This is a genomic window from Oceanobacillus halophilus (assembly GCF_003628505.1).
Lineage (GTDB): Bacteria > Bacillota > Bacilli > Bacillales > Amphibacillaceae > Oceanobacillus > Oceanobacillus halophilus.
Genome location: NZ_RBZP01000024.1, coordinates 1 through 52,832, shown reverse-complemented (window position 1 = coordinate 52,832; position 52,832 = coordinate 1). Strand labels below are relative to the sequence as shown.

The following is a 52,832-nucleotide window of genomic DNA, read 5'->3' as shown; positions in this document are numbered from 1 at the left end:
AATCACCCACTACTTTCATCATTATTACTTTGATTATAAAACAGAACAGCTAACAAATCATTTTTGTTGGCTGTTCTGAGGGACTTTTTCAGTGGCCTTAACCTGTCCCTCTGTCCCTGTGTTATAAGAAAAAAGGTAATGTAATACTAAAAGACATTATATTAAAAGACATTTTTCAAACAAGTAAATCTATTAAGTCTAATTAATTGACAATCTATTATAGAAAGCGTTACCATTTAGTTGTAATTAAATATTTTTGTAACTGAAATTATAACAAAGAGGGAGAATACTACATGGGAAGACTATCAGGTAAAGTAGCGATTGTAACAGGTGGAGGATCAGGAATAGGAGCTGAGACAGCTAAATTATTCGCGGAGGAAGACGCAAAAGTAATATTAGCTGACTTAAGAGAAGAAGGGGTTAAACAAGTTAAGGCAGAAATTGAAGCAAACAATGGTGTTGCAGAATATGTTGTTGGAAATATTTCAAACGAAGAAGACAGCAAGAAAATAACCGATGCTGCTGTGGAAGCTTTCGGTAAATTGGATATTTTAATTAATAATGCGGGTTATGCTGGTTCAAGTGATCCAGCTGATCAATATAATTCGGATGAATTTGACAAAATTTATAAAGTAAATGCTTATGGAACGTTCTATATGGTGAAAAGTGCCGTTACTCATATGAAAGAAAATGGAGGCGGAAGCATTGTAAATGTATCTTCCAATAGTACCGTAATGCCTTCTGATTATCCAGGATATGCGAGTTCAAAAGGGGCAGTTAAAACCATGTCCTATACCTTTGCAGGAATATTAGCACCGGACCGAATTCGTGTAAATACACTAATTCCAGGTACAACGAAAACTCCGATGGTACAAGCTATTATGGACGACCCTGCGTTAATGAAGAAATACGGAGATACCGTGCCACTAGGAAGCTTAATGGAACCAAAAGATTTAGCTTATGGTGCTTTATACTTAGCATCTGATGAGGCGAAAATGGTAACAGGTACAGAGTTAGTTATAGATGGTGGGTTATCTTTATAAAATTTTTAGAAAGAATGGGGATGATTCTGCTCTTTTGATAGGCCTATTAATAAGAGTGAATCGAGGTTCCTAGTAGTCCAAAGGAAAAAGCAAGCTAAAATTATCGTGAAAACATCAAGTAATTAATTTCTGGGAGGAATTAACATGGCAAATTTATCTGGTAAAGTTGCAATTGTAACCGGTGGAGCTTCAGGAATTGGTTTAGCAATGGTTCAACGATTATTAAAAGCAGATGTAAAAGTAGCTGTTGCTGACTTAAATGAAGAAAAACTAAAAGAGCTAGAAGAAACCAATAAAGGTAATTTAATTGGCTGTGTGACTAACGTAACAAAAGAAGCCGATATTGAAGCATTAGTGAAAAAAACGGTTGAAACTTTTGGTGGACTTGATTACGCATTCAACGTAGCAGGTGCTTCTAAAGCTGGTTCCATTGTCGATCAAAGTGAAGAAGACTGGAATTTTACTGTAGATTTATGCTTAAAAGGTGTCTTTTTATCCGTTAAACATGAGGCTAAATATATGAAGGAACATGGTGGGGGAGCAATTGTTAATGTAGCTTCCTTAAATGCTCATGTACCAATGTTCTATGGTGCTGCATATTCATCTGCAAAAGCTGGAGTTGAAATGTTAACAAAGAATGCAGCACTAGAACTAGCACAACATAATATCCGAGTAAATGCTATTCTACCCGGATTGGTTTCAACCCCACTAACAAGTGATTTAACAAATGTGGAAGCAATAAATGATGCATATATGGAACGTATTCCAATGAATCGCGCTGGAGATCCAGATGAAATGGCAGGACCGGCACTATTCTTGGTAAGTGATGATGCATCCTATGTAAACGGTGCAAGTCTAATTGTGGACGGTGCTTGGGCTGTAAGTGGTTATCCAGATTTAAGTAAATTTATGTAAGAGTGAAGTGGACCAAGAGTTATACAGCTTGGTCCTTTACAATCTGCAGAAAGTGTATATTCTTTAGCAATAGTGTTATTCTGGCAAAGATTCAACCACAGAAACCAAACCAACTAATAAAAATAGATAAATTCTCACCTTTAACTACCTCTTCTTTATTTTTCCAACTAACAAAAGAAGTTATTCATGCTCATTCGATATATATTCTTATTCAAGAAAACTGCCCTTAAGTTCAATAAATAAAGGGCTTAATCCTTCTTGAGGGTAAGCCCCCAATAGTTGAAGTGAGAACTTTCACAAACCTGAAGGATTAAAAAGAGGCTGGGACAAAAGTATTTTCTCAAAGGAAAACCCGAACATGATTGATTGGTGGTGGGTGCATAAATACCGCTCCGGAAATATACTTCGCGCACCTTAGGGGAGCTGGTGAGCCTCCTTCGTGCTGAAAAGCGTGTGCGCCTGCGTCTTCCAGTAATGCTTCGAAGCGGGCTTTCTCGGCGCAAGGGACAAGGGGGGGGTATTCAAGTAGTTCCCTCACTACGCAGTCTCACCGATGATCTACTTCCCGCAGGACAAGGAACACTTCGGCAGGGTTACATCGCACGCAGAAAAAAGTGGTTTTCTTTTTTCAAGGAGTCTACGTATATTTCCTCCGCTATGTAGCACATTGTTCGTTTTCTGAATTAAACACTTTAGTTATGTCCCAGCCTGTTTTACATAAAATCATTTATTAAAACAATCTCACCTTGTTTATACATTATTCCAGACCTCATCAAAGGGATATTTATTATACAAAACGCCCCCCATGAAGAACAGAAACAGTTTAGTCAACTCTTTCAATTATGTTGAACATATTAATAAATTCAATTTCAGTGGTTTCCTAAAAAATTAGCGGCTGCAGCCGGGGAATTGAACAGCAAAATTCAAAAGGATATCCCCATGAGTTGTAGCTTAACTAATTTGAATTTCCTTTATTAAACTCTACTGCCGTAAGTTGAACAAGCTCGTTCTGTTTCTCTCTATATATTTTTAACATAAAAACCCAGAATGCCTTCCCATTAATGTTAATCAAGGTATTAATAAAGTATAAACACCGTCATAACAATAAAAACAGGAGTACGAAACGCTATGCAATTTGTACTCCTATTTAATGTGTTATTTATTGTTTTCTCTCCTAGTAGAACCCGTTATTACCTTAGGTACTTCTTCTTTTATCACTTGATATAATCATCAATTATTCAAAAAGTTCACATTTAAGCGTTCTTTTTATATATTTTTTTATATAATTCATTGACTCATTTTTTATCTAGGGGTATGATTTAACCATTGCAACATTGTGAATGAAAACACAAATGATAAAGCCTCCCTATTTTAAATCTTTTTTAAGACTCACGTGAGGAGGGAAATGCATGAATATTCAGCGTTTTATTGACGCACGCAAAGCACAAGGGCTTTCTCAAAACGAACTTGCAGAGGGTATTTGCACGCAAGCTACACTTAGTCGGTTTGAAAATAATGGTCAAGTACCCAATTTAAAGATATTAATCAAATTATGTAATCGGATTAATTTACCATTAAGTGAACTCTTTCCAAAAGTTGGCGTGAAATACTCGGAAATAGTTGAAAAAATGAATAAGGCTGAATTTTTTCTTATTACAAGTAAATATGAAAAAGCTAATAGCTTAATAGACAGTATTGATATTTCACAAATTGAGGATACTCAACTCGTTTTACGTTACCACTACTTAAATGGATTTATTATGATTTTTCAACAACAACCTATTATGGACATCCTCTTCACATTTGATCGAGTATTGCTTGAAGAAGAAACGATGGATGCCTTGATTTTTAGATTGCTCGCATACACAGGCATAGGCATGGTCTACTCTCGTGAAGGTGATTTAGAAAAAGCTGAATTTTATTTCAACAGAATTCTTGAGAAAATTTATAATTATCCAGCCAAAAATATGGAGGATACATGGCGTGTGCTTAACATTGTGTTTCAGTGTGGGGTATTTTATGCAAAGATGGAAGAGCTGGAGATTAGCGATGCGTTATTACATTATGCTGTAACAATTTGTTCAGATAATCACGTGACATATTACCTTGCTCGCGCAGCAATCCAACTGGCGAAAAATGCAATTGTTAATAATAAACCAACAGATATAATTCTAGAACTTATCTATGATGCGCGTGCTTATTCAAAAGTCAATCGTAATGATATCGCATTAGCTGAATTACGAGATCTTGAAGCCTCTGTATTAGAAAATAATAGCTAACAGCTAATATTTTACCGTAGTTAGGAAGATTTTTATGGATAGAAAAGAAACAAAGTTACACATGATGGGGACAATCATTGATTTAATGGTTGATAGTAAAAGTAGTACGAGCCTAATCGAACAATTAACTAACGATTTAGCTATCTATGAAAAACGCTTTAATGCTAATGACCCACAATCAGAATTAATGGCTATACACCATCAAGCGGGGGTGGCACCTGTTCCTGTTGATGATGCACTTTACGAGCTGATAGCCATAGGTAAAGCACACAGTTTAGAACATCCAAGTTATTTAAATATCGCCTTAGGACCACTAATCAAAGCGTGGCATATTGGTTTTGATGATGCTAAAAAGCCGTCAGATAAAGTCATCACTGAAACATTAAAGTTAACTCAACCACATCTAATAGAACTGTGCACCTCAGATCAAAGTGTATTTCTTCCTAAAAAGGGGATGGAGATTGATTTAGGTGCATTAGCAAAAGGGTATATCGCTGATCGAATCATATCAACCTGTAGAAATCATGCGGTAAAAACAGCATATATTAACCTTGGAGGGAACTTCTTGTCATATGGGCCGTCAGCTAATCGCTCATCTGGTTATTACCGTATTGGTATCCAAGATCCTATTAAACCAAGGGGACACTATGTACTGGCGGTCGATACCTTTAATCAATCAGTTGTTACTTCAGGTATTTATGAACGACAACTTAAACAGAGTGATAAGACCTATCATCATATTTTCGATCCAAAAACAGGCTATCCAGTCGAAACAGATATCGTCAGTCTTACGATTATTTCAAAAACATCCCTTGAAGGGGAAATATGGACGACCCGCCTATTTGGTTTGACGTCCAAAGATGCATTATCTTTTGTGAATAACTTAACAAATATTGAATCCATTATAATCACAAAAGATCAACAGGTGCATATTTCAGAAGGACTAAGAGACCGTATCGTACCTTTAAATCGGTCGATCTCATAACACTTATCATACATACAAAGGAGACATAAGAAATGAAACATTTTATTGGTTTAGTTGGAACAAATTCAGATCACTCGACTAATCGACAATTACTGCAGTTTATACAATCTCACTTTAGAGAACACGCAACCATTGAATTAATGGAAATTAAGAGTTTACCAGTTTTTAATAAACCTGAAGATAGTTCTGTTCCCACCGATGTAAAAGAGATGGCAGAAAAAATCGAACAAGCTGATGGAGTTATCATAAGCACTCCAGAATACGATCACGCCGTACCTGCATCATTAATGAATGCTCTTAATTGGTTATCTTATGGCATTTATCCGTTCGTTGATAAACCCGTGATGATTACAGGTGCTTCTTATGGAACATTAGGATCTTCACGTGCTCAAGCACATTTGCGTCAAATTCTTGATGCGCCAGAACTTAAAGCACGTATCATGCCAAGCTCTGAGTTTCTTTTAGCTCATTCCTTACAAGCTTTTAACGAAGATAACCAATTAGTAGATCCGGAGCAAATCGAAAAGTTAGAAGGGTTGTTTGCTGATTTCGTTATATTTGTGGACCTTGTCACTCAATTAGTTCATGCCCATGGCAGCAATAAAAAGGCTGCTGAAAACTTCTCTTGGGACAATTTATAATTACAGAATAGGAGCGGATACAGATGAAATTTGTTGGAATCGTCGGTTCAAATGCCGAATTATCATATAATCGTAAACTACTTCAATTTATTAAAACCCAGTATCAAGATTTATTTGAGTTAGATGTTGTAGAAATTAAAGATATCCCGATGTTTAATCAAAGTGATGATCAAACAAATACTGCACCTATTCAACAACTCAATCAAAAGATATTAGCTGCTGATGGGGTTATTATCGCAACACCTGAACACAATCATACAATCTCAGCGGGATTGAAAAGTGTTCTAGAATGGCTATCTTTTAAAATACATCCTTTAGAGAATAAGCCTGTCATGATTGTTGGCGCCTCTTATTACGATCAAGGTTCATCACGAGCACAACTTCATTTGCGCCAAATCTTAGATGCTCCTGGCGTTAATGCAATTGTCATGCCAGGTAATGAGTTCTTATTAGGTAAAGTAAAAGAGAAATTTGATGAAAACGACCAATTAACAGATACTAATACAGTGAAATTCTTACAAGGGGTTCTTGAGAAATTTGTGGACTTCGTTCGTTTAGTTAATCGTTTGGAAGCGCGTAAAGAAGAACCGTTACCAAAAGAAGATTTGTATGTTACGGATACGATTGAAACAACTATTGAATGTGTTGATATGGCTGCTGAGGACTGGGTTGAACAAGCTGCGGCTAAAGTAAATGCAGTGGAAGGAGATACTTATGTCAAACTTAACCGAGGGATCCTTACCGTCGATCAAATTAACACATTCTTAGCATCTATGCCAATGGAACTGACTTATGCTGATGACAACAATCAATTCTTATATTACAACTACACGAAAGAAGCTGAAGATATGTTGGCTGATCGCGTACCAGGACAAGTTGGAAATCCACTTGCCTTATGTCACCCTGAACGTTCGCTTACCAGCGTTGAATGGGTAATCCAGCAACTTCGCTCTGGTCGTCAAGATGTCGTTCGTGTACACGTACCTACACACGGACCAGATAAATTTGTCGTTCACAACTATCAAGCAATGCACGACGACGAAGGTAACTACAAAGGCATTAATGAATACATTCTCGACTTCAAGCCTATCGTTGATTGGTACTTGCAACAAACAGGGCTCAGGTTAGAAGGCGAAATCGATGCTGGTTCTGGTGCATCTCAACAAGACCATGGTGTAGATGCCGGTTCTGGCGCATCCGCAAAAGCATAGCTTACTTAAGAAGACAGACGATATAATTACTATTCGCCTGTCTTTTTTATGTCTACTTCTTACCGAATTCCATCCTATTCAGCCACACATTAAGTAGTAATACATATATCAAATAGATTCCTAAGTAAGACCCAGTTGCTAAGAAGAGAGGATTTAAGAATAGACCATGAATAGTGGTCATGAAAACCGTCTTATTTCTAATGATTTCATAGATTTCTAACGCTGCAATGTTTCCGAAAATGAGTGTCGATACCAAAGCAAGTAGTGTAAAAAACAAGTGAATTATTCGCCATTTGCGCTGGAAAGCGACCATCAATAGTGGGAGAACAAGACTGCTTATGATTAATAGAATCTTTATCATACTTCACCTCTATACTATTCTAGTCCGATTGATAGAGAAATAAACGAAGATAGATTGAAATATAAAAATAAAGAGGCAGTCCTCCACTTCACTAAAGTGAACGCGCAAGGAACTGCCCCCTTATTCCCTCAAAACGTAAAGAAGTAATCTTTGAGTCTATCAAAATTAAATAAAATAATTAAAAGTACACCCCAAAATACAAGTGTAGTGATATATTGCTTTGGGTCTTTCATGTACTTCCACTCCAAAAAGGATTGGAATCCAAGAAGTAGGGATGAAAAGATAATCAGATACCATTTCAATCTGGATAGTTCAAAAAATGGAAGTGAACATAGAAAGAGTACCATGAAAAACCTTTGTCCCCAAAGATCAGCTTTTTTGCCTGGTGTTTCTGCTATTTTTTGAACGTTTACACCTAATAATTTATTCATGATAAACGTAACGAACCATAATATTCCGATAAAACCAAGGATGACAATTGAAAATCCAAAGAAATAGGATATAAGAATAATTACCACTCCAATTCGACCTTAATAGCTTGTGTAAATCTCATCGTATAAATAATAGGCTAAATTAGCAACCATTAAATTAGAGCTTAATCAATGTAAAAGAGTCATTAAACAACGCTAGCAGATTATTTTAGTAATATTTAATTAACCTATTAATAATGAATTTTGAAAAAAATGTTGATTATTTATTGTTTCTAATGTAAAATTAATCCAACCAATTACATATGATTATTATTCTTATCCAGAGAGGTGGAGGGACTGGCCCTACGAAGCCTCGGCAACAGCTTTTTTAAAAGTAATGTGCCAATTCCAGAAGCGTCATGCTTAAAGATAAGAAGAGTATTTGAACTTTGTTTCTAAACCTCTTCTTACTTAAAGAAGAGGTTATTTTGTTGGTTAAATAAACGAACAACTAGAGGAGAAAGGAAGACTTCGATGTATGCTATGGATCTTAGGGGAAAGGCTGCGATTGTAACAGGTGGAGCGAACGGCATTGGGAAAGCTATTGTCGATGCATTACTGGATTGCGGGGCACAGGTTACTGTCGTGGATATGGCTCCGGTAACGGAAGAATCAACAGAAAACATGCTATATGTACAAGCGGATGTTTCTAACTCGGAACAGGTTGAGGCCATGGTAGAAAGGACCGTCAATCATTTTGGCAGGGTTGATATTCTCGTCAATAATGCAGGTATCTCAACCATGGATTATTTTGTTGATATAAAGGAAGCGGATTGGGATAAGACAATGGACGTCAATGCTAAAGGCGTTTACCTGTGTACACAAGCAGTTGCGAAAGTATTACAAGCCCAAGGAGAAGGTGGCAAGATTATTAATCTAGCTTCTCAAGCCGGGAAAAATGGCTATCGCCTAATGGGAAGTTATGTGGCTTCCAAACACGCTGTTTTAGGGATGACAAAAGTGGCAGCCATCGAATTAGCAAAGGATCAGATCAATGTCAATGCCGTTTGCCCTGGAATCGTAGAAACGACGATGAAACATACGGAAAGGGAAATTGGCGGAAGATTACGCGGGCTTGAAGCGGAAGACATTAGGCAGGAGGATAATCATCAAATTCCATTGGGTAGAACAGCCGTGCCACAAGATATCGCCCATGTTGTTATCTTCTTGGCTTCAACCTACTCGGATTACATGACAGGTCAAGGAATCAATGTAACTGGCGGGATGACAATGAACTAATACATGGATTAATTATTTTTCGAAGGGAAGAAGTTCGTATGAATGAACAAAAAGGAAACTTGATAGCACTATTTCCACTAATTGTTTTTGTTTTACTATTTGTTGGAACAGGAATTATTACCGGAGATTTCTCCAATATGCCATTAAACGTAGCGATTATTATCGCCTCTGCAATCGCACTCGCCATGAACAGAAAGGAAAAGTTAACAAACAAAGTCGAGACTTTTGCCAAAGGTGCTGGCCATCCGAACATCATGTTACTCGTGGTGATTTTTATTCTAGCAGGAGCATTTGCTGAAACTGCAAGAGGCATGGGTGCCGTGGATGCAACCGTGAATTTGGGATTATCGTTCATTCCAAGTAATCTATTAATGGTAGGATTATTTATTGTTGGTTGCTTCATTTCCGTATCGATGGGTACGTCGATGGGGACGGTTGCGGCACTTGCACCAATCGGAATCGGTATTGCGGAACAAACTGGCATTCCGATGGCTTTAGCAATGGGAACTGTCATTGGTGGAGCGATGTTTGGTGATAACCTTTCTGTCATTTCAGATACAACGATTTCAGCCGTTCGCACCCAAGGGACAAAAATGAGTGATAAATTTAAAACCAACTTTCTCATCGTCCTACCTGGTGCAATTGTTACTGCGATCCTTCTATGGGTTATTACGAGTGGAACGAAGGTAGATACACTTGGCGATTTTTCCTATGATATCATCAAAGTAATTCCTTATATCGCTGTTTTAATCGCAGCAATAGCTGGGGTCAATGTAATGATTGTCCTTCTTGGAGGAACCATTTTTGCTGGTATTATTGGTTTAGTCGATGGGTCCTACACTTTATCTGGATTTATCCAGGCTGTTTCACAAGGCATCATCAATATGGAAGATTTAGCAGTTGTCGCCCTCTTAATTGGTGGGATGATTGGAATCATCCAACATAATGGTGGGATTCAGTGGTTGCTAAACTTTGTTACGAGTAGGATTAAAACCAAAAAAGGTGCCGAATTTGGAATTGCAGGCTTAGTCAGTGCAACCGATATTGCTACGGCAAATAATACGATATCCATTGTGGCAACCGGACCATTAGCGAAAAATATTGCCGATGAATACAATATTGATCCAAGAAAATCAGCAAGTATTCTCGATATCTTTGCAGGGTGTTTCCAAGGGCTTGTCCCTTATGGCGGACAGATGCTAGTAGTATCGGGATTAGCAGCTATTTCGCCAATCAGTATTCTGCCGTATTCCTTTTACCCGATTGCACTTGGGATCTGTGGCACGATTGCCATATTAGCTGGATTCCCACGATTTAAAGATACGAATGACAAACAATCAAAAGAAAAGATAGCTTAATCATTATTATAAAAAATGACACAGGAGTGGATAATTATGACGAAAAAAATGAATGTAGAAAGCTTTAATTTGGATCACACAAAAGTGAGTGCACCTTATGTCCGCTTAGCTGGTGTAACAAAAGGAGAAAAAGGAGACGTCATTAACAAATATGACCTCCGTTTTAAACAACCGAATCAGGCGCATATGGAAATGCCTGCCCTGCATTCTTTAGAGCATTTGATGGCTGAATTAATTCGTAATCACCATAGTAGTGTAGTGGATTTAAGTCCAATGGGTTGTCAAACTGGATACTATGTAACGGTTCTTAATGAAGAGGATGACCATGCTGTATTCGATGCCATTGAGGCGACATTAAAAGATGTACTAGAAGCGAAAGAGGTCCCAGCATGTAATGAAGTTCAGTGTGGTTGGGCAGCTAGTCATAGTTTAGAAGGTGCCAAAGAGCTTACAAGAGAAATGCTTGCCAAACGTGATGAATGGAAAGATGTTTTTGTAGTAGAGGCATAATGGGTTTCAAACTTTCAGAGATACGTTGAATAGATTTAGACCCTGATTTTGTTGTGATTTTAGCATGGTGGGGGCTATTTTTCTGGTCCATTAATAGAAGTCAGTATGAGGAATTAGTCTATGAAAATCAATTTGGTAGTTTAAAACTTCTTTCTTTTGTAGATAAATAATAATAATAATAAATATCTAGATTAGGAAGAGGTATGGCATGAAAAAAACTATTAAATTATTACTTGCGATTATAGAGGTATTTGTAGATGGAAAACGGGTAGCGAGAGAATTAAATAAAAGAGTTGGTTAAGAAGCAGGAGAAAAGGTCAGTCCTCACTTTACTAAAGGGATAGAGAAGTAGGGGACTGACATATATCAACCACTTATTTAATAACTATATAATCCCTCTCCATGGAAGCCCATGTGTCATTTATCATCAAGTGAAGACTTTCCCATTCTTCCTTTAGTTTTCCATCTACATAAGCATTTCTTAGGTTAGGTTTTTCATAGAGAGACCATTTCATTTGGGAAATAGAATATTTGGCAAAAGCCAGCCATTCCTTATAATTGATTGCTAAAGGATTTTGTGTGAAGTAAACTTTTCCACCGTTTACGGCTGAACTTATCGTATGAGAAATAAACAGCATGGTTTGGAGTTTCGGTTTTTTCCTACGAATCCCATTAATCGGAATCGATTCTTTTAGACGATGTCCTTCTTTTAATCTCTTTATACAATACGACACCCTAACAATAACCTCGATTAGCATCGTAGGAATAGACATGGAACAGAAATGTTTAAAATCATATCCTTCTGCATACATTCCCCTTGCCACTTCTGCGATAGATAGTTTTTCTTCACCAATGGATCCGAATTGTAGCATATTAAATAACGTCATCATGGGTGCAGGTAGGCCCATGGAGGTGTTCACATCAGACTTCATATGTCCAAAGACTTGGCCAATTGCCTGGAATATGGTCATGCCTTCAGGTGCATCTCCAACTAGTTGAGAAATGATTTTTCCATTCTTGTCTATTGCAGTAAATCTTCCGTTCAGAATATCGAAGACTCCAAAAATAAACCCAAGTATTGGGTCATGGCCCAATGAATGATAGCGATGAAACCAACTGCTTAAACCATCCACATATTCATTTAAGTGATAGTTGGTGGAAGCATCATAGGGGACTTTAAACTGCCTTTCCAATTGCTTTATTTTATCTGCAGGAATTGCCTCATCGAATTTTTCCCTCATGTAATTCGAAAGTGGACCTGCACTTATGCCATTTTTGGTTTTTTCAGGAAATCCAACTAAAAAAATATCTACAGCTGCAGCTAAAATCCCTGCAGCAACACAGATGGAGTAATCGACTGCATCTAATCGGTGAATATGATTAAAGTCATCTCTTAAGTGTTTTAAGTATCGTTCATTGGATACTAACTCTTCTTCTGTAAACAGTGATCGTAAATCTACATCTTCTTGAGATATACTGGCATCTTTACGTACATCTTCCCATGATGGGATTTGTATCGTTTTCTTTTGTTTTTGGATGCTTTTATCATGTCCGATCTTATGACCCAGTCCTAGACCCTTTAGAAGTGCTTCACTTGAAGCAATGCTTTCATTCATTGTTGTATGATCTGCATCAAGTGAAGGGATGCTTTTTAGAAGATCATCATGATGTTTTAAGACCTTGTTTATTTCTTTTTCAGGCTCTGAGTATTTAAATTTCCCCATCTACTCTACTCCTAAATCTGCTTTTAATTCCCTAATCGCTTGCTGTAATAAGATATTTAACCCATTCAGATGGTCCGCTCTTTCTTTCGTTGTATTTACTTCTTCCTTTAATGCTTTAATAATCGCATCATGCTTTCTTAGCGCTTCCTGATATAGCCGTTCTTTTTCTTGTTTCAGTTTTTTCTTTCTTCGTTTCGCGTTCCATGCTACGCCACCACCTGCAAGAATCGCTACCGGAGCTGCAAGTACAAATACTCCCGCTGCCATTCCGCCGCCAACGATACCACCAGCTGTGGCTAATCCTGAAGTAATTCCGACTGCACTAAGTCCAGCAGTTCCCAACCCATAAAGAGCGGCAAAAGAACCAGCACCACCTAAACCAGCGCCTAATGCTCCGGATATGACGTCCCCTAAAGGACTATTTATACTTGTTCTTGTTTTATCATGTAAAGCTACCCCTGCCTCGTTTACTACATTAACAATTGGTTGAAGCGAATCCATTGATTTAAAATTCATAGGTTGGTTCTCCTTTTTATGGATTAAAAAGTTAAAAGATTAATTGCGTAATTTTATTATAGCAGAGTGGTTCGTTAATCTTACTGAATTTTGAATTTTATATGTGAAGAATACTGAGGTGTGCCAATAAATTAAATTGGGGAAGAAGGATTAGTCCGTCACTTTTCAAGAGTAATAGAGAAGCGGGGGCTGATCCTGTTTTTTTATTCATTTTCTGCGGACTGACTGTGTAAATATTTATAAATCATTATATGACCTGACCTTAAATTACTAAAAATTAGTCAGGTCCTTTGTGAATAAAACTAATAAACTATATAATAAGGATATAGATAGGACGTAAAAAAGGAGAATGGAACCATGAAGAAAGACACAGCTTGGGAAGGCTTAAATGTTAAGGGACCATCAACAATAGTTACAAGTGAAAATTTAAATCATTCCGATAATCGTATAACGGAGAAAGAAAGTAAGTTTGAAACTACTTTACAAGTATTGCAATCGTCTTCAAAGGAATCAGTTGTAAATGCACGGTCATTTGGAGAACTTCGTAGATACATGCATGTTGAAAGAGACATCCAAAAAGAATTGGGAAAAATTTTAACCCAACTAAAAGGTAGTGGAAATCCTAGTCTGATTCTTTTATGTGGGAGTGTCGGTGATGGGAAAAGTCATTTACTTGCCTATATGAAAGACAATCATGCAGATCTCATGCAGAATGTTTTTGTCCATAATGACTCGACGGAATCCTATGATCCAGATAAAAACTCATTAGATACACTGGAGAAAGTATTAGATCCATTTGATGATGGGAATCATCCTGAACAGCATGTGGTGATTGCTATCAATCTAGGAGTCTTACATAATTTTTATAGTTCTCAACGAAAGGCAGGGAAATTTCAAGCTTTATGTGATTTTATCGATCAATCTGGAGTGTTTAAAAAAGGACAACAGGGAACTAAACAGGATCAAGCTTTTTACATGCTTAATTTTGCCGATTCTCAACCATATGTCTTAACAGAGGAAGGCCCGAAATCGCCCTTTTTCTTAAAATTAATGGATAAGGTTACGATTCAGGATACGAATAACCCTTTTTATCGTAGTTGGTTAAAAGATGATGAGAACGGGATAAAGACTACTGCTCATTATAATTATTTTTTATTACAGCAAAAAGAAGTAAAGGAATCCATTGTACAATCACTCATTGAGGTCATGATTAAGAAGAAAGTATTTATTTCTACCCGTACATTTTACAATTTTTTGTACGAAATTATTGTTCCAGTTCAAAATCCATTAGTGAAAGATGATTCTTCTATAAAAGTTAATGACATGTTACCAAATCTAATGTATGGATATCCGGATCGTTCGCCATTACTTGCTGCACTAAATGAGATTGATCCATTGAAACGTCGATTAGAATCGACAGATCAATTGGTGGGGAATTTTCTCTTAAAAACAGAACCACTTAATTATGTCATCGAGGAACTTGGTGAGCGCGTGTCTATTGGTGCTTGGAATCAAGTGAATGTCATGCACAAGCAGAATCGACAAATGGAGTATTCCAGGTTACTAGTTCGTCAGCATGCTTTGTTATTTCGAAAAGATTATGATAAGCCCTATCGTGAGTTTGTTCAGTTCCTGTACTCCTTTTATCATGGAGATGAGGATGAGATTGGTAGACTATTTGAGTTGATTGAAACGGCAGTCTATGCTTGGAAAGGGTCTCCAAAAGATAGGTATGTATTTGTGGATTCTCCTAATAAGACCTTCCGATTAGCGGTGGAAATCAATATGGAACCACAGATAGACGAGCTGGTTTTTGGTTCGGCCGAAGGAAAAGAGGAAGTGGAACAATTTACACCATCTCTAAGAATGGGATTTAGTCAAAAGGGTCAAACCTTTTTATTTGAGTTGGATTACAAATTATATGCTCTATTGAAGCAGATTAGTGAAGGGTACAGACCAAACCGGCAAGACATTCAAGATGCACTCCAGTTTTCGGAGTTTCATGATCGAATCGTCAAATCTGCTGACAAGAAAACAAACGTACTTCTCGTTCATCGCCAAGATGGGACGATGTTAGAAGTGAAGAAGCCTCGTTTTTCTAAATCGAAGTATGAAGTTGGAAAGGTGAAGTAACATGGAATATCTATTAGATAGAGAGAAGATTGATAAGTTTATAAATAAAAATGGAAAATATACGTTTAAAAGACGTTCCATCACGTATGTTCTTCCATTGCCAACAAGGGAACCAGAACGGGCGAAATTTGAGAGAGGCTTTTCGGCGATTACTGGTGGAGTGATCCGTAAAGTAAATGAAAAAGATGTCCATGTATCAACGAGTGACGACATCATCGATGATATTATTGCAGATGGGAAATTTCAGGATGATGAAAGTAAAACACTTTTCACTCATTTCCTAAAAGACCAAGTGAAGGAGTTAACAGAAGGAAAAGTGACCACGTTAACACAGTTGGGGCGTATTCCATTAACGGATAATGTGAATGAACGAAAAGGGGAAATTGATTTAATTCGTTTCTTCTTTGATACGTTTATCCGTGACAATATCGATCGCTTACAGACAATTTTACAGAACCATGATGATTCGGATTTGATTACAGAAATCCTTGATTTATCTACAAGCGATACTGCCAATCAGAAGAACAGTATGACTTATTATCGCTGTCTCTTTCCACAACTTAGGGAACAATTCATGCGAGATTTAGAGAATTTAGCCAAAAACCCTAGTTTTCTTGCCGGGCATCTATCCTTGCTAATGGTTCATTATACGTTTGTAGCCATGTCCCAACTGATTTTACAGACGAATAAACTAACAGGATTTAATCGAGAAGAGCTTCAGCCTGTCTATTATCTTTTGGAATGGGAGAAGGCAGCCAAATGGCGTGATAGTTATCGGTATGGAAATAAAATGTTATTAGGTGAAATGGAAGGATTCTTTGCTCATGAACATGCGTTAAACATTTTAGGTATGAATACCTTTTCGACGGATCGCAATCAATTTTATCATGACTTGAAAGAAAAACTATCAGAAGCAGGACCTGAAGCCGAAAGACAATTCATTAAATCCATATATGCATGGCTTTCTGAAGTATACCACGTAAAAACCAATATCGTTGTAGAAGCATATAAAGTGGATAAAACATTGGAGATGGCATTCAGCGATTTTATTGAAGCCATAAAAAAAGGCATATCCAACGAAGTAAACTCTCGTTACCCCAAAGCCTTCGAAGCTATTATATCGAAGTTCTTCCGAAAACATGGTGGACCACTCGGTACCATTCTTTCCTTATCACAGGAACAACTATTAATGTTAGTAGCTGTTTCCATTACAGAGGATAGAATAGAATTGAAACAATTGTGGAAAGAACTAGAAAGGCGTGGAGTTTGGTTGGATCATCATTCGAAGGAAGAGGTCGTCAAGGTTTTAGATAAATTAAATTATATGGAAAAGAAAAGTGATAGTGGGGATGCTCAATATGTTAAAAACGTTTTATGAATATGTTAGTGACCAGATGATTTCCTTTTTCCAAAAAGAAGCATCTAGGAACAAAACCGATCGGTACTTTTTATACTTACCAACAGAATCAATTATTTCCAATTTATTCGAAGCATTAGAAAAGCAAGCGAATAGTGTACCATTTAATTATCGACATGATAAAGGCTTGAAATCCTATGAGACTATTGCCTTAGAATTCGGAGATACCAAATATGTGATTGCAACTACCAATAATGATACTAATATCGATTTTCTTGTAACCTTACGAAATGAGATGAGTGAACAAACAGGAATATGGCAAAAAACTTCGCTTATTTTACTTTGTAATACGTTAAATGATTCAATTCGTGGTGGTAGTCGAGACTTAACGGGGGAAGGTTTACCATTACATGTAAGCCAAATAGCAGGGAATTTAGAGGAACTATTACAAAATAGTAAGCTAAATCCGATTGAAAAAAAGATTGCTAGTCATTATTTGAAGGAAATGGAAGCCAGTCATCATTTAGAAAACTCTTCTTTCTTGGATTTTGAAGATGTCCTTTCATTGGTTAATAAAGGAAACTTAGAAAAGGAAGACTATCGATCCTTACAGTATTTTTATGACTCTGGACTGGAAGACCTTGTTAAACAACAGGAATTAGAAGCAGAGGATTCGAAACGCTGGAGGACAATTGAAAATCAAATTGATAAGCGTTTGACTGAAAATAGTAACCAATTTGAGGAAGTTGAGCGCCTACGTTCCTTAGGAAATCCGAAAGAGAAGTTAGAAGAAACCTTTGATAAGGGAAGTTCAAAACTGAATAACGATGAATGGTTTACAGTAGATTTCTCCGATATTGAGGAGTGGAAGCAAGCTGCTAAAGCAAAGCGTGCGATTGAATTTAAGTCGGAAAATATAAAAGCGAAAGTGGAAATAGATGGGGAAACAAAGACGTTAGAATTATGGAGCCGACCGAAATCGAACACTGCAGCAGGACAACGGAACTGGAGTATTCTTGTTTTTTATCCCGATTATCAAGAAGGTCAAAAACTAGAAATCACCTTTCCCTTCGATCGTAATACCAAGAAAGAGTTCTTAAATTCAACCAGTAAAAAAATTGCAAGGTCTAGTGGATATTCGATCATTGCAGAGTTAGAACTTAATAGCGAGGGATCCAGCTTTGGCCGTGTTGTCTATAATCATGAAAACACAACCAGTGGAAAGTATTCGTTTAATTTTGCGGTAATAGCATCGGAACCCTCCTTTTTTGAAGCTTACCGAAAATCCTTTAAAGTCGTGGCAACCTCTAAAAAGAAACGGTCCTTACATTTAACATTGGAGAATCAAAGTCTTGTTTTAGGAGATGGTTCGGAGGAGGTTGACTTAATAGAGCAGGGTCAATCGATTGTTACAGATACGGGAGTAACCATTCAATTTAGTCCCGGGCTATTAGATGAAAATGAAAAAAGCATTCGATTCACGATTATCAGACCGACCTTTGAAATACCGATTGAAGTAGCGGATGAGGTTTTGAAGACAATACCGATAAACAGTATGAAAATATGGGAGAAAAAACGAGCGATTCAAAGCTCCTTCCTGATTGATCAGGAAGCAAAACGTGTCGAAATTGATAACCTTCCGTATGTAACCTATGAAGAGGAACGGAAATTTCTCTTAATGGAATTTGCATGGCTGAAACAACGTGTAAGAAAGGCTTCCATTAAACTTCGTGAGTTGGTTCCAGAAGAAATCCCATTACCACCACAAGTTGCAGAGGCGTATGAAGCCTTTTTAGAAGAAATAGAGCAAACGGGAACGATTCCGTCCTTAATTTATTATTCGAATGCGCTTCGTGAAAAAGCTACAGCTTATGTAGAAGCATACATTGAGGCGATTGAGAACATTCGTGATCAGCAAATTATGACGAATGAAGAAAGAGGGTTATTTCATCTTGGTTGCGTAAGAGATGGGAAAGTTATTTATATGACACCTTTTTCGCCGTTAAATGTCGCGTATCAATTACAAATTAATGAAGAGAGCCAAGGTGAAGAAATAGATTCCAATATCCTTAATAAACTGAATGCTGTTTATACGTTGCCATACCTTGTCACTGATGCCGGGGAGTTGTTTAAACCCACAACTGATGTTGCCAATCAACTACCGGAATGGCATGCCTTTCTGCCAAGTGAAGAAGTAACCGTAGGAGAAACCAATACCTACTTAGCACAGGTAATGGAGGAAAAACTAGACCAATTTAGTGATCATTATGATTACTTGTTCGCTTTAGATCCTAAAGCTTCCATTTTATTAAATGTGATTAATATTCCAAATGATAGAGAAGTCTTACGTGGGATAGTTAACTGGTTAAAGAAACAAATAAACCAAAATAATAGTTTAACAAGATTACGGCCAATTGAAGTTATAGCCTATAGACAAGACATAGATGGTTTTAGTGCACTCGATGCCTTGAACGATGGAAGTAATGTCACAGAGATTGAGGACCAGTTAGGAATTAGCTTTGCCATGAATGATTATTTGGCAGAGGATGTATTACGTACCATTCAACAAGTATTACGCTATTCCAAACGCCATATTACCGAACCTGTTCAATACAGTCATATCACATTCTATAAGATGAAAACAGAGGAGGAAGTAGTTAAACAGTTAGTTAAGGACGCCCCAAGTAGCTTAAATTTAAAAGGAATGTTTACCACTGTTACATCATCCAAAACGGAGAATGGTGGTTATCGAGTAGGATTTGGGGTAGGCGAGAGCAACGTGAAGCGTTCTTTATTAGGTGAATTTGCTGTGAAAATGAATGAACTTGCAGCTAATATGACCGATAGAGGACAAAATCCTTATACAAAAAATGTTGCCTTTGCTGTGCATATTAGTGGGGAAGATGAAGAATACTTGTCTGAGTTGTATAGTCATTCTCATTGGTTAACCTTTATTGATCCGGTAGTGGATTTAAAATATTTTCAGGAGTCATCGGAGAACCTCGTGATTGTGCATTACAGTGACCAACATTCATCTTCCAATCACTATGATGCGATTACTGTAACAGATAAATCCAATCAGTATTTCAATGTCATTAATGACTTCTTGCAATCACAACAAGTCTTCGTATCTAACGAACATATCAACGATGTTATTCGCTTATTTAATACCTTCAATGGTGAATGGCTGTTACGTGCCGTTCAAGCTCGTTCCCATGATAAGCGAGAAAAAATGAGTGTTGTTTCTGCAATTAAACAAGCTCTCATTCATTTTGACCAACCAGATATACTATGGGTTCCGATTTCGATGGAAGAGATTGTACGAGTAGCCGGCGGAGTTAGATTAAGTAAGAAGGATGGTATTTTCTCTGGTAAAATGATAGGAAAGCGCGGAAATGTAAGTGATGATTTATTGATGATGGGCCTAGAACAAACGAATAATGGCCTACAAATTCATATGTATCCGGTAGAAGTAAAAATCGGTATAAACGGTTCAGGTGTAATTGAAAAAGGACTTAGTCAGGTAAGAGAATTAAAAAATCGGTTAAATGAGCAGTTAATACATGAGAATACCTTTGATGCTCGTTTTCTACGTAATTTCTTTACTAGATTATTCATTAATAATGCTTCAAAGATGACGGATAATCAAGTTTGGCCAGAAAAAGATTACCAGCTTTCTCCACGGGTTATTGATCAGTTACTAAATGACGAATTCGAGATTGTGGATTCCTTGAAGGCAGAGCATGGTTATGGTCTGGTGATTTCCTTTAAAAAAGGAGCACAATTGAAAGTGAAAGATCGTCGAAAAGGAGTCATCGTGATAGAATTACCCGAACAAAGTGGGTATGATTCCTTAGCAAAACCGATGCATGAGTTAGTAACCAATTATGAGGAACAACCCGAACGGATTTATGTTACCACATCTGGTACCGAAGAACATCATGAAGAAGTAGCTGCTGAACCGGCAAAAGGTTCTTTGAAAAGCAAAGGGAGAGGGGCCAAGGAAGATTCTACGAAGGTAGAGGATTCGGAAGCAGATAATGGATGGAACCAAGAAGAGGAACAAGAGTCCGAACAAAGTAGGGAAACAGAAATAATAAATTCTGAGGATACAGTCGAGTTAGAGAAAAGGGACGAGAAGCCTACACGTCCATTAATTGGATATGAAAAGGACGAACGCATTTATTGGGAATTCGACCATAGCCATTTATCTAATCGACATCTTCTAATCGGTGGAAGGTCTGGACAGGGAAAAACATATTTTATCCAATCCCTTTTAAGAGATCTCTCACGAACGAATCAATCTGCTGTTGTAGTGGATTATTCTAGTAGTTATACTCGAACCCAATTAGATTCCGAGTTTCTAGATTCAATGGGGGACAAATTGAGAGAGAGAATTGTTTATCATGAAGGCTTTCCTTTGAACCCGTTTCTCCGTCGTGCAAAAGAGGTAGCGGGTGTTGTTAGCAAAGAAAAACCAACCGAGGTCGCTCGACGAGTAGTAGATGTCTTTGGCTCTGTCTATCGATCGTTCGGTTCCCAGCAAAAAAGTGCGCTATATAAAGCAGTTAAGCAGGGAATTGAAATGTATGACGATAAAATGAAAATGGAACATCTATTAGAGATACTAGAAGAATTAGACGGATTTGCGAACTCTGTTATTAGTTCGATTACAAGTAGGATCATGCAATTTGTTGATATCGATCCATTCGACTATGAATCTAATAATCAATGGGAAGAATATTTTGCACCAGGAGGAAATATTACGGTAATCCAACTTGCTGGATATGACCAGGATGAATTAAAACGACTCATGGCAGAATTTATCTTATGGGATCTGTGGTACTTTACACAAAACGGTTCCAAAGATAAGCCAATTCCTGTTATCTTAGACGAAGCACAGAATCTCGACTTTACGGATGGATCCCCTGCTGCTAAGATATTACGAGAAGGTAGAAAATTCGGTTGGTCTGCATGGTTTGCCACACAATCCTTTAATAATTTTACCAAGGATGAGCTTTCTATTTTAGATAATGCCGGTACAAAAGTGTACTTTAATCCAGCAGAAAGTGAAGTCCGGGTATTAGCCAGCCGTATTGGAAATGCAACTCCAGATGAACTTAGAATGCTAAGGAAAGGGCAGTGTCTGGTTCTAGGTCAGTTTGCTAGAGAAGACCAATCCATGGGAAATCCTTCGTATCATATAGTGAATGTACCGCCTATGAATAATAGGTGAATGGTGGAGAGATTACCTTATATGGGATGTGTGTCTGAGTATCTATGACAAAGGGGCACCCCCAATGGTAGCGGGTACGATTATCTTTAAATACTGCGCTAGAAAGAACGGGAGATCTCCCGTTCTTTTTTATGTTGTTGCTGTACTGGAAACAACGGTTTATTTGATACATTATATACTGTGAGGTGAGAAAATGGATCAAGTACATAGAGAAATATAATTGAGATTATCCATAAGATCAGTAATAGTCATACGTAAGAGGGAAGTTTTGTATATTGCAAAAAAGGGTCAGTCTCCCACTTTACTAGAGTGATAGAAAAGGAAGGGACTGAGAATTGTTCTGTTCTTGTATCACTTTACTTCTTAACTTGATACTGTAGTTCAACAAATTGATTAAAGTTCCGCATTTTTTTTAATGAAAGATTCCATTGATAATCTCCTTCTCTAAATAGCGGAATTACCAAGTAAAGTTGGGGCAACGGTTATAATGAGTTCATCCACTAACTTTTCCTGAGTAAAGGAACGTAACAATTCTCCTCCGCCGACAATCCAAATAGTTTTCCTGTCTTGGCTTTTTAGATTGTTTACAAAGTTAGGTATATCCCCATTTACAAATTGTACGTCTTCGGTATTTTCAGTTAGAGACCTTGTAAACACATAACATTCTTTGTTTTTATATGGAAACTCCTTTAGATCTTGCTTCATTACCCAATCATATGTCCTTTTCCCCATTCGACCGTATCATAAAACTCTGAAAAAACATTATCACCTTCCCCTTCGATATGATAGAGCCACTCCAGAGATTCATCCTTTGTAGCAATATATCCTTCTAAACTCGAAGCAATAAATAATACCATTCGATTTATCCACATAATATCCTCATCTAACCAAACTATTCAATTTCGAGATACGTTGCATTGCTTATGTCGTTACATAAGCAATGCAACGTTCCGCGAACTCCAGTACCTCTTCTGAAATCGGATATAGACCTGTTTCTTCGGCTGGTAGTTTTCTAACCTCCCAGAATTTCTCCATGAGGTTGTTGTCTTCTTGAAAACTTTCATTTGATACCTCTATTAATTCAGATGCAATCTGAGCACCTTCGTCTGATTCCGGTGTGATGTTGTGTTGGATGCACCATTCCATTCGGCGTAATAAGCCAATATATTTTTGTATAGTCTTATCGTTGTTGCTGAGGTTTGGAAGGCTTTCTTGTAAGATTGCTTTTTCCTCTTCCGGAAAATAGTCCATCCATTTTTTGGCGTTTTTACGGGAATTCTGAACCATTTCAGAAACGCGTTCCCAGGATAAGGATTCTTCCAAATCAATCATATTTATTAGCGAAGCGGTATGAGAAATACTTGTTTGTAGTTTTGATAGTTCTTCTTGTAGGTAATTATAGTGGGAAGTTAGGATTTGTTTATAAGTTAGTTTATCTAAAATCATGCGAATATCTTCCAATGGTAGAGAAAGAGATTTTAGAATGATGATTTTTTCTAACTTGAATAAGTCATCCTCCGAATAAAATCGCTTCCCATGATCATCCTTAAAACTTGGTGTAAGAAGTTGGATTTGATCATAATAACGCAGGGTACGAACAGAGATATTTCGCTGCTTGGCTACTTCTCCAGTCGTCCATCTTTTCATATCATTCCCTCCTAAAAAAATGCTTGCAGGTGACGTAACGTCATCAAGTATAGTCGAATTATACCATTATATAGGAAGAGGGATGAGGATTGAAACGAGATCAAATGAACTGGAAAGTGCGAGATCATTGGGGCTGGAAAGAATTTGTTTTGTTACTGTTACTTCAATTTATAGTTGTCATAGGATGTATTAAATTCGTTGTACAACCCATGTATTCTCGCTGGCTTGATAATGAGCTCTACGCTGGAACATTAATGGGGGTAACGATAGCTATCATTCTAATGCTGGGTATCTATGTTATTGCTCTTCGTCCAAACAGTCTTTCTTGGAGTGAAGTTGGAATAAAGCCATCTACTACGAAGGATTGGAAAATCATTGTTTTATACTCGATTATCTTACTGGTTGGTGCCGTAATTATTGCCGTGCTTACGAGTTATATTGGGAATTCCTGGGAGAATAGCAAAACAGAGGCAATGCAGCAAAACGTCACTTTTTTTACGTTTCTCATTGGATTTATCTCTGCAGCAGTTATATCACCCATATACGAAGAAATTTTTTACCGAGGATTTATTTATCGCTGGCTACGTACACGTATTGGTCTGATTGGAGCCATTTTACTTAGCTCGTTACTTTTTACAATTGTTCATATTCCAACCTATAATGCGATGCCAGTGAATTTCTTTAGTGCCATTCTTTTTGCTTTAGCATATGAACGAACAAACTCGATCTGGCCATCTGTACTGATTCACGGTATAACCAATGGGATAATGGTTTTGTTAGTGACTTTGGGGTGAGGGGGAAGAAATCGCCCTGGGAGGTTATCATAAACTGATTGTACTTCATGTCTTTTTTGAGAAGGAAATTCTAAGGTGCGTACATCATTTATCGGTCAATAAGGTTGTCTTGTGGTGGAGTAAGATTCTTATGTTGGTGTTATTGAATTCCTTATCATAATTATAATAATATAATGATAACATTGTGAAGAGGTGATTAAATGCCACATAATCGACCAGTTTCAGATTTGAGAAATAACTTTGCAGATATTTCAAGAACCGTACATGAAACAAGAGAGCCTGTTTTCTTAACCAAAAATGGTTATGGTGATATGGTAGTGATGAGTTTGGAAGCCTATGAGCAGAAACAGTTCGAAAGTGAAATTTACTTTAAACTTTAAATTAAAAGAAGCAGAGTTAGAAGCAAAGTCAACTGAAAAACGGCTGTCACATGAAGAAGTATTTTCTAAGTTAAGAGATAATATTGCCAATAAAGGGAAGGGTAATGTATAAAATACACTATTTGCCAATTGCCGAAGAAGATTTGCTAGAAATTACAAATTATATTTTATATTAGTGAAGTTTTAAAAGCTCCGGAAGCTGCTATGAACCTAGTTAATGCTCTTGATGAATCTATTTCTGTATTAAAGAATCAAGGTTCACAGGGGAATTATGGCGCTTACTTTAGAATCAAGTGCATTATCAACATCATATCACATCAAGGTTAAAAGGAGGTTATAGTCTAGGTGGCACATTATTTCATTAGTTTTCGATAATCATTTATATTCGGTAAGGCAGAAAGTTTTTTTAGCAAAGAGTTGCTTTCGCGAATAACATTCTTTAAATATTTATCACTTGCATTACTTGAATGTGAGCTAGGTGTTTCAGAAATTCGAATAACTGATTTGATTTCAGGTTCAGTTACTTGTTTAATATTACTCATCTTCCAAACCTCCAATCATCTTGTATATAAAGTCATAAAAAAGTCTAGATTTTACATTAAGTATAGCAGAAAACAACTGGTTCTCATAGGCGTTCACTTTTTGTTCCGTCCATTCTCCATTTAATTGATAATGGGAGCAAATAATGTAAGAACCAGAGAAAAGGGGTCAGTCCCCATAGCCATCAAGTTAAGCATTTTCGATGACATCATTACCAAATTATGGATATACTTCTTTCGGTATAAAACTACTGAGAGGAATATTTTTTTACAACCATGCAACTAGATAAAGAATTTCAAATACTATTCAAGGAATTACAATCTAATTTTACGAGAAAACAAATAGAGGAGTGGGCCCAAGAAACAGGCTTTATGAAAAGGAAAACTAAACTTAAGCCGGAATATTTCTTTTTACTTTGTTCTTGCTTAGGGGAGTCCTTTGGGAAGAAAAGTCTGGTTGAACTCTGTGCCCAACTTTGTTCAACCTTTGACGTAGAACTAACTTCGGAAGGCCTTAACCAACGTTTTAATTCTAAAGCAGTAGAATTTTTAAAGAAAATGTTTCAATGCATATTTGCTAATCAATTTTCTTTCCCGATTGTTGAAAATCGTTTGTTTAATCGTATCCGAATTCTGGATTCATCCGGTTTTAACTTACCCGTTGATTACTTGGATTACGAAGGCGCAAGTGGTTCAGGAGTTAAATACAGCTCGAATATGAGTTATATCAGGGGAATTTCTTACATCTACTCGTACAAAAAGGGAAAGAAAGTGGTAGTAAGTACCCGAGAAGTAGGGGACTGACCACCTTTTCCGTGCTATGTGTTCGTAGATTAAGTTGGGGAGAGAGGATACTCTTCAATTTCTGGGTTCTTTGGATTATCTGTGATGGTGGATTTGCAGAATATGCTGTTGTAGATAAAAAGTATTTTTATATTATTAGTGAATATGACTCTTGAGGAAAGGCGTCTGGAGACTGATCCTCTAGCCTAACGCTTCCAGTTAACTATGATTTACTAAATACTCTATTAAATCCAATAACTCAAAAGTTTAACATATCTAGAAATAACTGTTAAAATTGGTAATGTAAGCGTTTTAAATAAATGAACAAAGGAGAATAAAAATGGCGAAATTACATAACAAAGTTGCGTTTATAACAGGTGCGGGTTCTGGAATGGGGGAAGCGCAAGCTAGACTTTTTGCAAAAGAAGGTGCAAAAGTAATAGCTGCTGATATAAATGTTGAAGGAGTAAAAAAAGTTGTAGAACAAATTAAATCGGCAGGCGGAGATGCACTTGAAGTAGAGATAGATGTGTCCAATAAATCCAGTGTAGAAGCGGCAGTTAACAAAGGATTACAACAGTATGGAAAAATTGATATTTTAAGTAATACAGCTGGAATTCTAGATGGATATGCTCCCACACTAGAAACACCCGAAGATCTTTGGGATAAAATTATTAACATCAATCTGAAAGGTGTTTACTACGTGACGAATGCTGTACTTCCCCAAATGATTGAAAAGGGACAAGGTACCGTTATAAATATTGCTTCTATTGCTGCATTTGTAGCAGGAGGCGGTGGTGCAGCGTATACTGCAGCTAAACATGGTATTGCTGGGTATACAAAACAACTTTCATTTGATTATGGTCCAAAAGGGATAAAAGCAAATGCTATTGCACCTGGAGCGGTTGAAACAGGTATGACGAAACAAATCTTTGAAGAAGGTTCGGCTGACGTGATGGAAGCGGTAAATTCTGTTCCGGCAGGCAGATATGGTCAAGCAGAGGAAATCGCTAATGTTGCATTATTCTTGGCTAGTGAAGATTCTTCGTTTATGCATGGAGCGATTGTACCTGTTGATGGTGGTTGGATAGTGAAATAAGAAGTAAATTATAGAAAAAGAGCCAGTCTTTTGAATGAGATTGGCTTTTTTTGCATGAGCATAAGACTGTATATCATTCCAGTATGGAGAGAATGTTTATTTCACGCGAATAAGTTCACATTAAATACAGCGAGGTGAAAAAAATGAACCAAGAATATATAGAAAAACTTGTATTTAAAGATCACTACCTAGACATGGCATTTCTCCGTTATCAAGAATTTAAGAAAACCAATACATATGATGAAGCATATAAAATGGAAATTTTATCAGAACTAAATCATTATCTACAACACTTAGAAATAAAGACAGAAAAGATAGTTGAGATTATCCAAAAAATCAGGGATAGTAATCCGCAAGAGGGAAGTTTTGTACATTGGAGTAATACTAGTGATTTACTAGACTACACGAATGCTCAACCAGAAGAGGTAGCTAGTTTATTAAATGAATTATATAAGGATAATGATAGCTCCATACAAGATAAAATAGAGACATTTCGAAACCATGCAAAGCAAAGTAATGCGAACATTAAGTTAGGAGCACCTCTATTCGGGTACCTTCTTGCAGCTTATGATTATAAAACATTTCCTCTTTATAAGGAAGAAGTATATAAGGATATAAAGAAAATCTTAGGGATTCAGACGAAATTGGGTTCTGTGAGTAAAAATTATCAGGATTATTATGATATCTGTCTAACTGTATCTAAGTACCTCAATCAACAAGGTCATACCGTAAACATGTTAGACGTTCAGGACTTTTTCTTTTGTTTAACTCGATACGATCAACCAAAGGTAGAAGCTGCGGTGGATTATATCTGTTCCGTTGCAAAGGAATTAGCTACATTCCAGGAAAATGATCAGGTTTTCTTAGATGCAATTAAACAACTGGACCAAGAGCATTTAGAAAAGAGAAAGGAAGCATATCGGAATTCTGAAAAAGTAAACAAAATACGATATTACATCTTAAAGCAGATTGTACAGGGAAATGACTTAGAGCTAAAAGATATTGAAAACATTAAAGAGGAAGTTAAACAAGAAAATGAAAAAAATGTCTTACGGTCCTGGAACAATTTCAGGATATTTTTCTCGATATATTATGATTACATAAAAGATAAAGTAAAACATCAGCTCGGCACGATTCATCAGGCTATACGAGATTTAGAGGCTATAACTGACCTCCATTTACAAGAAGGACGTGTATTAAACGGCTTTGATTGGAATCAGAACTTTGGTAATTCTGAAAGTTGGCTTGCAGTATATCCTGCTGATAAGGAGTCGCATAAGGAAGCCGCTCAGTTATTTCTATTAGTTGATGAGAATAATGTGAAGTATGGTTTGGTTTATGGTACGGAGCATCCCAAGAGAGGAGAAGAAAATATTGATTCCTTGCAAAATCCAAAGCAATTCACTTACCAGAAGCTGAAAGACAAAATGACTGAAGTATTGCCGCAATTTATCAAGGATAATCAAACGGGTTTTGAAAATAGTCCAATTAACGCGTTGTCAGACACATTCTCTGGGATTTTCGATACAGCGGAAGAGGCGAAATGGGCATTTGATTATATTCACCAGACATTAATAAAACTTGGTATTACGGAAGCGGGAGATCCAAGGGTTGCAGTTACCTTTCCAGCTGGAAAGAGATTTCATATTGATTTCTGCAATTGGTTAATATTGGGGTTCCGTGGAAGTGCTAGAGGTGAATCGCAAGTCCAGATATCATTACTAGAGGATAAGATAAAAAATACTTCTTATGATAGACAACTATTTACGACTAAAGAGGGGGAGTTGCCTGTTGCTCTTGTGCAGATTCCGTTTAAGGAGTTTCAATCTAGTAAACATTTACAAGATGTTTTTGAAGATACGTTGGAATTTATTAATCAAAGATTCCAAGGGTATACTAGATCCCCCTATAGAAAATTCAATATAGAAGAATTAGAAGAAGCAGTTTTTGATCCGGATAAAAGAAATAAAATATTTACGGAACCAAGAACTTACATACCAACAGAGGAAGACGATACAAATTACTTCTGGCTAACCGCCAACCCATCCATCTGGAGTGTAGATGAAATAAAAGACGGGGGAGCGGTGAATTATACAGCTTATAATGAAAAAGGGAATAAGCGGAGAATATTTGGAGCATTTGAGAATGCCAACCCAGGTGATAAGATCCTATTCTATGAATCCACCCCAAGAAAGGAAATCGTGGCTCAAGGAGAAGTAGTAGAAGGGATGCACCTAGTGGAAGAAGAGGGATTTGCGGAATTAGCAGAAGGTGTTTCTTTCCGGTACGTGGAAGATATTACACCAATCAGCTGGGAAGTTATTGCTGAAGTAGAGGAACTGCAGGACAGTTCTCCCATCAAGAATGGTGCGCAAGGCAGTTTGTTTGAATTAACGAAGATAGAGTTTGAAACAATCCTGTCTCTGGAACAGCCAGTCGCGACAGAAAATGAGGTTGATATACCAACCATTGATTTTAATCAGGAAATCGATATCGAAAGTTTATATTTTGAAGAAAAAAATTCCCTGCTTAGACAAGTAAAGACAGCCCTAGTAAATGGAAAACACATTATTCTTACGGGACCACCTGGAACAGGAAAGTCGAAGTTGGCAAAAGAAATTTGTCAGTCTTTGGATGCCGAATTTAAAATGGCTACGGCCACATCAGATTGGTCGACATATGAAACAATTGGTGGATACCGACCGAAAAGTGATGGAACTTTATCTTTTAATCCTGGTCTTTTCCTGGATTGTTTTAAGGATGCCCATACGAATAGACCGATTAATAAATGGCTGATTATCGATGAAATGAACCGGGCTGATATTGACAAAGCATTTGGTTCTTTGTTCTCTGCGTTAACAGGAGATGCCATTACCTTGAATTTTCAATCAGAAAGTGGACAATCCCTTTTACTACGCCCACAAGTTGCTGAGGAAAAAGTGATACCGAATGATTATGAGTATATCATCCCCAATGACTGGCGGCTGATTGGTACGATGAACACACTGGATAAGGCTTCGCTTTATGAAATGAGTTATGCCTTTATGAGAAGGTTTGCTTTTATACCAGTTGGTGTGCCGAGAAAAATTGATGAGACGCTGATACAAGAATTTCTCGAAAAATGGAAGATAGAAGATTATGCGTTTGCGGAGGAACTGGCTTTTATTTGGAGACAAATTAATCAATACCGTCCAATTGGTCCAGCCATTGTAGAGGATCTAGCAAAATATACAGCAGTTGACGCAGATTTTACATCCGCAATTATCTTATATGTACTCCCGCAATTTGAAGGATTAATGGATAACGAAATCCTTGAATTTATTGAGAGGGTTAGTCAATCTCCAGTCGTCGAAAAGGAACGATTACTAGTATTTGCTCAAGATTTCTTTCATTTAAAGGGGTAGCTTATGAAAAGAAGTGAAGAAGAATTATTAGAAGAAATCAGTGATTTTTTAGTCATTTATCTAAAATCTGGCAAGCTAGGTATTAATTCTTTTCTAAAAAAGACCGATCTTCCCATATCTCAAATGGAGCAACTGTTGAAAATTCACTTTCTATTAAAGGAAGAAGTGAAGCAGTTTGTTCGCGAATTGCCGAGATTAATCAGACGTTTTAAGACCTCTACCACAGTTAAACAGGAAACCTACCATGGACAAATTAAAGGACAGATTAATTGGAATAAGACAATGAACGACCGGCATCGAATGAGTGCAAGGGATAAAACGATTTTTTCTGTCAATGAACGAAACCGGGAATATGCAATCAAAGAAAACCTTGTGCTGCTAGAAGTAATACAAACCTTATATGCTATATTATTTGAAGAAATAGATAGTACGCATCTCGAAAAATATACCTGGTTTAAGGAGTGGAGCCGACTAAAAAGTATTGTTAGCAATATGCTTCATAAAAATATTTACTTGTCACGGGTACGAACAGAAAAAGGCCGCGTCACGGACCGAATGATATTGGATACGTTGAAACATCGAAACCCATTATATCGCACAGCCGCGTCTATCCTCCAACAATATCGAAAACTTCTATCCGGAGAAATCGATGAACAGGAAGTATACACGTTACTAAGAGAGACATTTGTTTATCCAAAGGAGGATGTGCTATTTGAGTTATATTGGGTAGTGAAAATAATAGAAGAAAATGCTCAGAATGCCGAGTTTCAATTAATGGATGGAAGAAATAATCTGGTTGCAAGGTGGAATGATGAGAAGTATTTATATCAGGTTTATCATGATTCTACAGGTTCCAACCAAATTAAATTTAACATTTCCACGGATGAAGTGAGAGAGAAAGAGCACCCATTTATTACCCGTCAATTAAATGCAATGGCAGAAGCGGATAGGATAGCCAAAGGGTTGTTTCACCAAAGTTTTGATACGAAGACGTATTGGAGCGGAAGACCGGATATCTTAGTAGAAGTCTACGACAAGATGACCGGTGCATTGCATAAAGTAGTAATCGGTGAAGTGAAACATACAACAAGGGTGGAATATGCGATTACTGGATTGCGTGAATTGGTGGATTATATGAAGCTTGTGAAGGATAAGAATGGGGAGTATTTGGAAGGGCAAGTGGAAGTACAGGGAATGTTGTTTACTGGCCGAGTGGATGGGGAGAGGGATGGAGTGAATGATTTAGGGATTGATGAGGGTAGGGATGGGGTTGGGTGGTGGGTTTATTGATATGCACCTCTTCTATTAACCCATTGTATGAGACGGAAAGGAATCTTTTTTCCATTCTGTATTGAGAAGCTGTACTGGTACTTGGCGATATTCTAATGGATGGAAAAGATAGATGGAAGAAGTTTATCGTTTTATTAGTCCGTTAACCTTATCAGTCAGTCTCCTTAACCGGGGAGACTGACATTGTCTTTAAATTATCACGCAAACACCTCAGCAGGTTCATAGACTTTTGAGTCCATAGATTCAAGCCAATACGTAACGAGTTGTATCCCGTTAATAAGTTCGATATTTAGGCCTTCTGCATATTTCTTGGCTGCTGGAGTAAAGTCTGCGGTAGTAATGACATAACCACCTTTGGCGCCTTGTTTAACCATGTTTGAATGAATTAAAGCAATAGGGCTAAAGTCTAAATCATGCTTTTTTGCCTTTGCTTGACCTAAATAAAGTCCATCTTCTGTTTCCTGTTCAAAATCAACTCCAAAGTCGCCTGACTTCGAAGTGGTAATAATACTTCCTCCATATTTGCTCTTTATTATTTCTGCAACAAATTCTTCGAAATCAAAAGGCATTTGTTTGAGAAAAAGGTCAGTTGAATTTTCATATACATTTTCTTGTTTCTCATTTTTGACCTTAGGAAAATTAAATCTATAAGACAATCCCATTGCCATGGTTCTCTTTAATTCTACACTAGTCTCAATTTTTCTAGCAATTAATGCTGTTTCTTGTTCATTTCGTTTCTTTATGTACCATATTAGGCCACAGATGATTAAAAGTAGCAATAAAACTAATATTTCCATATTTTTACACCTCCTAATACCAATCTGTACATCTAAAGATACCTTTATACCAGTTAAGTAAACACTTCACACCTAATTTTTTTCTGGTAAATAATTTTCTCCCCGCTCATCCCACGCTATCCATCGAACAAAAAATAATTAAAAATAATCAAAGAAAAGGGTCAATGCCCCCATTTTCAGCACCGAAATCACATTAGATATCTACTATATATTTTAAGGGGAAAGCAGAAGACTACTTTATCATTCTGGTTTTTGCGCCAAATTAAAATTTTCTAAACAATTACATTCCTTTCATTGGTATAATAATTATTAACAAGCATCATATCTCCTAAAAGGAAGTTGATACGATGGAACCTAATAAATTAAATGTAAAGGTGAATATAAAAGTAACGGAGCAAGGAGCTTTTAAACACCGCATATTAATTCAAAATGTATCTAAGAGCCAACTGAAAGTGGAAGGTGATAGATATATCTTATCCCTTAACGTAGGTAGTTCACGGCAAAAATTAGAAATCGTTCTTTCTATTTCAAAACAAGTAATTGATAAGAAAAGTAGTATGAAAAGAGATATTACCTACATTAAATTTAATGGAGATAAATTTGATCTAATAATTGAAAGAATATACTCTATCAAACAGATAAGAAAACAACGCAATTCCTACTCTATCTGCTATAAATCTACTCAATTTCAGCTAAAGGCTAATGTAGTTAATTGGTTAACTGCCGAATATTACGAATCAACTTTCTTACCAAAGATAGAGAATGTAAAAATGCAAAAAAGCGTTAAGAGAAAAAACAATCGGGTTTTATCGAAACATAGAATGGTAGAACAAAGCCCGGAACAACTTCGAAAATTAGATTTTTATAACTCAGATTTATATGCTTATAATTATTCGCCAAACAGCGATGGAAATCGTACTAGTCGTGAAAAGTTTGGTGGGAGTGGGTCTAATATGTCTAGGAGGGGAAGAATAAGATAGAGCCAAGCTAACACATTTTCTCTTATTCCTTTCTATTTGGAGCAAAAAGAGAGCATAAATATGGTTCAAATCAAAATCTAAATCAGAAGAAATAGAGGAACAGTTTAACTGTCCACTAAAATTAAGCGGTTTGATTAATTTGGGAAGGGGTGATTGTATTACTGCAGAAACTCCAAATTATACCGGAGGGGCAGCTTCATCATTTCAATTAGCCAAATTTGTAACAATGGACCGCGAAGCTTGTCACTTCGGTTCTTTGACAGGTGTATTAGATACCTTTGTTCATTACATGAATCCTACTATTTGCCAATAATCATGGGAAACCGTAATTGTTAAAGACTTGAATTAAGTGGGATGTAATTGGATTCATTTTATTCGACAGATTTCGGGGTGTCACTGAGACTTAATTTTAGTATAACAATCTTAATATAAGATTAATAATAAGATTTAATATAGGAGAGATTGAAATGACTGAAATCTTAAAAAGAGAAATTACCAAACTGGAAAAAGAAGTTAGAGAACTAAAAATGATATTTCAGTTAAATTCAGACGAAATATTCGTAACGGATGCTAATGGAATTTGTTTGATGGTCAATCCTATTGCAGAAAAGCATTACGGTATTAAAGAAACTCAATTGATAGGAAAAAATGTTTCAGAGATGCTAAAAAATAACCTTTTTAACCCATCAGCAACTCTAAAGGTAATAGAAAAACGTACACCAGTTAATCTAATTCAGTCCACTCATGATAATAGATGGCTTCATGTAACTTCGGTTCCTGTATTTAATGAGCAAGGTAATTTGGTTCGAATAATTTCAAATTCCCGTGATATAACTGAGTTATTTATGTTACGTAGGAAAATTAAAGAAATGGAGGAAATTATAGAAAAATATAATTTGCAATTAGAAAATCTAAGGAAGGAAAAGGATGCTTCTTGGCAAGGTTTTGTCGTAAAAAGTGAAAAAATGATTAATATTTTAAATCTAGTAGATCGTGTCGCTAAAGTGGATTCAACTATTCTTTTATTAGGAGAGTCTGGGGTAGGAAAAACAAATATGGCAAAATTAATCCATAATAAAAGTACAAGAAATAACGCCCCCTTTATCGAAGTGAATTGTTCAGCAATACCCCCCTCTCTTTTTGAGTCGGAATTATTTGGCTATGAAGCTGGTGCATTTACTGGTGCATCTTCTGCAGGTCAGAAAGGCTTATTGGAGTCTGCCCACGATGGCACAATATTCTTAGATGAAATTAGTGAACTTTCTATTGAACTGCAAACTAAACTTCTTCAAGTAATACAAAATAAGTCATTTTTAAGTGTAGGTGGTAGAAGATTAAAGCATGTGGACATACGTATTATTGCAGCAACAAATCAAGATCTTGAAGAAATGGTCAAAAGAAAAGAATTTAGAGAAGATCTTTTTTATAGGTTATCTGTAGTACCAATACATATACCTCCACTAAGAGAAAGAAAAGAAGATATTTTAAATTTAACAATGAATTTTCTTGAAAAGATAAATAAAAAATATAATTTTAATAAAGTTTTGTCTCCAAAAATGTTAGAATCAATCTTGTCTTATAGCTGGCCAGGGAACGTAAGGGAATTAGAAAATACAGTAGAACGCTTAGCAGTCGTAACTGAAGATTCAGTTATAGATGCTAATTTAAAGTTTATATTCAATAAGAATTATGATGAAGATTATATTTCTTTAATAGAATCATTAGACATACAGTCGCAATTAAATACTAGAAATAATATGAGCTTAAACGAAATGATGAATATATTTGAAGAAAAAATACTTCGTCATTATATGGAAAAAATAAATTCAACTAGTAAAGTTGCGGAAATATTACAATCTAGCCAAAGTACAATAAGTAGAAAATGCATAAAATACGGAATATCTACCCAAAAACGCTGACCCATTATTGGGTGTGTTCCCTTTACATTACCCAATAATGAATAGAAAGAACTTATATAACCTTGTAAATCAAACTTTTGTTAATTGGCATGATATTTGCTATGTTAATAATGACAATATAACTATGATTAGAGGGTGGGAGAACAAATGGTGAAATACATTAAACAAATGGAAGAAATTCAAGCAAGTGAAGGGAGGAATCTAGAACAAAATGTAAGTGCTATCATAAATAATGTACGTAAAAATGGAGACAGTGCATTAAAAGAGTATACAGAGAAATTTGATGGTATTGCAATTCAGGATTTACGTGTTTCAAGTGAAGAAATCCAGAAAGCAATGAAAGGAATACCAGCTACGCTTTTAGAAGATATTAAGTTTTCTATTGAACGTATAAAAGCATTTGCAGAAGCGCAGAGAAGAACATTAACAGAATTTGAACAAGAAATGATTCCTGGCGTTTATTTGGGGCAAAAAGTCATCCCTATTGAATCAGTAGGTGCTTATGTACCTGGTGGAAGATATCCATTGTTATCTTCAGCACAGATGGCGGTTATCCCAGCGAAAGCCGCAGGAGTTTCTAATATTAGAGTAGCTACTCCGCCTACCAAGGACGGTGTAATACACCCCGCTGTTTTATGTGCTGCACATTTATCAGGTGCGGATGAAATTTATTCAGTGGGTGGTGCACAAGCAATTGCTGCATTAGCATATGGAACGGAAACAATTAAACCTGTAAATAAAATAAGTGGACCAGGAAATCGTTTTGTTACAGAAGCCAAAAGACAAGTTAATGGTACTGTAGGTATTGATTTACTGGCGGGGCCAAGTGAAGTTTTAGTTGTTGCAGATAAATCTGCAAAAGTAGATTTTATTGCAACTGATTTGCTTGCACAAGCAGAACATGATATTGAAACACATGTCGTTCTAGTAACTGATAATGAAGCTTTGGCTCATAACGTTTTAGAAGAAATAGAAAATCAATTAACAACACTTTCTACTGCTGAAGTAGCTAGAGCAGCTTGGAGTAAAAGAGGTCAAATTATATTAACGGAAAACCTTGAAGAGTCTGTTAAAGTAACAAACGATATTGCACCAGAACACTTACATGTACAAATTGAAAATGTATATGACCATAAAGATAAATTTACTAATTATGGTTCACTCTTTCTAGGTGGAAATTCACCTGTTGTATTTGCAGACAAAGTATGCGGTACAAATCATATTTTACCAACAAAAGGTGCTGCAAAATATACAGGTGGTGTATGGGTGGGCACATTCCTCAAAGTAGTCACATACCAGAAAGTTGATGAGACTGGTGTACAACAATTAGCGCCACATTGTATTAGACAATCTGATCGTGAAGGGTTGATTGGACATCGCCGCTCCGCAGAAATTAGATTAAATGGAAAAATATCTCTATAGTTAAGGTAAGTTATTATTATTAAATTATAAAACTATGAATTCGGTTAGCTATAGGATGATAAAGTATTTAATATAAAGAGGGGGATTTTTATGAAAAAAATATATTTATTAGTCATCTTGTCAATTGTTTTATTATTGGGAGCCTGTGGTAACGCAGGTGAAAATGTCAGCGGAAGTAAAGAATCATATACAGCTTCCACAGGTTATCCGAATTCAGATGGATCCGTAGAAACTTTTTCCATTCCATTATTAGAAAAAGTAATGGTGGAAACAGACGAAGTTAATTTTGACATTTTTACTGGTGGAGAACTGTTTGAAGCAGATGAGGCTTTGGAGGCACTAAACAATCAATCGATAGATATAGAAATGGTACTTTCACCTACTCTAGATCCACAACGCTTCCCTTATTCAAGTGTTGTAGGACTGCCATTATTAGAGTCAGATGCTCGTGTAGCGGCTCAAGCTATTCAAAAATTAGTTGAAAGTGATGTTGAAATTAGTGATGGAAAAACATATTATGAGCTAGAATTCTCGGATAAAGATTTGTTTGTATTGCCTATTCATCCTACTGAAACATATGTTATTTCTACGGCGGGAACGAAGCTGGATACATTAGATAATTTCAATCAATCTATACGTATAAGAGCAAGTTCAAATGTACATGAAATGTTTATAAATGAATTAGGACTTACGCCAGTAGCATTACCAGCAACAGACATCTATGATGGATTAAGTCGTGGATCGATAGATGGCGTTATGCTTAATGTCCCTGATTGGCTACCATATGGAGTGGACGAACAAACAGATTTTACAATTAGTGGTCTGAGTTTAGGACACTTTCCAGTGTTCTTCTCAATGAAAGAAGAAACGTGGAATTCGTTTCCTGATGAAGTACAGAACATATTTAAAAAGGAAGCGAGTAAGTTGATCCAAGAAGGTCCAGAAGTTTACAGAGGACAAGTGGAAGAAATCTTACCTGAGTATGAAGAAAAGGGTGGAGAGCTTATAGAAGTTGATACCTTGGATTCAGAAGTTCAAAATAAAATTAATCAAGCGATTTATAATACTTGGGAAAAGTGGATACATGATTTAGAAAGTCGTGACCATGCAGGAAAAGAAATTGCACTTCTTTGGAGAGATTTGATTGTGGAATCAGGTGGAAAGCTACCTCAAGAAATCATGGATATGGAATAATTGTAAATTAAATGGTTTTAATTGTGATAGTTTGCAGTTTATTTCATATTGATTAGATAATAAAACTATCAAATGAAAATACATTAAGTTAATTTTATATACATTTTTGTAGTACTTTTTATAGTTGATAAGTATTAATGTGTATTGAACTCGTTTTATTGATAAAAACGAGTTCAAACACATTAGAAACTACTATGACGTTCATTAAGAAAATTTATCTGGTTTAAGTAATAATGAGGGGGTAATATAGTATTGGAAAACTTAATTATTATGCTTCCTTTCCTTTTATTAATCTATTTTCTAATCGTAGGTCAATACATTAGCTCCCTATTTTTATCAATGGGAATTTTAGGTATATTTTTATTAGGAGGAGTGCAGCAGCTAAACGGTTTTTTACAGAGTGATTCTTTTGCACAAGTAGCTAGCTATTCGCTTACGACTATTCCGCTATACATATTAATGGCTCAGTTTGTTATGGGAACAAGGATAGTTCAAGATTTATATGGGTTAGCATTTAGAATATCGGGTGGAAAAAAAGGGCCATTAGGAGTAATTACGATTATCATTGGTGGACTACTCGGTTCAGTGTCTGGATCTGCTTCAGCAACCTCTGCAACGATGGCGAAGGTATCTTTACCAGAGTTACAGAAAAGGGGATATAGTAATCGGTTCGCAGGAGCAACAATAGCAGTAGCCGCTAGTCTTTCTGCAATAATCCCTCCAAGTGTGATGACTATTATTTATGCAGTTGCATCACGTGTACCAATAGGAGAAATGTTTATAGCTTCCATAATTCCTGGTATTTTAATGATTGTCATATTTTCTTTCATTCTTATCGTTTATTTAAGAAGGTATGAGCCTGAAGCACCGAAAATAGAGAATGAACCAACAGAGGTGCCGTCTAAATCTCGCTATATTATTGCTATCGTCATGGGAGCTGCAATGGCGACATCGATTTTTGGTGGGATTTTCACTGGTATATTTACACCAACAGAAGCTGGGGCAGTTGGAGCTTTCCTTGCTTTCATTATGGCAATCTTATTGGGAAAAGTAAATAAAGACTTTTTTAAAGATTCTCTAACAGAAACGACAAAAATTACTGTTATGACAATGTTTATTGTTATAGGGGCATCTTTATTTGGGCGCTTTGTTTCATTGTCACTTATTCCAAGAAAACTTATTGCTTTATTAGAACCTTTACAAAGTACACCAACTATTATTATTATTTTAATATTAGTCTTTTACTTTGTTTTATTTATGTTTATCGATAATATAGCAGTTCTTTTAATGACAATCCCTATCGTAATGCCAATATTAGAAACGATTGATACGGATCCAATATGGTTTGGTGTTATGGTAATGATTTCTTGTACAATTGGGTTGATTACACCACCAGTTGGTACAAATGTCTTTGTTGTAGGTAGTACTACGGGAGTTTCCATTGAAGGAATGTTTAAGATTACCTTTATTTTTGCAATTGCTACATCGATAATCACTATTGGGTTGTTAATATTATTTCCTCAACTTATTACGTGGCTTCCAAGTATAATGTTGAAATAAAATATTACCAATAAGTAAGTGAATTTATATTTAATAGCTATGATTTAAATTATGAGGGATGCTACACGAATAGTAAATAATACTACAATAACGATAATATTGGGGGTGGAGTTATGCAATATATAAAGAAGACAAATAAAGTCATTCAAGAAATTGGAAAAAATATAAGTGGATTAGCTATATTGTCTATGATGACTATTATTGTATTAGATGTAGTTATGAGAAATATATTTAAAACGTCTATCCCTGGTTCATACGTGATCATAGAAAACTTTTTAATGCCGATTGCCATTTTTCCTGCTTTAGGCTACGTATATATGGTTCATATTTTACCTAGATTAAGTGAGTTTATTGAAAGACGGTCGGAAAAATATCAAAGAATAAATAAGTTTATGTTATTGACCATCGATGTCATTGTCTTTGGGTTATTAACATATTATACGTTTTTGTTCTTTCTAGACGGCTTTAATAATCAAATAGCAGTACCAGTCGCAACTAACTTTGTGCCGTTATGGCCGATTTATTTTGTTATACCGGTAGGATACCTTTTAGTATTACAAGAGGTATTATTACAGCTAATACATGAAATAAGACACTCACTTGCGAAAAACAAGACATGACTTATTGGGAGAATTCATTGCCTGTGAAAAATTTGTTGTTTTTATCAACTATTCTTAAACAGAAATGAAACAAGAGGAGAGGACCATCGTCCTAGCAAATATTAACATATGACATAGTATTTAGTGGGACTGGGGACTAGTAGGGTGCATATATTGGTTTGTTCAAAGTAGATATTAAAATAAATCAAACCTGTATAAATATATTCTTCCATGTATTATTCGTTTTTTAAAAAATCAGCATGATATAATAGTCGTCTACCCCCTGGTATATATTTGAAGGCATTCCAAAAGTGACTAACCTTTTGAAATGCCTTTTTTAAATGGGATGAATATTCCTAGTTGTTAAGGAAAAGGATCAAGTCCCCATTTAAAGTGATAGAGAAGCAGGGGGGTGACCCATTTTTCATCTGTGAGATGTAAGTCAGCTACTATTTGTTAACGAACTTCTTCAGGTGTACGAGAACCATCTAGTTATTTTATGCATTTATTAATGGGACAAACCATTTCAGGAAGCTAGCATTCGATTTCTTTTGTTCTAATTCGGTAGGCGAAGGTGTTCTCCATGTTGCGAAAGTTAAAACTGGAAAACTCTGTTTTGCAAATCTTATTCCTACTTCAAATACGTTCTAAGGGTTTTGAAATATTATTATATTTGTAAATAAAATGAATAGAAGCTATTTTTTTATGGAAGGTGTCCTCTTCTTTATTACGGTAAAGTGGTAGTGAAGTAGTGGGCCATTGACCCTTTCACCCACGCGAATTGTTTAAATAAACAGCAATACTCAATTAAAGTAATAAGTTTATTTTTTGTACATCAGTATAATGATGACATTACACTATCGATAGAAGATATTAAACTTACAAAGTGGTTAGTCAAGCTGGAAAGCAACTAGGTATTGAGGTACTTGATCACTTAGTAGTAAATAGTGATAACAGTCTTTATATCTGAAAGAAAGATAAGGAAAAACAACTCCCTATTACTTCAAGGTATATTACTTCAATTACTTCAAATGAATTTAGAATAGTACTTTATGATAGAATAGAACTATATAGAAATGAAATGGATAACCGAAAGTAGTGACAATGAAAGGAGGGTACTATGTTTGAAAGAAGAAATTATTAAATCTAAGCTTCGCGTTCAAAAACATGGAGAAGTATTTACCCCTAAAAGAATAGTAAATAAAATGCTGGACATCCCGGAGATAAAAGAGGCTAGTGAAAATTTAACAGCAACGTTTTTAGAACCGGCTGCTGGGGAGGGTGCTTTTTTAGTTGCAATACTTGAGCGAAAGCTAAACATGGTATCTGAAAAATATAATAACGATTTAATTCAATATGAGAATTATTCTTTGCTCGCTCTAACAACATTGTACGGAATTGAATTATTAGAAGATAATGCCCAAACATGTGTGATGAACATGTTTCAACAATATTATGATAAGTACAAAGAACAAGTTGAACAACATAACGGAGAATTAAAGGAAAAAGTATTAGATAGTGCAAAGAAAATAATTTCATTAAATATTGGTAATGGTAATTTTTTAACGAGAAAATCTATAGATGGAAGCCCTTTAGTGTTCAGTGAATGGCAACCTATTAACATGAGGAAAACGACTAAAAATATTAAAATACAAAGAACAGAATATACATTAGATGAAATATACGGAAGTGTAAAAAAAGATAATGGTAAAGCAATTTATAATGGAATACAACAACCACTGCAACTGGATTTGTTTGATTTTTTGAATGATGAAACTGAAAACACAAATGAAGTTCAAAAAGAAATGCGATATATAGCTGTTAAAATAAGCGATATTTATAGAGAGGAGATGGAGGAAGCAGATGGATAAGACAATAATCAAGCCATTTGAAGAAATTAAGTACAAAGTATATGGCTACACCTTACCAGAAGTTCCGAACCATGATGGCTATGTGAAAATAGGTGATACGACACGTGAAGTTGTTACGAGAATTATTGAACAAGTAGGTACAGCTGGATTAAATCCTGAAATATTATTTGAGAAAGTAGCTCGGAAATCTGATGGAGAATGGTTCCGTGATAAGGAATTACATCGATTTCTTGTGTTAAATGGAATAGAGAAAAAGGATTTTAATAGTCGTGCTGATGAGTGGTTTTATTTTAATGGAACTCCGGAAAAGGCTGAAGAGCTAACGGATAAATTTATCAGTCGTGATTATGATGAAATACAAATTGATGATAAACATTCGGATTATGTATTAAGAAATGAACAACAACAAGCAGTAGAAAAAACGTATGAGTATTATCAAAGTAATCAGGATCCAAAAGAGTTCTTGTGGAATGCTAAGCCACGGTTTGGTAAAACATTAACAACTTATGATTTTATAAGAAATTTAAATGCAACAAATGTTTTAATTGTAACCAACAGACCGGCAATTGCGAACTCATGGTTTGAAGATTTCAATAAATTTATCGCATGGCAAGAGCCGCAAATGAAGTTTGTTTCAGAAACAGAAGCATTAAATGGAAAGGCTATGTCAAGAAAGCAATATCTTGAATTTATTGATACAACATCTTATGCCAACCCTTCACAAATTACCTTTATATCGTTGCAGGATTTAAAAGGAGCAAAGTTTGCAGGAGGTAATTATAAAAAGTTAGAGTGGGTAGCTGGCTTGGACTGGGATTTGTTAGTCATTGATGAAGCCCATGAAGGAATTGATACAAAAAAGACAGATATAGCATTTAGTCAAATAAAAAGGAATTATACGTTACATTTATCTGGTACACCATTTAAAGCGTTAGCAAATAACAAATTTTCTGAAGCGCAAATATTTAATTGGTCGTATATAGATGAACAAGAAGCTAAAGAAAACTGGGATCCAACAATCGGTAGCAATCCTTACGAAAGCTTACCTACTTTAAATTTATTCACGTATCAAATGAGTAAAATGATAGAAGATGAAGTATCAGCAGGATTAACCATAGAGGAAGAAAAAAACGTTGATTATGCATTTGATTTAAATGAATTTTTTAGAGTGAAAGATAATGGAAAATTTGAGTACGAAGAAAGTGTTGTTCGCTTTTTAGATAATCTATCTTCAGGGAAATTTCCATTTTCTGAAAATAAATATCGTAATGAGCTAAATCATACGTTTTGGCTTTTACCACGTGTAAATGCGGCAAAAGCACTTGAGAAATTGTTGAATTCTCATCCTACTTTTAAAGATTATACAGTCGTACTTGCAGCGGGAGATGGTATTAGCTTACATGATGGCGTAGAAGCAGAAGCACTTGATTTAAAAGAGAATACAAAAAGCTTTGATAAAGTTAGAAATGCAATTGAGCAGAATGATAAGACAATAACACTTTCTGTGGGGCAACTAACAACTGGTGTGACGGTTCCAGAATGGACAGCTGTATTTATGCTAAATAATATTGAATCACCTAGTTTATACTTTCAAGCTGCATTTCGTTCACAAAATCCGTATGAATTTGAAAAAGACGATAAGTTATATCGTAAAGAAAATGCTTATATATTTGATTTTTCTCCAGATAGAACATTGAGGCTTTATGATGATTTTGCTACAGGTTTATCTGGTAGTAATCCCAACACAACAGAAGAAAGAAAAGAGAAAATTAAAAAATTATTAAACTTCTTTCCAGTTATTGCTGAAGATCAACAAGGCACAATGCATGAAATAAATGCTACCGAAGTTCTGGAGATTCCAACACGTATTACATCAAGGGAAGTGGTAAAAAGAGGATTTATAAGCAATTTATTATTCGCTAATATATCCGGTATTTTTTCAGGAGATTCACCATTTAAAGAAATTCTAGATAAAATACCACCAGAGAAAAATAAAAGATTAGATAAACCACGTGAGGTATCTGTCACTGATCCGCATTTAAATGACGATGGAGAAGTAGAGGTACCAAAGGAAGTAGTGTTAGGTAAATCAAAAGAGGTTTTTGGAGAAAAAATTTATACCTCAATTGAAGTGGTTGATGAAGTTGTATCATCCTTTGAAGAAGCAGAGGAAAAACAAAAAGAATCCATTAGAAACCTCGCAAGAGATATAACTTCAACATTTTCAGATGGTTTTAATAATTTGAAGGATTCCTTTAAGTTAAATAAAGGACAAACTAATAAATTAAAGGATTCAGTGAATAATTCTATTGAAGATGTTATAACTGAGAAGAGTTTGACGCTAAGCAATCAAGTTAAAGAATTAGAAGAAGAATATGAAAACAAAAAGCGAGCAGTAGATAAGAGAAAAGATGAAAGAGAATTAAAAGCAGTGACTGAGCAATATGAAGAAGAAAAACAAAAGATAGAAGAGTCTTTTACAGAGGAAATTAACAAGGAAGTAGAAAAAACAATTCATACCGTAGTCGAAGAGCAAATAGAAAAAGTAGAAGAAAAGAAAAAGAAAACAACAGAAGATGATGTTCGTGATCATTTACGAGGATTCGCTCGTACAATTCCTGCATTTTTAATGGCATACGGGGATGATCAGACTAGATTAGATAACTTTGAAAAGAATATTGATAACGCTACCTTCGAAAATCTTACAAGTATCACAATAGAAGAGTTCAAGAAGCTTCGAGATGGTTTCGAATATGTGGATGATAAAGGCAATACAAAAGTCATATATGGTTTGTTCAATGAGGTTGTTTTTAATGCCGGTATTCGAGAGTTTTTAGATACCAAAAAGCGTTTAGCAAATTATTTTGATGATAGTTTGAGTGAAGATATTTTTGATTATATTCCTCCACAGAAAACAAATCAGATATTTACACCAAAAAGTGTAGTGAAATCGATGGTAGACACCTTAGAAAATGAAAATCCAGGGATTTTTTCTGATAAGACTAAGAAGTTTGCTGACTTATATGTGAAAAGTGGCCTTTACCTTACAGAAATAGTCAAGAAATTAAATGATAGATTGAAGGATCAAATTCCAAATCAACAAGAACGAATCAAGTGGATACTTGAAAATCAAGTATATGCTTGTGCGCCTAGTAACATTATTTATAACATTGTCAAAAACTTTATCTACCATGATACGGTTAATGTTTCAACAAAAAATCTTATAGAAGTTGATACAATGAAATTAGCAAGTGAAGAAAAACTAAGTAATGAAATTTATAAGATATTTGGAGATGATAAATTGAGATTCAATGTAATAATAGGGAATCCACCTTATCAGGATGAGACGATTGGAGACAACAAAACTTATGCACCACCAATTTACCATAAGTTTTTAGAGGAATCATATAAATTAGCTGATAAGGTAGAAATGATTCATCCTAGCCGTTTCTTATTTAATGCTGGTAGTACACCAAAGGCATGGAATAAGAAAATGTTATCTGATGAGCATCTGAAAGTTGTTAACTATTTCGATGATAGCTCAGAGGTTTTTCCAAATACTGATATTAAAGGCGGAATTGCTATTACCTATAGGGACAAGGAGAAAGTATTTGGGGAGATTGGAACTTTTACAGCTTATGGTGAATTAAACTCAATTCTAAGTAAAGTATCTTCCAATACTTCAAAAACATTAGATGAATTCATTTCTGGTAGGGGAGTATATAAATTATCAAAAGTTGCTCATGAGGATTATCCTGAAATTAAGGACATACAGTCGAAGGGACACAAGAATGATATTGGATCGGGTGCATTTAAGCTTCTAAAAGATATTATTTTTTACAAAGACAAGCCTAAGCACGAAGGAGAATATGTTAAGATTTTAGGTCTTGAGAATAGTCAGCGTACATATTATTGGATGGATATAAAGTATCTGAATGCTCCAATTAGTTTTGAAGAGTACAAAGTGATTATACCCCAAGCTAATGGAAATGGAACATTTGGTGAAGTGATAAGCTCGCCATTAATTTTAGAACCAAATGTTGGTGCTACAGAGACATTTCTTTCAATTGGTGGATTTTCAACAAAATACGAAGCAGAGTCAGTTCTAAAATATATTAAAAGTAAATTTGCAAGAGCCATGTTAGGTGTATTAAAAATAACCCAAGCTAATACACGAGATAAGTGGTCGAAAGTTCCTGTACAAGATTTTACCGAAAAATCAGATATCGATTGGTTGAAAACAATATCTGAAATTGATAAACAGCTATATAAAAAGTATAATTTAAGCCAGAGTGAAATTCAGTTCATTGAAGATAAAGTAAGGTCAATGGAATAAAAAAGTAAGTAAGACATCGACTATTTTTGTATTTAACTAGCATCTAAAATTTTAGTGCAAATCTGTTCAAATATTGTCAAATTAAATCTTTTTCATACATTTTTGTTCATATATCAATTCCCAATACGTTGATATAAGTGATTCCTGATAGAATTAATATACTTAAACTTATCTGTATATTTCGCAAAACGTTAACAAATCAAGTTTGTAATAGAAGGTCACAGCCCCCACTTCACTATAGTGGTAGAGAAGTGAGGGACCCTTTGACCAATGATAATAAGCGGCATTTAATTTAGGAGAGAAATGAAGTTAAATGTGAGTTCTAAACAGTAAAAACGAAATAATGTCTGGGGGAATTAACTTGAAAGAGCAATTTATAGGTTTTATTGGTTATTCTGAAGAGGAAAAGAAAGAACTTTGGGAGCAAGCACTTTTTGTTATCGATACGAATATATTAATAAACTTCTATAAGTATACATCAGAATCTTCAACCAAAATTCTTTTTGATATTTTGAAATGGTTAAAAGATGAGAAAAGGCTATGGGTACCATATCAAGTTGGACTTGAGTATTTCTTTAATTATGAGGGTAATATGACTAAACAACGAGAAGGTTATACTCTTCTTAAAGATAAGTTTGAAAAAGTTAAAGAAGACGCAGAAAAAATATTGGATTCAGTACATAGTAAACATCCATACATACTAACTGAACAATTTAAACCATATATTGAAAATGTGAAAAATATTAATGAGGATATTCAAGAACAGTTAAATCAAGAAATAGAGAAACTTCCAGACACCAATGATATTCATATTGAAATAATGAACTTATTAGATGGTGTTATTGGGGAACCTTACTCTCAGGAAGAAATTGATAAAATTGAGGAACAGGGAAGGGTTAGATTTAAATATAAGGTACCGCCTGGTTTCGAAGATAATAAGGACGAAAAGAAAAAGGAATATAGAACTTATGGAGATGTAAGGTATCAGCAGATTTATGGTGATTTAATAGTTTGGAATCAAATTATTGATAAAGCTAATGATGTGGAAGAATCGAAACCTATAATTTTTATTACAGAAGATAGAAAAGAGGATTGGTGGGAAAAGCATAAAAAATCTATCAAAAGACCACACCCCCAACTATTACAGGAGTTTTATAACAAAACTACAAAAAAGTTCTATATGTATAGAACAGCTAGATTTGTTGAAAACGCCAAGAGATACTTAAATTTTGAGGTAACTGAAGAAGTTATAAGTAATGTTTCTGCAGATATTGAAAACATCAGAGAAGAAGTAGAAGACCATGAAGAGACGGAACAATTTAAGGAAAGTCAGTTCGAAATTGATAGTAATATATTTTCTTATTTAAGTAATGAAGAGCAAATAATTTTTGACAATATGGTGGAAAGTACAAATGCAGAGGGTAATTCTAGTGTTGCTAATAACGTATATAACAATGCTATAAGGTGGGCATATAATAAAGTTATTTCCAAATTAGATAGGCAAATTCACGACTTGATTCGAGTAATGTCTAATTTCCATAATGGATATGCAGGGACAGCCTTAAATGCTTATAATAAACTGCCTAATAATCCAGATGATAGAATAAAAAATATGACAAAAATTATTAGGTTCTTAAAGGATAAAATTGCCTGGTATGAGGATCAAGGTTACTAAACAATAACTGGCAATAAATGGTCCAACTTATAATATAAGGGTTAGACCATTTATTCTTAGCCACTCTTTTTTTATTCATAATCAGGAAGTATGGAACTTACTAATCTCCAATAATCACTTGAATGATTCGGATACTTAATATGAGCCAATTCATGCACCAATACATAGTCTATAATAGACATTGGAGCCATCATAATTCTCCAATTTACTTTAAGATCCATGGTGCTTTTGATGTAGGAAAGCCTGTAGTTGCTATTTTTCCAATCCTTCTTGTTCAATTACTTTTACAACATCATTTAGGCACACAGAAAGTGATGCATGTTTTTTCTTTTCTATAATCAATTAAATAACTTATCTATGTTGGTTCCGTATTTTAGAGTTGGCATTTTATAACCCCTTTCGATCTTTACTTATTATAATCAGGATGCATTAAGAGTTCAAATTTACTTATTTCTTTCCAATTTCACAAGAATGTCGGTAATAACATGGCAGTGAATATTACAATGGTAATATATAGCATAGGGAAGGGGGGAGTTTTTTATGTTATTCTTTAAACAATAAAAAAGAGAAGAAGGTATTTATAATCCTTATGTAAAAGGACCCGATGGACTGAGGGGACATATTCACTGATTAGATTAGCCCCAGTTATAACCATGGACCGTGGTTTCTGTCCCTACGGTTCTTCTTTTTTGGAGGTACGCTATGAATGATAATGTGAATACTCAAAAAGAAAAATATAAAGCTTGGGTTACAGAAAACTTAGGTGAAAAAACAGGTTTGTGGTACACACCATATCTTGAAAAACTCGGACACCTGTTAGAAAAGTTTGAATTAGCTAGTGGCTATAAGGATAATTTCTTTGATTATCAATCATATTCAGTATATAAAAAGATTTATCAACAAATGACGGAACAAAGTGACGAGGATATTGAGAGATTAGTAACTGGTAAAAGTACGCCTCGATATCCAAAAAAGTTTGGTACAACAAGAATTCAATTTAGAAAAAAGTATGCGGAAGATGAATATAATCGCGGAGTTAGAAGTAAGCCAGATAACTTAGGTGGAATACCTGACTGGGGCGTTTTAATGCGATCATATTTAATATTTTTATATTACGATGAAAATCCTACATTAACTTATCCTAAGAAAGAGAAGACAATTGCTAATCAAGAAGATGAAATTGATAACAGCATTAATTATTGGGTAATATCACCAGGTGAATCTTCTAGATTATGGGATCAGTTCCACGCAGAAAATATGATTGCACTTGGTTGGGACTATTTAGGGGATTTAAAAAACTATGATTCAAAGGAAGCAGTTGAACGAAATATAGCTGAGCAAAGAGCGGATGGGGTGCGCCCTGTCAATGACACAAAGGCTGTGTGGGATTTCTATCATGAAATTCAAACAGGCGACGTTGTCTATGTGAAAGAAGGAATTAAGAAAATCCTCGCACGTGGAGTTGTTGCGGGAGATTACTACTTCGATAATGAAGCATCAGAGTATAAACATAGGAGAAAAGTAGATTGGCTTCAAGTTGGAAAGTGGGAATTACATCAGACTTTTGCTCAAAAGACGTTAACGTGTCTAAATGCTTATCCAAATTTAATTCAAGAAATTGATCAAGTAATGAATGAAGAATTTATTGATCCAAAAATTGCGGAAGTAAATGAATTTCGAAATTGGTTATCCAATCAAGTTACTGATACAGGAGTTAGCTTGAATGATAAAACAGTTACGCAAAAAGTAAGTGCATTAAAGAATATAGAGCACCATTTTGATGCTCCAATTTTTGGCGAAACAGATATTGAGCAACTAAGACGGTTAAAAGATGCCGTTGTTTCAGATGAATCCTACAAAAAATATAAAGGAGTATCGGGAAGTTCAATTGACTACTACATTCGTTTTATTGAATCGAAGCCTACTGTACAAGAAAATGAATCCTATACAATGGATGAATTTCTTTCGGATGTATTTATCGAGAAGAAGGAGCTTGTACGTCTAATTTCTCTACTTGAAAATAAGAAGAATCTTATTTTGAAAGGTGCACCGGGAGTAGGTAAAACGTATATTGCCAAACGTTTAGCGAATTTAATGATGGAAGAAAAAGATGAAACGCGTATCCATATGGTTCAGTTCCATCAAAGCTATAGTTATGAAGACTTCATTGAAGGGTTCCGTCCAAAAGCTGAAGGAGATGGGTTTGAGCTGAAACAAGGTCCGTTTGTGAAGTTTGCTAGAAAAGCAGCACGAGATCCAGAACGAGACTACTTCTTTATTATTGATGAAATTAATCGTGGAAATATGAGTAAAATATTTGGGGAATTAATGATGCTTATCGAAGAGGATAAGCGAGGCGAGCAAATCAATCTCCTTTATTCTAATGATAAGTTTTCTGTGCCATCGAATTTATACATCATTGGGATGATGAATACGGCAGATAGAAGCTTAGCTTTATTAGACTACGCACTTAGAAGAAGATTTTCGTTTTTTGAAATTAAACCAGCGTTCCAAAATGAGACATTTAAGTCCTATGTAAACGAATTAAATAATCCAGAAGTTCTAAATCGTATTATTAATGAAATTAAAAGCTTAAATACTCAAATTGCTGAAGAGTTAGGGACAGGGTTTCAAATTGGGCATAGCTATTTTGTAGGTGATGCTTATAAAGTAGATACTGCAAATCGTGTAGAGGAAGTAATCGAATATGAAATTATTCCACAGCTATTCGAGTATTGGTTTGATGATGAACAAAAAGCAATCGATTGGGCTGAACGACTAAGAGGTTGTTACGATGGAGAGAAATAATAAAATTCCAATTCGTAATATATACTATATGCTTTCTTATGCTTATCAAACGTTAAATCTTTCCGAGTATAAACAAATCGGAACAGAAAAGTTTGAGAACGTCAAAGAGCTTTACGCAAAAATTTTATCGATTGGTATACCTGTTTTGATTCGCGGAGGATTAAGTAAAGATTATATAAGTGTTGAAGAGACTTCCAATGTTATTAAGGGCAAAATTGATATCAATTCTACGATAAAGAAAAATGCATTGGTAAATAAGAAAGTTGCAGTGGTTTATGATGAGTTCTCTGAAAATATATTGTTGAATCAAATTATTAAAGCGACACTCGTTTACCTATCGAGCTCAAATAAAATAAGTAAAAAAACGCGTAGTTTATTTTATGGTTTTCTGCCTTATTTTACAGAGGTATCAGATGTAGAGTTAGATTTGAAGCTATGGAAAAACGTTAGATATAATCGTCAAAACATTCGTTATCAATTTATTGTAGACGTGTGTAGGTATCTTTATGAGCAGTTATTATTTGATGAAAGCTCTACATCTCAAACGATGAAAGAGGTTCAAGACGAACAAAAATTATCGTCTTTATATGAAAAGTTCATCTATGCATTTTTTAAACGTGAAACGAAATATAATGTATCGCATCCTCAAATTCAGTGGATGGTTGATGATGAATTCACAGATGCATTACCGATTATGCAAACAGATCTTGTACTTCAAAAAGATAAAAAAACATTGATTGTGGATGCGAAATTTTATTCTGAAAATATGGTAGCAAGGTTTGAAGGTGGAGCCGCAAAACAAAAATCCGCTAACCTTTATCAAATATTTACATACATAAACAATTGGAAAAAACAACCGGATGAAACCGTTGCAGGTATGTTACTTTATGCGAAAACAACCGCAATAAATCAACCTAACCATATTTATCACATTAAAGGTAATCAAATGATAGTTGTATCTCTTGATTTACAACAAGATTTTAGCGGAATAAGGGAAAACTTATTAGCATATGCCAATCAATTTTTTGCATAGTTTTATAAATTCGCTTTATCTATATACGAAAAATCCCTCGAATCACTATTTGGGAGATTTTTTCTATTATTACTCGCACGAGCCTTTGCCCTGACTTTAGCAGAGTGTGCTGTGTATCCAAAAGGACTCAATCCAAACTGAAACAACATGATGAAATGGGAGGAAGAAAGCCAGGTTCCTGTAGAAAACAAAGAGAAAAAATTAACCAAAAGTTGGAGATACTGCTGGAGGGGGGACGTGGGGACAGGTGTATTGTCCCCGCGTTACTTGATTAACTATTGTCGTCTATCTAAACAAAAAGAAATAGCCACCCTGCCTGCCAAGTAAGGTGAGCTATTTCCAAAAATTACTTTACTTAGGTCAGCCGCTATTTAGCGGCGTGTATGTTGCTGAGGATGAGTGATTGAGCACTTATCCTCTTTTAATTATTTTATTACAATTTAAATTTATTATACAATATTATTGGCTTTTTTTCAATTTTTGAATATTTTTGGATTTAGCCAAGTACTTGTGAGATTTATTTTAAATCTCTTATTTCATATAATGAAAATTATAAATTTTTCGTAATGTTAATTGTTTCTTCCCCAAAATCTTGGTAGAATATATCTGTCTATTAAAAAAACAAAAAATTCAGAAAGGGTGAGAAGCTTTGACTACTTCTACTGTTATACTAGAAGAAAAACAAGATTATACAGACCATGATCGACTTTTTAAAGAACTCATT

General features: G+C 35.4%; 38 protein-coding genes, 1 pseudogene and 1 riboswitch. Of the genes and pseudogenes, 29 read left to right on the top strand and 10 right to left on the bottom strand.

What is annotated here, in order from left to right:
• Positions 1-293: 293 nt before the first annotated feature.
• From D8M06_RS17830 to D8M06_RS17800, 6 genes are all read left to right on the top strand, one after another.
• Positions 294-1,043, top strand: coding sequence for an SDR family NAD(P)-dependent oxidoreductase (locus D8M06_RS17830; RefSeq protein ID WP_121205941.1), 750 nt, complete (start codon positions 294-296; stop codon positions 1,041-1,043).
• A gap of 144 nt (positions 1,044-1,187) precedes the next feature.
• Positions 1,188-1,958: an SDR family NAD(P)-dependent oxidoreductase gene (locus D8M06_RS17825; protein WP_121205940.1), complete on the top strand. Its 771-nt coding sequence runs from the start codon at positions 1,188-1,190 to the stop codon at positions 1,956-1,958.
• Between the two features lie 1,409 nt (positions 1,959-3,367).
• A complete protein-coding gene (locus D8M06_RS17815) occupies positions 3,368-4,237 on the top strand; it encodes a helix-turn-helix domain-containing protein (protein ID WP_121205938.1) in 870 nt (289 codons plus the stop codon).
• A 34-nt stretch (positions 4,238-4,271) separates the two neighbouring features.
• Positions 4,272-5,222 (top strand): FAD:protein FMN transferase, encoded by a 951-nt coding sequence (locus D8M06_RS17810; protein ID WP_121205937.1) that lies wholly within the window; start codon positions 4,272-4,274, stop codon positions 5,220-5,222.
• Positions 5,223-5,254: 32 nt separating this feature from the next.
• Complete coding sequence (locus D8M06_RS17805; RefSeq protein ID WP_121205936.1) at positions 5,255-5,863, top strand: NADPH-dependent FMN reductase; 609 nt, start codon at positions 5,255-5,257, stop codon at positions 5,861-5,863.
• A gap of 23 nt (positions 5,864-5,886) precedes the next feature.
• Complete coding sequence (locus D8M06_RS17800) at positions 5,887-7,074, top strand: NAD(P)H-dependent oxidoreductase (protein ID WP_121205935.1); 1,188 nt, start codon at positions 5,887-5,889, stop codon at positions 7,072-7,074.
• Between the two features lie 52 nt (positions 7,075-7,126).
• Here D8M06_RS17800 and D8M06_RS17795 read toward each other — a convergent pair whose 3' ends face one another.
• Positions 7,127-7,435: a transposase gene (locus D8M06_RS17795; protein ID WP_338323004.1), complete on the bottom strand. Its 309-nt coding sequence runs from the start codon at positions 7,433-7,435 to the stop codon at positions 7,127-7,129.
• A 128-nt stretch (positions 7,436-7,563) separates the two neighbouring features.
• Positions 7,564-7,953 carry a DUF4181 domain-containing protein gene (locus tag D8M06_RS17790; protein ID WP_121205934.1) on the bottom strand — a complete coding sequence of 130 codons (390 nt, stop codon included), beginning with the start codon at positions 7,951-7,953 and terminating at the stop codon, positions 7,564-7,566.
• 225 nt (positions 7,954-8,178) lie between these two features.
• Positions 8,179-8,281, top strand: a riboswitch (SAM riboswitch).
• A gap of 98 nt (positions 8,282-8,379) precedes the next feature.
• On the opposite strand from D8M06_RS17790, the gene D8M06_RS17785 reads away from it, so the two are divergent.
• From D8M06_RS17785 to D8M06_RS17775, 3 genes are read left to right on the top strand one after another with little or no spacing between them, the layout of a single operon-like run.
• On the top strand, positions 8,380-9,144 hold the full coding sequence (locus D8M06_RS17785) for an SDR family NAD(P)-dependent oxidoreductase (RefSeq protein ID WP_121205933.1): 765 nt from the start codon (positions 8,380-8,382) through the stop codon (positions 9,142-9,144).
• Between the two features lie 14 nt (positions 9,145-9,158).
• Complete coding sequence (locus D8M06_RS17780) at positions 9,159-10,502, top strand: Na+/H+ antiporter NhaC family protein (protein ID WP_277749493.1); 1,344 nt, start codon at positions 9,159-9,161, stop codon at positions 10,500-10,502.
• Positions 10,503-10,538: 36 nt separating this feature from the next.
• Positions 10,539-11,012, top strand: a complete 474-nt coding sequence (locus D8M06_RS17775; protein WP_121205931.1) for an S-ribosylhomocysteine lyase — start codon at positions 10,539-10,541, stop codon at positions 11,010-11,012.
• A gap of 374 nt (positions 11,013-11,386) precedes the next feature.
• On the opposite strand, the gene D8M06_RS17770 is transcribed toward D8M06_RS17775, so the two are convergent.
• On the bottom strand, positions 11,387-12,736 hold the full coding sequence (locus D8M06_RS17770; protein ID WP_121205930.1) for a hypothetical protein: 1,350 nt from the start codon (positions 12,734-12,736) through the stop codon (positions 11,387-11,389).
• Positions 12,737-13,252, bottom strand: a complete 516-nt coding sequence (locus tag D8M06_RS17765) for a hypothetical protein (protein WP_121205929.1) — start codon at positions 13,250-13,252, stop codon at positions 12,737-12,739. It lies immediately after the preceding gene.
• Between the two features lie 357 nt (positions 13,253-13,609).
• Between D8M06_RS17765 and dptF the strand changes: the two genes are divergently transcribed.
• Genes dptF through dptH form a run of 3 tightly spaced genes read left to right on the top strand, consistent with a single transcriptional unit; the run spans position 13,610 to position 21,978 of the window.
• The gene (gene dptF, locus D8M06_RS17760; protein WP_121205928.1) at positions 13,610-15,385 is read left to right on the top strand and encodes a DNA phosphorothioation-dependent restriction protein DptF; all 1,776 of its coding nucleotides are present in this window, start codon (positions 13,610-13,612) and stop codon (positions 15,383-15,385) included.
• 1 nt (position 15,386) lies between these two features.
• On the top strand, positions 15,387-16,763 hold the full coding sequence (dptG, locus tag D8M06_RS17755; RefSeq protein ID WP_121205927.1) for a DNA phosphorothioation-dependent restriction protein DptG: 1,377 nt from the start codon (positions 15,387-15,389) through the stop codon (positions 16,761-16,763).
• Positions 16,744-21,978, top strand: a complete 5,235-nt coding sequence (gene dptH / locus D8M06_RS17750) for a DNA phosphorothioation-dependent restriction protein DptH (protein WP_158591822.1) — start codon at positions 16,744-16,746, stop codon at positions 21,976-21,978. Before dptG ends, dptH begins: the two co-directional genes overlap by 20 nt.
• A gap of 444 nt (positions 21,979-22,422) precedes the next feature.
• On the opposite strand, the gene D8M06_RS20365 is transcribed toward dptH, so the two are convergent.
• From D8M06_RS20365 to D8M06_RS17740, 3 genes are read right to left on the bottom strand one after another with little or no spacing between them, the layout of a single operon-like run.
• Positions 22,423-22,710, bottom strand: coding sequence for a dihydrofolate reductase family protein (locus D8M06_RS20365; protein ID WP_338323003.1), 288 nt, complete (start codon positions 22,708-22,710; stop codon positions 22,423-22,425).
• Positions 22,683-22,850, bottom strand: a complete 168-nt coding sequence (locus D8M06_RS20360; RefSeq protein WP_338323002.1) for a dihydrofolate reductase family protein — start codon at positions 22,848-22,850, stop codon at positions 22,683-22,685. Before D8M06_RS20360 ends, D8M06_RS20365 begins: the two co-directional genes overlap by 28 nt.
• 49 nt (positions 22,851-22,899) lie before the next feature.
• Entirely contained in the window at positions 22,900-23,625 is a 726-nt protein-coding gene (locus tag D8M06_RS17740; RefSeq protein ID WP_121205925.1) for a MerR family transcriptional regulator, read from the bottom strand.
• An 89-nt stretch (positions 23,626-23,714) separates the two neighbouring features.
• Between D8M06_RS17740 and D8M06_RS17735 the strand changes: the two genes are divergently transcribed.
• Together D8M06_RS17735 and D8M06_RS20075 are read left to right on the top strand one after the other, a co-directional pair.
• Positions 23,715-24,419, top strand: a complete 705-nt coding sequence (locus tag D8M06_RS17735) for a CPBP family intramembrane glutamic endopeptidase (RefSeq protein ID WP_121205924.1) — start codon at positions 23,715-23,717, stop codon at positions 24,417-24,419.
• A gap of 200 nt (positions 24,420-24,619) precedes the next feature.
• Positions 24,620-24,799: a type II toxin-antitoxin system Phd/YefM family antitoxin gene (locus D8M06_RS20075; RefSeq protein WP_206613297.1), complete on the top strand. Its 180-nt coding sequence runs from the start codon at positions 24,620-24,622 to the stop codon at positions 24,797-24,799.
• 353 nt (positions 24,800-25,152) lie between these two features.
• Here D8M06_RS20075 and D8M06_RS17725 read toward each other — a convergent pair whose 3' ends face one another.
• Positions 25,153-25,341, bottom strand: a complete 189-nt coding sequence (locus D8M06_RS17725) for a hypothetical protein (protein ID WP_121205923.1) — start codon at positions 25,339-25,341, stop codon at positions 25,153-25,155.
• A 273-nt stretch (positions 25,342-25,614) separates the two neighbouring features.
• Here D8M06_RS17725 and D8M06_RS17720 point away from each other — a divergent pair, with 273 nt between their 5' ends.
• The 4 genes from D8M06_RS17720 (at position 25,615) to D8M06_RS17705 (ending at position 31,914) form a co-directional block, all read left to right on the top strand.
• Positions 25,615-26,142, top strand: coding sequence for a hypothetical protein (locus tag D8M06_RS17720; protein ID WP_121205922.1), 528 nt, complete (start codon positions 25,615-25,617; stop codon positions 26,140-26,142).
• A 319-nt stretch (positions 26,143-26,461) separates the two neighbouring features.
• Entirely contained in the window at positions 26,462-27,220 is a 759-nt protein-coding gene (locus D8M06_RS17715; protein ID WP_121205921.1) for an SDR family NAD(P)-dependent oxidoreductase, read from the top strand.
• A gap of 143 nt (positions 27,221-27,363) precedes the next feature.
• Positions 27,364-30,624 carry an AAA family ATPase gene (locus D8M06_RS17710; RefSeq protein WP_121205920.1) on the top strand — a complete coding sequence of 1,087 codons (3,261 nt, stop codon included), beginning with the start codon at positions 27,364-27,366 and terminating at the stop codon, positions 30,622-30,624.
• Between the two features lie 3 nt (positions 30,625-30,627).
• Entirely contained in the window at positions 30,628-31,914 is a 1,287-nt protein-coding gene (locus tag D8M06_RS17705; protein WP_121205919.1) for a hypothetical protein, read from the top strand.
• Positions 31,915-32,111: 197 nt separating this feature from the next.
• Here the strand turns inward: D8M06_RS17705 and D8M06_RS17700 are convergent, their stop codons facing one another.
• Positions 32,112-32,711, bottom strand: a complete 600-nt coding sequence (locus D8M06_RS17700) for a restriction endonuclease (RefSeq protein WP_121205918.1) — start codon at positions 32,709-32,711, stop codon at positions 32,112-32,114.
• A 347-nt stretch (positions 32,712-33,058) separates the two neighbouring features.
• Between D8M06_RS17700 and D8M06_RS17695 the strand changes: the two genes are divergently transcribed.
• From D8M06_RS17695 to D8M06_RS17650, 9 genes are all read left to right on the top strand, one after another.
• Positions 33,059-33,691: a hypothetical protein gene (locus D8M06_RS17695; RefSeq protein WP_121205917.1), complete on the top strand. Its 633-nt coding sequence runs from the start codon at positions 33,059-33,061 to the stop codon at positions 33,689-33,691.
• A 467-nt stretch (positions 33,692-34,158) separates the two neighbouring features.
• Positions 34,159-35,610, top strand: coding sequence for a sigma-54 interaction domain-containing protein (locus D8M06_RS17690; RefSeq protein ID WP_121205916.1), 1,452 nt, complete (start codon positions 34,159-34,161; stop codon positions 35,608-35,610).
• Positions 35,611-35,757: 147 nt separating this feature from the next.
• Complete coding sequence (gene hisD, locus D8M06_RS17685) at positions 35,758-37,032, top strand: histidinol dehydrogenase (protein ID WP_121205915.1); 1,275 nt, start codon at positions 35,758-35,760, stop codon at positions 37,030-37,032.
• A gap of 90 nt (positions 37,033-37,122) precedes the next feature.
• Positions 37,123-38,226, top strand: a complete 1,104-nt coding sequence (gene dctP, locus D8M06_RS17680) for a TRAP transporter substrate-binding protein DctP (RefSeq protein ID WP_121205914.1) — start codon at positions 37,123-37,125, stop codon at positions 38,224-38,226.
• 252 nt (positions 38,227-38,478) lie between these two features.
• Positions 38,479-39,786 (top strand): TRAP transporter large permease, encoded by a 1,308-nt coding sequence (locus D8M06_RS17675; protein ID WP_121205913.1) that lies wholly within the window; start codon positions 38,479-38,481, stop codon positions 39,784-39,786.
• Positions 39,787-39,899: 113 nt separating this feature from the next.
• Complete coding sequence (locus tag D8M06_RS17670; protein ID WP_121205912.1) at positions 39,900-40,406, top strand: TRAP transporter small permease; 507 nt, start codon at positions 39,900-39,902, stop codon at positions 40,404-40,406.
• A gap of 1,103 nt (positions 40,407-41,509) precedes the next feature.
• Positions 41,510-42,256: an N-6 DNA methylase gene (locus D8M06_RS17660; RefSeq protein WP_121205911.1), complete on the top strand. Its 747-nt coding sequence runs from the start codon at positions 41,510-41,512 to the stop codon at positions 42,254-42,256.
• Positions 42,249-46,592 carry an Eco57I restriction-modification methylase domain-containing protein gene (locus D8M06_RS17655; RefSeq protein ID WP_121205910.1) on the top strand — a complete coding sequence of 1,448 codons (4,344 nt, stop codon included), beginning with the start codon at positions 42,249-42,251 and terminating at the stop codon, positions 46,590-46,592. The genes D8M06_RS17660 and D8M06_RS17655 overlap by 8 nt, the downstream gene beginning before the upstream one ends.
• A 361-nt stretch (positions 46,593-46,953) precedes the next feature.
• Positions 46,954-48,267: a PIN-like domain-containing protein gene (locus D8M06_RS17650; protein ID WP_121205909.1), complete on the top strand. Its 1,314-nt coding sequence runs from the start codon at positions 46,954-46,956 to the stop codon at positions 48,265-48,267.
• Positions 48,268-48,294: 27 nt separating this feature from the next.
• Here D8M06_RS17650 and D8M06_RS20480 read toward each other — a convergent pair.
• Positions 48,295-48,485, bottom strand: a pseudogene (locus D8M06_RS20480) (M48 metallopeptidase family protein); the annotation flags it as partial.
• Positions 48,486-48,969: 484 nt separating this feature from the next.
• Here D8M06_RS20480 and D8M06_RS20070 point away from each other — a divergent pair.
• Complete coding sequence (locus tag D8M06_RS20070; RefSeq protein ID WP_206613296.1) at positions 48,970-51,075, top strand: AAA family ATPase; 2,106 nt, start codon at positions 48,970-48,972, stop codon at positions 51,073-51,075.
• Positions 51,062-52,108: a 5-methylcytosine restriction system specificity protein McrC gene (locus D8M06_RS17635; RefSeq protein ID WP_121205908.1), complete on the top strand. Its 1,047-nt coding sequence runs from the start codon at positions 51,062-51,064 to the stop codon at positions 52,106-52,108. The genes D8M06_RS20070 and D8M06_RS17635 overlap by 14 nt, the downstream gene beginning before the upstream one ends.
• The last annotated feature ends 724 nt before the right edge of the window (positions 52,109-52,832 follow it).

Bases quoted from the DNA above. Each gene is read 5' to 3' on its own strand.
- D8M06_RS17770 (WP_121205930.1), bottom strand. From the start codon at position 12,736: ATGGGGAAATTTAAATACTCAGAGCCTGAAAAAGAAATAAACAAGGTC.
- D8M06_RS20365 (WP_338323003.1), bottom strand. From the start codon at position 22,710: ATGGGGAAAAGGACATATGATTGGGTAATGAAGCAAGATCTAAAGGAG.
- D8M06_RS20070 (WP_206613296.1), top strand. From the start codon at position 48,970: ATGAATGATAATGTGAATACTCAAAAAGAAAAATATAAAGCTTGGGTT.
- D8M06_RS17785 (WP_121205933.1), top strand. From the start codon at position 8,380: ATGTATGCTATGGATCTTAGGGGAAAGGCTGCGATTGTAACAGGTGGA.
- D8M06_RS17810 (WP_121205937.1), top strand. From the start codon at position 4,272: ATGGATAGAAAAGAAACAAAGTTACACATGATGGGGACAATCATTGAT.
- D8M06_RS17705 (WP_121205919.1), top strand. From the start codon at position 30,628: ATGAAAAGAAGTGAAGAAGAATTATTAGAAGAAATCAGTGATTTTTTA.
- dctP (WP_121205914.1), top strand. From the start codon at position 37,123: ATGAAAAAAATATATTTATTAGTCATCTTGTCAATTGTTTTATTATTG.
- D8M06_RS17775 (WP_121205931.1), top strand. From the start codon at position 10,539: ATGACGAAAAAAATGAATGTAGAAAGCTTTAATTTGGATCACACAAAA.
- D8M06_RS17635 (WP_121205908.1), top strand. From the start codon at position 51,062: ATGGAGAGAAATAATAAAATTCCAATTCGTAATATATACTATATGCTT.
- D8M06_RS17765 (WP_121205929.1), bottom strand. From the start codon at position 13,252: ATGAATTTTAAATCAATGGATTCGCTTCAACCAATTGTTAATGTAGTA.
- dptG (WP_121205927.1), top strand. From the start codon at position 15,387: ATGGAATATCTATTAGATAGAGAGAAGATTGATAAGTTTATAAATAAA.
- D8M06_RS17710 (WP_121205920.1), top strand. From the start codon at position 27,364: ATGAACCAAGAATATATAGAAAAACTTGTATTTAAAGATCACTACCTA.
- D8M06_RS17720 (WP_121205922.1), top strand. From the start codon at position 25,615: ATGCAACTAGATAAAGAATTTCAAATACTATTCAAGGAATTACAATCT.
- dptH (WP_158591822.1), top strand. From the start codon at position 16,744: ATGTTAAAAACGTTTTATGAATATGTTAGTGACCAGATGATTTCCTTT.
- D8M06_RS17830 (WP_121205941.1), top strand. From the start codon at position 294: ATGGGAAGACTATCAGGTAAAGTAGCGATTGTAACAGGTGGAGGATCA.
- D8M06_RS17795 (WP_338323004.1), bottom strand. From the start codon at position 7,435: ATGATAAAGATTCTATTAATCATAAGCAGTCTTGTTCTCCCACTATTG.
- D8M06_RS17740 (WP_121205925.1), bottom strand. From the start codon at position 23,625: ATGAAAAGATGGACGACTGGAGAAGTAGCCAAGCAGCGAAATATCTCT.
- D8M06_RS20360 (WP_338323002.1), bottom strand. From the start codon at position 22,850: ATGTGGATAAATCGAATGGTATTATTTATTGCTTCGAGTTTAGAAGGA.
- D8M06_RS17715 (WP_121205921.1), top strand. From the start codon at position 26,462: ATGGCGAAATTACATAACAAAGTTGCGTTTATAACAGGTGCGGGTTCT.
- D8M06_RS17655 (WP_121205910.1), top strand. From the start codon at position 42,249: ATGGATAAGACAATAATCAAGCCATTTGAAGAAATTAAGTACAAAGTA.
- D8M06_RS17805 (WP_121205936.1), top strand. From the start codon at position 5,255: ATGAAACATTTTATTGGTTTAGTTGGAACAAATTCAGATCACTCGACT.
- D8M06_RS17800 (WP_121205935.1), top strand. From the start codon at position 5,887: ATGAAATTTGTTGGAATCGTCGGTTCAAATGCCGAATTATCATATAAT.
- D8M06_RS17725 (WP_121205923.1), bottom strand. From the start codon at position 25,341: ATGAGTAATATTAAACAAGTAACTGAACCTGAAATCAAATCAGTTATT.
- dptF (WP_121205928.1), top strand. From the start codon at position 13,610: ATGAAGAAAGACACAGCTTGGGAAGGCTTAAATGTTAAGGGACCATCA.
- D8M06_RS20075 (WP_206613297.1), top strand. From the start codon at position 24,620: ATGCCACATAATCGACCAGTTTCAGATTTGAGAAATAACTTTGCAGAT.
- D8M06_RS17825 (WP_121205940.1), top strand. From the start codon at position 1,188: ATGGCAAATTTATCTGGTAAAGTTGCAATTGTAACCGGTGGAGCTTCA.
- D8M06_RS17815 (WP_121205938.1), top strand. From the start codon at position 3,368: ATGAATATTCAGCGTTTTATTGACGCACGCAAAGCACAAGGGCTTTCT.
- D8M06_RS17690 (WP_121205916.1), top strand. From the start codon at position 34,159: ATGACTGAAATCTTAAAAAGAGAAATTACCAAACTGGAAAAAGAAGTT.
- D8M06_RS17670 (WP_121205912.1), top strand. From the start codon at position 39,900: ATGCAATATATAAAGAAGACAAATAAAGTCATTCAAGAAATTGGAAAA.
- D8M06_RS17700 (WP_121205918.1), bottom strand. From the start codon at position 32,711: ATGGAAATATTAGTTTTATTGCTACTTTTAATCATCTGTGGCCTAATA.
- D8M06_RS17695 (WP_121205917.1), top strand. From the start codon at position 33,059: ATGGAACCTAATAAATTAAATGTAAAGGTGAATATAAAAGTAACGGAG.
- hisD (WP_121205915.1), top strand. From the start codon at position 35,758: ATGGTGAAATACATTAAACAAATGGAAGAAATTCAAGCAAGTGAAGGG.